This window comes from Salsipaludibacter albus, from assembly GCF_019798055.1.
GTDB lineage: Bacteria > Actinomycetota > Nitriliruptoria > Nitriliruptorales > Nitriliruptoraceae > Salsipaludibacter > Salsipaludibacter albus.
On sequence record NZ_JAHOPH010000014.1, the window covers coordinates 1 to 57,671 of the forward strand.

Sequence of the window (57,671 nt, forward strand, 5' to 3'; positions counted from 1 at the left end):
ACCCCGACCCGTGGAGGCACCGACAGCCACCCGCCCGCCACCGCCGAACCCCGCACACCTCGCGATGTGACTTCGTGATCCCGATGTGAGTTCGACGCGCTGGTGCGTCCAACCCACATCGCTGCGGCGACGTCACATCGCGAGGTGTGCGGGGTTCGGCGGTGGCGGGCGGGTGGCTGTCGGTGCCTCCACGGGTCGGGGTGGGCGAAACGTTACGCTGCCGGGCGACCACGGGGCGCGTCGCACCTGTCTGCGTGCCCGCCCATCACCCGTCCTGCGCCAGCTCCCGAGCCCCGAGGGCCGCCCGATGACCCACCACGTGGACCTGGAGGTCTTCCAGGGACCGTTCGACCTGCTGCTGGAGCTGATCGCCCGACGCCGGCTGGACGTCACCGAGGTGGACCTGGCCGAGATCACCGGTGACTACCTGGCCTCGCTCGACGGCCTCGACCGGCTCGACCTCGAGACCGCGACCCGGTTCCTGGTCGTGGCGGCGACCCTGGTCGAGCTCAAGGCCGCTCGCCTGCTGCCCGTCGACGACGTCGAGGACGAGCACGACCTGCTGGCCCAGGCCCGCGACCTGCTCTACGCCCGCCTGCTGGAGTACCGGGCCTTCCGCGACGTCGCGACCGTGCTGGGGGAGCGCCACGTCACCGAGGCGGCCCACCACGCCCGCACCGTCGACCTCGAACCCCGGTTCCGCCGGCTGGTGCCCGACGCGCCGCTGGAGACCACCGCGGTGGACCTGGCCCGGCTCGCCGCCCGTGCGACCGCGCCACGCCCGGACCCGGCGGTCGAGCTGAGCCACATCCGGCGCACCTTCCTGTCGATCCGGGACGCGGCCGGACTGGTCCTGGACCGTCTCGAGCAGGTCGGCACCCGCGCGACCTTCGACGAGCTGGTCTCCGGCCGGACCCGCTCGGACGCCGTCGTGGTGTTCCTCGCCGCCCTCGAGCTGTACAAGCTCGGCCACGTCGAGCTGGACCAGGAGACGCACCGCGGCCCGCTGGCCGTGGCCCGTGCCGCTGCCGACGCCGACCTGCGGGTCCTGACCGCGACGGCGGCGGGGGAGGACGAGGACGACGATGTCGACCTCTCGGGCGACGAGCCGGTCGACGGCCCCGACACGACGGCCGCCACCACCACGCCCGACGGGGACCGCGTCCCGGTCGCGGCCATGCCAATCGAGGTGGCGTCGTGACGGTCGACCCCACGCACCTCGCCAGCCTCGAGGCCCTGCTCTTCCTCGCCGACGAGCCCGTCGCGCTGCCGGCACTCGCGGCCGCCCTCGAGGTGGACGACGACATCGTCCGGACACTCCTGGACGAGCTCGTCCAGCGGCTGCACGAGCGCCAGTCTGGCCTGGTGGTGCGCCACGTCGCCGGCGGCTACCGGCTCTACACCGACCCCGTGGCCGATCCCGCCATCGAGCGACACCTGCTGTCCGGGCGCAACGGGCGCCTGTCCAACGCCGCGCTCGAGACCCTCGCAGTCATCGCCTACAAGCAGCCCATCAGCCGCGGTGACATCTCCGACATCCGGGGTGTCAACGCCGACGGTGCCGTGCGCTCACTGCTGTCGCGGGGCCTGGTCGGGGAGGTCGGCCGCGAGGACGGGCCGGGCCAGGCGGTCCTGTTCGGCACGACCTCCAGTTTCCTGGAACAGCTCGGACTGGTCGACCTCGACGACCTGCCTCCCCTGACCGACTACCTCGACGAGGTCGCCCCCGACGAACCGGTGGGCGAGGGGATGCGACGCGCCCGCAAGGCCCTGGCGGCCGGCGGCCGACTGCCCGCGACCGGTCGTGGCACCTGGGACGGCGAGGTGCTCGACCCCGACGAGGACGCGACACCGCTCACGCCGGTCCGCTCGCGCAGTGACTTCCGGGACCTGACCGAGGACCTCGAGCGGGTCGCCCAGGCGGCCATGGACCGTCTCCGCGACGCCGTGGTCGCCTCCGAGGACCCCGACGCCGCGATGGCCGCCGCCGAGGACCAGTGGGACGACACAGCCGCGTCGACCGGCGCCCCCGGCGTGCACCTGGTCGGCGACGACGAGGCGGACCGCACCGACGCCGACGCGAGTGCATCCGACGACGACATCGACCGCGCCGACGACCACGCCCGGGACGGCTCCACCGACCAGGCTCGGGTGTCCCATGGCTCGTGACCGACTGCAGAAGGTCATGGCGCACGCGGGGATCGCCTCGCGCCGGGCCAGCGAGGAGCTGATCGCCGCCGGACGGGTGACCGTCAACGGCGAGGTCGCCACGCTCGGACGCAAGGTCGACGCCTCGGCCGACGACATCCGGCTGGACGGTGAGCGGGTCAACGTCGACCAGGACCTGGTCCACGTCATGCTCAACAAGCCCCAGGGCATCATCACCACCGTCGACGACCCGCGTGGTCGCCCGACCGTGGTCGACCTGGTGGCGATCCAGCAGCGGATCTATCCGGTCGGGCGGCTCGACGCCGACACCGAGGGCCTGCTCCTGCTGACCAACGACGGCGAACTGACCCACAAGCTGCTGCACCCGTCCCACGAGGTCGAGAAGATCTACGTCGCGCTGGTGCGTGGCACCGTCCGCGACCGCACCCTGGTGACCCTGCGCGACGGGGTCGAGCTCGAGGACGGCTTCGCGAAACCCCGGGCCGTGACCGTGCTGGAGTCCGAGCACGACCAGACCCTGGTGCAGCTGACCATGACCGAGGGTCGCAAGCGCGAGGTGCGGCGGCTGCTCGACGCGGTCGGCCACCCGGTGAAGCGACTCGCCCGGGTGTCGTTCGGCGGGGTCGAGCTGGGCGAGCTTCGCCAGGGCAAGTGGCGCTTCCTGACCCAGCAGGAGATCGCGCGGCTGCACGCCGCGGTCGAGGGACGCAGCGGGCCCGACCGGTCCCGGCGCACCGCGAAGCGCGAACGCCAGGACCGTGAACGGGCCGCGACGCGCGCCGAGCGCGCCGAGCGGGAACACTGACAGCGGCGCTCCGTCGGGACCGCACCCACCGACCCACCACGCCCCGGCGGCCGGTGGCCCTCGGCCGCCCCCCGACCCCGCCCTCCCGACCCGGGATCCGCAGCACCGAAGCGAGGCTGACCAGATGGACGACCGCACCACCCGTGTCCGTGCCCTCCGTGGCGCGACCACGCTCGACGTCGACGACCGGGACCACCTGCTGGACCGGACCGGCGAGCTGATCGACGAGCTGTTCGCGCGCAACGACCTGTCGGAGGACGACCTCGTGTCGCTGGTGTTCACCGCCACCGACGACATCTCCTCGGCGTTCCCGGCCGAGGCCGCGCGCCACGGCGGGATCACCCACGTGCCCCTGCTGTGTGCCCGCGAGCTCGACATCGACGGCGGGATCCCTCGCTGCATCCGGATCCTCGCCCACGTCTACACCGACCGGACCCCGACCGAGCTGCGCCACCCCTACCTGCACGACGCGCGCCAGCTGCGAACGGACCTCCCCGAATGACACCTTGGCGGATCGCGATCGACGGGCCCTCCGGCTCCGGCAAGTCCACCCTCGCGGCGGCACTGGCCCACCGGCTGGGCGTGCGCCACCTCGACACCGGGGCGATGTACCGGGCCGTCGCGCTGGCCTGCCTCGACGCCGGCGTGGACCCGGCCGACGAGGAGGCGTGCACGGACGTCGCCCAGGACGTCGAGCTGCGCTTCGACGGGTCGCGCCTGTTGCTGGACGGCACCGACGTGACGGAACGCCTCCGCACGCCCGAGGTCAACGAGGCGGTGTCTCCCGTGTCGGCCCACCGCGGGGTGCGCGAGGCCCTGGTGCCCCAGCAGCGGGCCGCCCTCGAGCACGGCGGGGTCGCCGAGGGCCGCGACATCGGCTCGGTGGTCATCCCCGACGCCGACCTGAAGGTGTGGCTGACCGCCGACGAGGACGAGCGCGTGAAGCGCCGGGCCGAGCAGCTCGGGCTGGATCCCGACGATCCGGTGGTGGAGTCCGACGTCCGCCGACGCGACCAGAAGGATGCCGCGCGGACGGTCACCCCGATGGCCCCGGTGGAGGACGCCTGGGAGCTGGACACGACCGGGATGGACGCCGAGGAGGTCGTCGACGAGATCGTCGACCGACTGGGCGGACGTGACGTCGTGGCGGTGCGGGGCTGGCGCCAGCTGCCGCGGGTCGCCATCGTCGGCCGCCCCAACGTGGGCAAGTCGACCCTGGTCAACCGGATCCTCGGCCGCCGGGTCGCCATCGTCGAGGAGCAGCCCGGGGTCACCCGCGACCGAACCGAGCACCGGGCCGAGTGGCTCGGGCGCGAGTTCGTCCTGATCGACACGGGTGGGTGGGAGCACGCCGCCGAGGGGATGGACGCCGCGATCGTGGCGTCCGCCGAGGCCGCCATCGCCGACGCCGACCTGGTCATCTTCGTCACCGACATCACCGTCGGGGTCCTGGAGGACGACGAGCGCTACGCCAAGCTGCTGCGACGGGCCGGCGTGGACGTGGTGCTGGTCGGCAACAAGGCCGACGCCGAGCGCCACGAGCTGGGCGCCGCCGAGCTGTGGCGGCTGGGACTGGGCGAGCCGTACCCGATCTCGGCCCGCCACGGACGCGGGGTCGGCGACCTCCTCGACGTGGTGTTCGAGGGGCTGGGCGACTGGGAGGTGGCCGCGGCCCCGGCCCGCGTGCCACGGGTGGCGCTGGTCGGCAAGCCCAACGTCGGCAAGTCGTCGTTGTTCAACCGGCTGCTGGGGGAGGACCGCTCGATCGTCGACGCGGTGCCCCACACCACCCGGGACGCGGTCGACACGCTGGTCGAGATCGACGGCCGGGCGTGGGAGTTCGTCGACACGGCCGGGATGCGACGCAAGTACCGCACCGGCGAGGACGTCGAGCTGTACTCGGTCGACCGGACCCGCCTCGCGATCGAGTCCGCCGACCTCGTCCTGTTCCTGATCGACGGGGGCGACGAGGTGTCGGAGCAGGACCAGCGGCTGGCCGCACTCCTGCGTGACGCCGGCCGCGGACTGGTGCTGGTGATCAACAAGTGGGACACGGTCGACACCGAGCGTCGCTTCGACCTCGAGCGCGAGCTGGACCGGCTGCTGGGGTTTGCGGCGTGGGCGCCACGGATCAACATCTCGGCCCTGACCGGCCGGGGGACCCGGCGGGTGCTGCCGACCCTGGTGCGGGTCTGGGAGGAGTACCTCCGCCGCATCCCGACCAGCGACCTCAACCGGTTCCTGCGCGAGGCCATCGACCACAACCCGCCGCCCCTGCAGGGCGGCCGCACGGTCCGGGTCCGCTACCTCACCCAGGCCGAGACCGCCCCGCCGAAGTTCATCGCGTTCGCCAACCGCGAGATCCCGGCGGCGTGGCGACGCTGGCTGGAACGACGCATCCGCGAGACGTGGGGGTTCGAGGGTGTCCCGATCGCCGTCGAGCAGCGCCGGGGCGGCCGCCGCAGCGACGACTGACCCGCGACGCCCGTCCGCACGTCAGCCCGTGCGCGCCTGGACGTCGAGTGTGCTCTTCGCGGCTGGATGCGGCCCCGAGCCGCACACTCGACGTGGTGGCTGGGGCGTCAGGTGGTCGAGGGGATCCCGTCGGCGTCGTCGGGGAGGTCCTCGACGGCCTCCTCCTCGGCGTGCTCGTCCTCCATGCCGTCACTGGGCGCGGTCCTGACCCCGGTGTCGTCCCAGGCGGACTCGACCACGCTGGACGAGTCGTCCAGCGCCTGCGGGGTCGCGTCGTCGTCCAGCGCGGTGACGTCGGCCGACAGCTCCTCGGTCCGGTCGTCGGTGCGGGGATCGGACAGCGGGTCGGCGGCCGGGTCGTCGTTGGTCCGGGGGTCCTGCGGGTCGGTCGGGACGTCGTCGACGCGCGGGTCGGTGTCCGGGGCGGGCTCGTCGTCGTCGTGCTCGGGGACCATCGGCTCGGGGCTCTGGGCGGCACTCATGCGGGGACCTTCCGGGTCGGCGGGTGGACGTGGTCCACACTACGTCGACAGGCAGGTGCAGCCGACGGCCACCCGGACGGGGCCGCACCACCGAGCCCGGTCCGGCTCGCCGACGACGGGGGCGTCCGTGCGGCATGGGCGGGCGCGCGTGGTTGGAGGGGGTGTGTGGGGTCGGGTAGTGTCGAGGGTCGCAACAGCGGGCTGTGGCGCAGTCAGGTAGCGCACTCGTCTGGGGGACGAGGGGTCGCCGGTTCAAGTCCGGCCAGCCCGACCATCGACACGCCGGCCCGGTCTCCACGACCGGGCCGGTGGGTCGCGGTCCCCCGACGAGCGAGCCGGATGCGTGGTTGAGGTCTTCGATCGCGGCAGCCGCGAGACGCCGAACGTCGTCACCAATCGCATCCTGACCGTCCCGAACCTCCTGTCGCTGATCCGCCTGCTGGTCCTCCCGTGGCTGTACTGGCTGGTCGTCGACGAGCAGTACCTGTTCGGCCTCCTGGTCGGGTTCGTGTTCGCGTCGACCGACTGGTTCGACGGCTACGTGGCACGTCGCTTCGACCAAGTGACCAAGCTCGGCCAACTGCTCGACCCGATCTCGGACCGGCTGTTCATCGTCACGGTGATGGTGTCCCTGGTCGTGTCCGGGGTCGTCCCGTGGCCCCTCGCGCTGGCCATCGTGTTGCGTGACCTCCTGCTGCTGGTCGGGGGCGCGATCATGCTCGGCTCCGGGGGATCGTGGCCGGGGGTGACGCGGCTCGGCAAGTTCGCCACCTTCGGGCTGATGATGAGCTTCCCGCTCCTGCTGGTCGGTGCGTCGCTCACCAAGGACAACGCGACGACTGCCCTGGTGGGCGAGCCGTGGGGCTGGGTCACCATCATCGGCCTGATCTGGGCCTGGGTCTTCACCGTCCTGTACTGGGTGGTCGGCGTGGGCTACGCCAGGGTCGTGCTGGCACGGCGCCGGGCCGGTCCGGGTGGCGCCGCGCACGAGCGTGCCCGCCAGGCCGACGACGAGTCGACCGAGTCGACCGGGTCCACGGGGCCCGGCGAGGACGCCGGGCACGCCCGGCAGCCACGCGACGACGCCTGAGCGAACCTCGCTCCGCCGAGCATCCGGCATCTACGCGGGCGGGTCGGAGGAGTCAAGGAGGGGCACCCGGACGGTCGTGTGGGTCTCTGGGTCGAGGACCACGTCCCCTCTCCGTACGGTGCAGTGGTGCACGGGGCGAGCACGACCTGCGCCCCAGGCATCGCCGCCTCCCGCCGTCCGATGACTCGCCGCGTCGACCACGTGCCCGTGTGGCACCGTCCGCGACGACCTCCTCCGCGACATCCTGCCGCAGCCCCCCGGCTCCGCCTCGGGCAGGCCTGTGCCGCGGGACGCCGACGACGCACGTGGCGGCGCGCCCCGCAGTCCGACCGACCGCTCGAGCCAGGCTCGACTCCGTCCCGACCGAGGACATCCCTCCATGACGATCCAGCTGCGTGCACCGCTGCCCGACGAGGGCGCCGAGATGTGGGAGCTCGTTCGCGACAGCGGTGCGCTCGACCTCAACTCGTCCTACGCCTACCTGATGCTGGCACGCAACTTCGCCGACACCTCGGTCGTGGCGGTCGACGACGACGAGGTGGTGGGTTTCGTCGCCGGCTACCGCGTCCCCGACGACCCCTCGGCGTTGTTCGTGTGGCAGGTCGGCGTCGCCGAGGAGGCCCGCGGACGTGGCGTCGCGACCCGGATGCTGGACTGGCTGGTCGAGACGGGCGACGGCCTGACCCACATCGAGGCCACGGTCGGTCCCGACAACACCGCGTCGCAGAACCTGTTCACGTCGGTCGCCCGGTCCCACGACGCCGAGGTCGAGGTGACCGAGTGGCTCGACCGGGACGACTTCCCCGAGGACGGCCACGACCCGGAGCACCTGTTCCGGATCGGTCCGCTGGAGGACGACCCCGCGGCCGACGTCGCCGACCTCGACCGGGCCCGCGACGACGCGCCCGGCGACCGTCCGCTGGCCACCCCGGCCTGACCCCGACGCGCGCCACCACGCACCACACGAACATCGACATCCACCACGCCACCCTGCTGCCGCGAAAGGCACGCACGTGACCCCGACGACCGCCACCACCGCCCCGCCCGATGCCGCGACCCGCGACCTGGCCGTGCCGGCCGAGGGCGCGTCCGCTCCGGACGACTCGACCTTCCGCGCGCTGGAGTCGGAGGTGCGTTCCTACTGCCGCACCTGGCCCACCGTGTTCGACACGGCCCGTGGCAGCCACCTGACCGACGAGGCCGGGCGTGACTACCTCGACTTCTTCTCCGGGGCCGGGGCGCTCAACTACGGCCACAGCAACCCGACGATCAAGCGGGCGCTGCTGGACTACTGGAGCGTGACGGCATTCACCCATGCGCTGGACAAGTCGACCACCGCCAAGCGCGACTTCCTCGAGACGTTCGACGAGGTCATCCTGCAGCCACGCGGGATGGACTACCGGGTGATGTTTCCCGGTCCGACCGGCACCAATGCAGTCGAGTCGGCCCTCAAGCTCGCCCGCAAGGTCACCGGGCGGACCAACATCGTCAGCTTCACCAACGCCTTCCACGGCATGACGCTGGGCTCGCTGGCGGTCACCGGCAACGCCATGAAGCGCGGTGGGGCGCAGGTCCCGCTGGACCACACCAACCGGATCCCCTACGACGGCTGGTTCGGTGACGGCACCTCCACCATCGAGCTGTTCGCGGCCTACCTCGACGACTCCGGCAGCGGCATGGGCAAGCCCGCGGCCGCGATCGTCGAGACCGTCCAGGGCGAGGGCGGACTGGCCCATGCCAGCGACGAGTGGCTGCGCGAGCTCGCCGACCTGTGCGACGCCCACGACATCCTGCTGATCGTCGACGACATCCAGGCCGGCTGTGGCCGGACCGGCACGTTCTTCAGCTTCGAGCCCTCGGGGATCCAGCCCGACATGGTCACGCTGTCGAAGTCGCTGTCGGGCTACGGGCTGCCGTTCGCGGTGACCCTGCTCAAGCCCGAGCTGGACGTGTGGGAGCCCGGTGAGCACAACGGCACGTTCCGTGGCTTCAACCCGGCGTTCGTGACCGCGACCGCGGCGCTGGACTTCTGGACCGACGACACGCTGGAGCACGCGGTCGCCCGCAAGGCCGCACGCGTGACGCAGCGATTGTCGGCGATGGCCGCCGACCACCCCGAGGCCCAGGCCCGCGTGGTGGGTCGTGGCCTGATGCAGGGGCTGTCGTCGGACGTCCCGGGGCTGGCCGAGGCGATCTCGTCCGAGGCCTTCGAGCGTGGCCTGCTGCTGGAGACCTCCGGCGCCAACAGCCAGGTCGCCAAGCTGTTCCCGGCGCTGACGATCGACGACGCCGACCTCGAGGCGGGCCTCGACATCGTCGCCGCGTCGTTGGCGGCCGCCCTGGTCGACCACGACCTGGTCGTCACCGCGTCCTGACCCGAGGAGATTCCCATGATCGTCCGCACCCTCGCCGACACCACCGGCACCGACCGCGAGACCGTCGCCGACACGTGGACCAGCCGCCGCCTGCTGCTGGCCGACGACCGGATGGGCTTCTCGCTCCACGACACGGTGCTGCACGCCGGCACGTCGACCGCGATGTGGTACCGCAACCACGTGGAGGCGGTGTACTGCATCGCCGGTGCAGGCCGCCTGGAGGACCACGAGACCGGCGAGGTGCACCGCATCGAGGCCGGCACGGTCTACGCGCTGGACCAGCACGACCGCCACACCCTCCACGCCGACACCGACCTGCGGATGGTGTGCGTGTTCAACCCGCCGGTCACCGGGGACGAGACCCACGACGACGACGGCGCCTACCCGGCGCCGAGCCGCCCGGCGCCCGCGCCGGTCCCGGCGGTCTGAAACGACCCCTCCGTTCGTCGCCCTGCGTGGTTGCGCGCGGCGGATCGGTCCGCCACGTTGGCGGGTCCCCGTCGCACGCCGGGAGGTGTCCGGCGGGTCCGAAACCGCCCAGCGACACGGAGTGAACCCACGACGATGACCACGACCGCACCACGCATCCGCGACCGTTATCCGTCCCGCCTGACCGACGCCGAGCCCCGCCTGGTCGACCGCGACGTCCCGACCGTGGCCGACACGGCCGCGCAGGCCGACGGTCCGCTGACGGCCGCGCAGGTGGAGGCGTTCGCCCGCGACGGCTTCCTGTTCCTCACCGACGTGTTCGGCCCGGCCGAGGTCGCCGCGCACCACGACGAGCTCGACCGGCTGCGCGAGGACCCCGCCGTGCGGGAACGGCCCGAGACGGTCGCCGAGCCCGACACCGACGCGGTCCGCTCGATCTTCGCCGTCCACCGGCTCAGTGGACCGTTCGACGCGATGTCGCGGGACGACCGGCTGATCGGCGTGGTCCGCCAGCTGCACGGCAGCGAGGTGACCCTGCACCAGACCCGGGTCAACGCCAAGCCAGGGTTCGGCAGTGACGGGTTCTACTGGCACTCCGACTTCGAGACGTGGCACGCCGAGGACGGCATGCCGACGCCGCGCTGCATCTCGGCCTCGGTCGCGTTGACCGACAACCTGGCCCACAACGGGCCGCTGATGGTCATGCCCGGGTCGCACGAGACCTTCGTCCAGTGTGCGGGGGCAACCCCCGAGGACAACCACCTCGAGTCCCTGCAGCGCCAGGAGGCGGGGACGCCGTCGCCGGACCAGCTCGCCACGCTGGCCGACGAGCACGGCATCGTGGCGCCGACCGGCCCGGCCGGCTCGGTGCTGTTCTTCGACTCCAACCTGATGCATGGCTCCAACGGCAACATCACGCCGTACGCCCGCAGCAACGCCTTCTTCGTCTACAACCGCGTCGACAACGCGTTGGTCGAGCCGTTCGCGACCGATGCGCGACGACCCGACCACGTCGCCCACCGCGAGGTCGTGCCGGTCGGTTGACGCAGCGGCGGTCGCGGCGGGGGCCGCCGGCGTCCACGTGGCGAGGTTTCCCCGGTGGCGGTGGCGGCTAGGGTGCGGTGCAGTGCTCCGCGCGACCCCGCGCGACCCGGATGCCACCCACCTCCCGAAGGAACCCGCACCATGGCCGACGCCTCGGTCCCCGACGACCGCCACTACACCAACGACCACGAGTGGGTCCGCCTGGACGGCTCCACGGCCGTCATCGGCATCACCGACTTCGCCCAGGACCAGCTGGGCGACGTCGTCTACGTGGACCTGCCCGCCGTGGGCTCCAGCATCGAGGCCGGCGAGGTGTTCGGCGAGGTCGAGTCGACCAAGTCGGTGTCGGACCTGTTCGCACCCGTCACCGGCACCGTGACCGCCCGCAACGAGGCGCTGGACACCTCGCCCGAGCTGGTCAACGCCGACTGCTGGGGTGACGGCTGGCTGGTTGAAGTCTCGGTCGAGGGTGAGGTCGACCCGGACGACCTGTTGGACGCCGCCGCGTATCAAGCGCTCGTCGACGGTTGAGCCACCGCCGACCCAGGTGCCGTCGGCACACCCCGCTCCGACCCCGTGCACCTGTCGTCACCGCCCCGCCGACGCGACCTCGTGACGATCGTCACGAGCGCCCTCGAGCGGTCGCATCACCAGCAACAGTGGTGCGCTCGGAGCGACATCGGTCCACACCCGGAACGGATCTCCCCCGAACCCTGAAGTTCTCGTCTACCCTTGGGGCGAGCCGGCTCGACGTGCCGGTCGAGGAGTGACGATGTACTGCAGCCACTGCGGCGAAGCGATCGCCGACGACGCCAACTTCTGTGCGGCGTGCGGCACCCCGGTGCGACGTGAGGCCGACACCAACGCCACGATGTCGATCGACCTCCACGGGGAGACCGACGGCGAGGACGTCCTGGAGGACCTGCCCACGATGGAGCAGGGGACCGGCCTGTTCGTGGTGATGCGGGGGCCGTTGTCGGGCTCGCGGTTCATGCTCGAGAAGGACGTCACGACGATCGGCCGCCACCCCGACGCCGACCTGCTGCTGGACGACGTGACCGTGTCACGGCACCACGCCGAGGTGCGTCGTGGCGACAACGGCCTGGTCCTGGCGGACCTCGGCTCGCTGAACGGCACCTACGTCGGTGACCACCGGGTCGAGGAGCACCCGCTGGTGATGGGCGACCAGGTCCAAGTGGGACGCTTCAAGCTGTTGTTCGTGTCCGCGGACGAGGCCTCTTCATGAGCGGCACCCTGACCATCGGCGAGGTCCTCAAGACGCTGCAGGAGGACTTCGACGACATCACGATCTCCAAGATCCGGTTCCTGGAGGCCGAGGGGCTGATCTCGCCGGACCGCACCGACTCGGGCTACCGCAAGTTCGACGACGACGACATCGAGCGTCTGCGCTACGTCCTGCGGGCCCAGCGCGACCGCTACCTCCCGCTGAAGGTCATCCGCGAGGAGCTGGACCGGATCGACGCGGGGCTGGCGGTGGACTCGCCCGCCGGGCCCGATCCCGACGAGGTCGCCCATCTGCGTGGCGACGGCGAGCCGATGGCCCAGGACCAGTCCCTGCTCCCGCCGATCGGCACCGAGACCTGGAACGCCGAGGAGCTCGCGGAAGCCGCCGGGCTGAGCATCGAGCAGGTCGAGGCGCTGGTCGGCCACGGCCTGCTGCCGCGGACTCCCACCTTCGACGCCGCCGCGCTGCGGGTGGCCCGTCTGGCCGGTGACCTGCTCGACGCGGGCCTGGAGGCCCGTCACCTGCGGATGTACCCGCAGTTCGCCGAGCGCCAGTTCGCCCTGATCGAGCAGCTCGTCGCCCCCGTGATGCGCCAGCGCAACCCCGAGGCCCGCTCGGCCGCGACCGCCCGGGGCGAGAAGGTCGCCGAGCGTGGCGCCGCGCTCAACCGCGCCCTGCTGGGCAACCGTCTCCGCGACACCCTCCACTCCTGAGTCGAGCGGTCCCTCGGTCCACCGGCCTTCGCCGCATCGTGCCCCTCCACCTCCCTGCAGGACGCCGGCCGGCAGCCCGTCTCGCACGGGCCAGGGCACCCCGGTGTCCCCGGCCGTTCGCCCCGAGACCGGTGTCGTGGATCCGGATGGTGGCGCAATATCCTGCCGTGGTCCCGTGCCCGCTCGTCGTCGACCCTGCGTGAGGCCATCGTGACCTGGTCGCGTCCGACCCGTCGCGCCACCACTTCGGTGGCGGTGGTCGGCCTGGCCGTGGCCGCGTTGGTGGCGCCGATGACCCGCTCCGGTCCCTGGGCCGGGGCGGCGCTGGCCCAGGACGCGTCGGAGGCGCCGGCCGAGTCGACCTCGCCAGCTCCGTCCAGCAGCCCCACACCGTCGCCCGCCCCGCAGCCCTCGGCATCGCCCGGCGACGCCGCGCCGCTCGGCGTGGTCGAGGGGTTGTCGCTGGTGGAGCAACCACCGGCGGGCTGGCCGGAGCCGCCGATGGAGACCGCCCGCGAACTGATGGCGCTGGACGCGACGACCGGGCAGGTCCTGGCGGTCGTCAACGCCCAGGAGCGGGTCCAGGTCGCCTCGGTCATCAAGCTGCTCACGGTCCTGACCGCGCTCGACGTGCTGGACCCCGACCAGATGGTCACGGTCGGCGACGAGGTGAACATCGACGGGTCGACCGCGGCGCTGGAACCCGGCGACACCTGGTCGGTCCGCGACCTGGTCGCCGGTGCCCTGATCCGCTCGGGCAACGACGCCGCGGAGGCGCTCGCCGTCGCGGGCGGTGGTGGTGACCGGGCGGCGTTCATCCAGATGATGAACGACAAGGCCGAGTCGCTGGGCATCGTCGGTGCCACGATCGCGGACCCGTCGGGCCTCGAGGACGTCAACCTGCTGTCGGCCCGCGACCTCGCCATCCTGGGCGACGCCGCGCTGGCCCAGCCGCTGGTGGCCGAGATCGCCAACAGCCGGTCGTGGGACCTGCCGTCGACCGGCCCGGTGCCCAACCGCAACCTGTTGCTGGAGATGCGCGAGGACGCCACGGGCCTCAAGACGGGGACCACCGACCTGGCCGGGGCGTCGTTGGTGGGCTCGGTCCGCGCCGACGACCACGACCTGGTGTCGGTCATCGTCGGCGCTCGCAACGACAACCAGCGCTACGCCGAGTCCGTGGCCGTGTTCGACTGGATCGAGTCCGCCCTGGACCGCCACCCGGTCGACGTCGGCGCGGCGATCCGGCTGCCGGGGGAGTGGGTCGGCGAGGCCACGACGCTCGACCTGTGGGCGCCCGAGCCCCCGCAGGTCGACACCCAACTGGCGGTGGACGGGTCGTCCGTCGTCAGCGAGGTCTCCCTGGGCGTGGGTGGCCGGCTGGCGGAGTACGTCGCGACGGCCGAGGTCGCACCGCCCGACACGATCGGCGAGTCGCTGGCCGGCAAGGTCTACGAGGCCATGCGCCAGGCCCACGAGCTCAACACCTGGCCGTCCTCCTGACCCCGCGGTGCGTCCGACGGCGGGTGGTCCGGGGTCCTCGCCGGACGGGGCACGTGCAGTACCTTGCACGGATGACGTCGAGACGAGGGAGCAGGCCACGGTGAAGCCGCTCGAATTGGTCGGAGTCCGGGTCGAGTTGCCCGCGAACCAGCCGATCGTCCTCCTCAAGGAGACCGACGGACCGCGCTACCTCCCCATCTGGATCGGCGCGGTCGAGGCCACCGCCATCGCCTTCGCGCTCCAGGGGGTCGAGACCGCGCGGCCACTGACCCACGACCTGATCGTGGACATGCTCGAGTCACTGGGACAGCGACTCGACAGCGTGCGGATCACCGACCTCCAGGACGGCACCTTCTACGCCGAGCTCGTGCTGGTCGGCGACGACGGCATCGAGGTTGGCGTCTCGTCGCGACCGTCCGACGCCCTCGCCATCGCGGCGCGCCTGCCCGGCACCCGGGTCTACGGTGCGCCGGCAGTGCTCGACGAGGCCGGGGTCGAGCTCGACGAGGACGAAGAGGTCGAGGACGCACAGCAGGCCGAGGCCGAGGTGCGCCAGTTCCGCGAGTTCCTCGAGTCGGTGACCCCGGAGGACTTCAAGGAGCAGTGAGGTCCGCCGGCGAGCGGTCGTGCTGCCCGCCCGGTCCTCATCCGTCCTCGTCATCCCGGGTCGCACCGTGGCGGCCACCCGAGCGGCTCGACCTCCACGTGGACACCGTGCCACCAACGGGGAAACACACCTGAGAAGTTTCACTCTTGTGTCTCGTGTTGCTAGAGTGGTATGCGGTCCGGCACGTCGAGGTCGCGCGGAGCGCACGAACGGCGGCCGGCCATGGACGCGGCCGACCATGGACGACCATGCTGGATCGATTGGCTGCATGACCTGGTGGAGGAGTGCACATGGCGGGCAACCAGTTGCAACTGGACGTCGGTGACGACGTCGCGGTGGGCTATCGCGGCCCGACCGCGTGCAACATCGTCGGCATCACCTACCGCCAACTGGACTACTGGGCCCGCACCGACCTGGTGTCGCCGTCGGTCCAGCGCGCCGAGGGCTCGGGCAGCCAGCGGCTGTACTCGTTCAACGACATCGTGGCGCTGCGCGTCGTCAAGCGGCTGCTCGACGCCGGGGTGTCGCTCCAGCGCGTGCGGCTCGCGATCGAGACGCTCGCAGCGCAGGGACATTCGCCCGCGGACGTGACGGTCGTGTCGGACGGCACCAATGTGTTCATGGTCGACGACGACCAGGAGGTCGTCGAACTGGTGATGGGTGGCCAGGGTGTGTTCGCCATCGCGCTCGGCCCGGTCATCGAGGAGCTCGAGGGCGAGGTCACCGCGTTCCCGACCGAGCGCGCCCAGCCGATCAACCCGCCCACCGGGCTCGACGACTCCGCCGAGGCCTGAGACGACCGGCCGCGCCGCCGCGCGCCGCCCGCCGCGCGCCGCGAGTGTTCGATCTCTCTGGAGTTGTCAAGGAGCGAAACGGCGACGCCACGCCCCGATCGGTCGATCTGGGCATGACGGGCCACCCCACCGCCGTCGATGGGGGAGCGGGGCGTCACGAACTGGCCGGGTTGCCGCCGGCCGATGCACCGACCGAGCGGTTCGTCGAGGAGTCGGACCAGCCGGGAAGCTCGAGCCGCGGGGTCCGGATCTCGTCGGGGCAGCCGGCGGCGGCGGGAGTGTCGAGGGACGACGGGGTGTCGGGCGAAACGGGGCCATCGGGAGCCACGACGCCGCGTGACCCGATCGGGTCCGCAACCGCCGGTGCCCGACCCGGAACCGTGACGATTCGCCGGCCGGCGGGTGACGTCCAGGTGGCCGCTGCCGTGGAGGTGTCGAGCTCGACGGTCCACCCCTTGTCGTGGACGAGGTGGTGGCAGTGGTGGCACAGCGCCAATCCGTTGTCGACCGAGGTCACGCCGTCGTTGCGCCACCAGACGAGGTGGTGGATCGCGGTCCACGCAATGGGACCGTCACAGTTGGGGCCTCGACAGCCTCGATCGCGGGCGTTCACGGCCCGTCGCTGGGGCCCGGACCACTCCCGCGTGGCGCGACCGACGTCGAGGACCTGGGACGCACCGTCCATCACGATGCGCGACACCGCCGCGTCGCAACAGATCCGGCGCACGGCCTGTGGGGACAGGTGCCCGCCCCATGGCAGGTCCCCCGGAGGCAGGCTCGCCCAGCGCGGGTCGTCGGGCGCGGGGGCGGCGTCGGGGCGGTCGGGGTCGTCGACGCCGTCGCGCGCCAGGTCGGCGGACACGGTGGCGGCATCGACGATGACCGACAGGTGGGGACGCGTGATGCCACCGGTGCCCGGCGACAGCCCGTGGCCGAGCGCAACCTCCACGAGGTCGCCCAGTGCATCGGCCAGCCGGACGTCGGGTCGACGACGCTGGTCGCGTGGTGTCTCGGCGGGATCGGGGCGATCGAAGGCGTCGAGCAGGGTCCGGAAGCGTTGGCCGAGTTCGTCGGGCAGCTCGCCGGACGGGCGCCAGGTGCCGAGGTCGGTCCGGGTCAGGCGGAAACTGCGGCGGGCGTGCTGGCGGTTCTCGTCGCGCAGCATGGCAGCGCCGTCGACGGCCTGCTGGCGCGAGCGGATCCGGGCTCGCAGCCCCTCGGGAGAGGTCGCGCGGGCCACGTCGACCAGGGCCGCGTCGACCTCACCGGGGCTCCCCAGGCGGCCATCGCGGGCGGCCTGCACCATCGCATCGACGGACTCCGCGGTCAGGTCACCGTCGGCCAGTGCCTGTCGGGTGGCCGGGAGGTCGTCGAGGTCGGTGGCCAGGCGCGACATCCGCGCGGCATCGCGACCGGAACGATTCGTGTTGGCGGTCAGCCACGCCGTGGTCGACGACGCACCGTCGGCCTCGACGGCGCCGCTGTTGCGCAACTGGGCCAGGGTCCGGGCCAGCCCGGCGGTGCTCAGACCTCCCAGCCGTTCCAGGAGCCGCACCCGCTCACGCAGTTCCTCGTGGTCGAGCGACGGGCCGTCGAGGGACGGCCGGTCACCCTCCGAGGCCTCGTCGAGCACCGCGGCCACGTCCGCCACGGCTCGGCGGAGCGCACGGTTTCCGGGGAAGGGGTCCGACGGATCCGACTGGTAGTTCGCGTGCACGTCGGCGGCGACGCTGGGTCGTCGCGACGCCCGCGACGCGCCCACCTGCCGGTGCCGCGCGGCACCCGATCGCCCACGACGCCCGGCCCGGTACGACGCAGGTCGGTCCCGCTCCATTGCGGACGACCCGACCTCCGCGCGTCCCCGGGATCGGCCGGCACCCCAGGCCTCCCGGGGCTGGTGAGGTGGCATCTCAATCCTCCGAAGCCCGTGGGTGGCGGTCAGGTGGCAGAACGTGCGTTCGAGTATACAGATGCATGTCGCACGATGTCAATCATCGCGGTCGCGAGGGTGTGGACAGTCGCCCGGGTGCGCCTCCTGCCGGCCCGCCGGGAAGCTTCGTGGAGTCCGCGGGGTGGGTGTACGGGGTGGCACGAACGTCCCCCCGGACCTCCGTCCCCATGTCCTGTGACCGGGGGCCCGAGCACCCCGGGAGGTGGGGGAGGCATGTCGCACCGCCTCCCTAGCGTGCAGCCACGACCTCGGGGGCAGCACCGCGATCCGGACCGACCGGCCCGCACCACCCCCACCTCCCCCACCTGGAGACCACGATGCACCGTGCAGCACCCCCCGTCCCGACCGATGCCGACGACCGGACCGACCACCGCAGCGCTTCGACCCCGGGGGTGGGCCGCACCCTGCTGGGGGCGGCGGCGCTCCTCGTCGGTTCGCTCGCGTTCGCTGCGACCGGCGCGGCGGCCGACACCCACGACACCGCCACCTTCACGGGCACGGTCAGCGAGATCGTCGACCCCGATGCCGAGACCGGCATCCCGCGGCGCTGGATGCGCCACGTGGGCGACCCGGCCCCGGAGGGCTACAGCCACGGCTACCAGTGGGGGATGCCGATCATCACGACCCCAGCCGACGTCGACGTGGTCACCTTCACGGGCAGCATCGACGTGCTGGATGCCGGCGGTGGCGACTTCGGGCTGATCGGCCTGCTCGACACGGCCACCCTGGCCGCGGATGAGCGGGGCCTCAACGAGGGGGTGTACATCTACGCGTCCATGAACGACGACGACACGCTGCGGATCGGCCTGAGCGACGGTCGGGCCGACGGCGGGGAGTACGTGCAGACGTTCCACGACGTCGACCTCGCGGGGACCGACCGGGTCCTCGACGTCGCCTTCACGATCGACGCGGCGGCCGACCCGGTGACCTGTGCGACGGACGCGGCCGACGTGCCGACGGCCGAGGGCTGCATGACCCTGGCCGTCGACGAGTTGCCGGTGCTGACCGACAGCTGGGGCACGATCACCCACGTCGACGCCAACGGCGGCGTCGAGCTGGTCGACGGGGGCACCGCAGGCTGGGACGGGCTCGCGTCCGCCACCGAGGCGACCGGGATCGACTACGACTTCACGATCGAGCCGGCAGTGCCGGTGGCGCCGACCTCGCCCGACGACTGTCGCGACGGCGGGTTCGCCAACTACGACTTCGCCAACCAGGGCCAGTGCATCGCCAGCATCCGGGCCAACGAGGACGCCGGCCTGGGCAGCTGAGCATGGACGGCGTCGGCCCGGGTCCCCCGATCCGGGCCGACGCCCGACGTCCAGCGCCGGTCAGTCGAGGCAGTCCATGTAGTCCTCGACGTTGACGATGCCCTTGCACGCCGCGCCGGCCAGTTGCGCCTGGAGCGGGATCGCGCCATCCGGGCCGACGTTGGTCCACGTGGCAAAGTCGACGATGCCGTCGCCCTCGAAGTCGACCCCGATGATGCCGTGGAAGCCCTCACCGGTCTCCTGGTCGATGACGCCGCTCGCCAACCTCCGCTGGACGCCCTCCGTGGCCCAGATGACGTTCTCGAACGTCCCGTCGAAGATGATCTGGGCGCCCGATGCGGCGTCCTTCTTGCTGGCGTTGACGCACTCGTGCGCCAGCACCGGCGTCGCCGCCAGCAGCAGCACCGCGGTGCCGGCGATCGTCGTCGTGATCCTGTGTCCGAGCCTCATGTGCCACCCTCGAGTCCCCGGCGCGCGCTCCGGTCCCCGTCGAACCGGATGTCCCCAACGCCGGACTCGACCGTAGGCACCGCCTCGTGATGCGCCCATCCGGGTGCCCGCCGTCTCGCTTCCGGCTTTCCCCACTGGCACCGAGACGGCAGCGGCAGGCGCGCACGGGTCAGGAAAAGAACTGTCCGAGGTCGTGGTTCGCGACGGTCTGGGCGATGCCACGAGGGCTGATGCCCGTGAGGTTCTCACGGTCCGGGTCGGCACCACGCTCGATCAGCAGCGTGATCGTGTCGCCACGCCCGTAGGAGTGCATCGTGGCGACCCACAGCGGTGTGTTGCCGAACCGGTTGACCGGGTCGATGGACGCGCCCTCGTCCAGGAGCAGCGCGGCCACCTCGGCGTGGCCGCCCTGGGCAGCGAAGTGCAACGGGGTGAAGCCCTGGTGGTCTGCGGCGTCCGGGCCTGCCCCTCGGTCGAGGTGACCCCGGACGTCGCCCACGTCCCCCGCGAGCGCGGCGTCGTGGAGGGCAGTCCGTCCTGCGCGATCAGTCACGTCGTCTGTCCCCTGGTCAGTCGAGGTCGAGGGTGCCGTTCGTCACGCCCGTCGCGACGTCGCGCAACCGCTGGTTCTCGGACCGGGCGTACGCGCGCATGCGCTCGAACGCGTCCGTGAGGTCGACGTCGTGGCGCTCGGCCAGCATCCCCTTGGCCTGTTCGATCACCACCCGGCTGTCCAGCGCGTGTTGGAGCTGGACTGCCAACGCGTCCGCTTCCTCATGGGCGCGGATGCTCAGCAGGTAGGAGGTGGCGACCTCCGTGAGCATGAGCGCGGTGGCCAGTTCGTCGGGCGTCAGCTCGCGCGCCTCGGTCATCACGACGTCGACGGCGCCGACCAGGTCGGACCTCGCACTGACCGGGATCGCGTGAATTCCGCGGATCCCTGCCTCCAATGCGGGTGGGGCGAAGTTCGGCCAGCGTGACTGTTCCGCCTCGAGGTCGGGCACCGAGAGGTGCTGGCCGGTCCGGACGCAGTCCGTGCAGGGCCCCTCGGCGAGTGACGCCTCGAGCCGTTCGGCCACGCGCCCGCGGGGACTGTTGGTCGTCGCCACGGTCAGGTCGCCGTCGTCGAGCAGCAGCACCCCGATGCCGTCGACGTCGAGCAGCCGCTTGCAGTAGTCCCCGAGCGCGCCGAACACGCCCTCGACGGACTGGTGGTCTGCCAATGTCTTGGTGAACTCCACCAACGTCCAGGCGGTGCTGTCATCACCGGGCATCAGGCCTCCACGCATCATCGTTCGCGACACGGTAGGGCGGAGCCGGCCCTCGGGCGCCCCCGGCGTCGCCCGTCACGACCCTCGACCCCTGCGAGGGGCGTCCCATGGTCGTTCGCCCGTGGCGATGGGACGTCGGTCCTTGCTGGCGCCAGTCCGACGGTTTCCCCAGCGGCCCGTCCATCGTGGGACTCCACGGCTGGCGTGCGAAGCTCGTTGGGGCTGCACTGGCATTCAGGACGGCCCGATCCCGGCGGCCAGGTTGTGGAGGTGCTGGTCGCTCCCGAAGCCAGGAGCTCGGTTGCCGTCGCTGGCCATGTTGTGGAGGTGCTGGTCGCTCCCCGAGGCAGGAACCCTGCCGTCGGCGATGTCGGTGGCGAGGTTGTCCAGGTGCACGTCGCTGCCGGCGACGGCTGCCCGGGCGGCGGCGATGGCCGCGAGGTTGTCCAGGTGCACGTCGCTGCCGGCGACGGCTGTCCGGGCGGCGGCGATGGCCGCGAGGTTGTCGAGGTGCACGTCGCTGCCGGGTGAGTCGGGGGTCGCCGATCCGTCCGGCCCGCGGCCGTCCGTACCGGCGAGGACCAGGACGATGGCCGCTGCCAGCGCGACGGCGATGCCGGCCCAGACGGCCCAACCGGATGCCCGCTTGCCTGGAGGCTCGAGGCCCCGAATCCCCGACGTGGCCGGCTGGTCGCTGGAAGTCGTGTGGGGCGTCGGATCGCTGGTCGTTGCCCTGGTCGATGTGGTGGTCGATGCCATGATGCATGCCTTGTCTGTCGCTGTTGCGGTGCTGATGACAGGGCAAGCGTGGTTCGCTCCAGTGGCAACCTGGTCGGCACACCGTCACAGTCGTGTGACATGGTTCGAGTCCGACCGGAACGGCGAAATTCCGGGCGCCTCGTGCCTACGAAGGGCAGGCCTCGACGTGGAGGTACTGCCGGCACTCGTCGTCGGTCAGCGACCGCGTCAGCCGCGACTGGGCGATGCCGACAAGGTCGTCGAGGTCCAGCGCCCACACGCGGGTCATGCCGTCGCCTCCCGACACAAGGCGGTCACCCTCGTCGTCGAAGTCCAGCGACCAGATCGGACCGTCGTCGCCGCGGAGGACGAGTCGCTCGGTGCCGGACTCGGCCACCCAGAGCCGCACGGTGCCGTCCGTTCCGGAGGTGGCGATGGTGTTGCCGTCCGGCGAGAAGGCCACGTCGGTGATGTCGCCGTTGTGGCCCGTGAGCGTCGCAAGCTGTTCTCCCGTCGCGACGTCCCAGATCGACCCGCCCAACCCAACCTCACCGGTGACGATCCGCCTGCCGGTCGGGTCGACTGCCACCTGGTGGGCGTACGCGGGGAGGTCCATCAGCACCTCGCCCGACCCCCAGTCCCACAGGCGGACGCCGTCGACGATCTGGAACTCCCGGTTGAGCTGGGCAAGTCCCGTCACCAGCCACTGCCCGTCCGGGCTGAACTCCACCTCCACCGGATGGAAGTCGTCGTCCTCCACGACCTCGGCGACCGGTCGTCCTGAGCGATCGACGACCAAGGTGCGCCCGGACGCCCCCTCGGCGGGGTTGCCGGCGACGGCGAGCAGGCTTCCATCCGGACTCCATGCCAGGGCCTCGGGTCGGAAGTTGTCCTGCTCCACCGTGAAGACCTCATAGCCCGAGTGTCGATCCCAGACGCGAGCCCGCGCCGTGTCCTCGAAGCCGATCGTCGCGACGAGGTCGCCGTCGGGGCTCACGTCGATCTCCCAGGCAGGGCCCTCGTCGATGCCGAAGCGCTGGCGAGATGCCCGCTCGTCCACGTCCCACGCGACGGCGGGCACTCCGTCGCCGGTCGCCACGACGCTGTCCCCGTCCGGGGTGAATGCCACGGCCGTCTGCACCAGCTCCGGCGTGGGGAGGTTGGCCCACTCGGCCCCCCCGGTGGGCTCAGGTTGGTCGGCGGTCGGATTTGCCGGCTCAGCCACATCTACGGGCAACTCCGCTGGTGGTCCAAGTACACGCCGTCCGGTGTCGAAGGCCGCGACGCCTCCGCGAGCCAGCAAGTCCGCCAGGGCCTGGAAGGCGATCCCGAGACCTTCCGCGCAATCGGTGATGAGTGCACACGCGGCACCGGCAGCGGCAGCGCCCAGCACGAGGGTCGTTCGGTACTCAACCGCTGTGGTCATGCCGGTGGGGTCGGTGAGGGTCGTTGGGTTGTTGGTGACTTAGGTGTAGGGGTTGTGGCCGGCGACGCCGGGGCCGCCGGGGCGGACGGGGTAGACGGCGGTGAAGCGGCCGAGGTCGGGCAGGTAGGTGCGGGCGTGCAGCCAGACCTGCCCGGCTGGGTCTTGCTATCCGCCGGCGAACCCGAGCGGGCCAACGTTGCCCGGTCTGGGCTCCGACCGGCCAGGTGGTGGCATGGGTCACGGGCCCGTCGGGGGTGGTCATGGAGGTGCGGCGGCCGGCGTCGTCGTAGCCGTACCCGACCGTCCCAGCCGGGGAGGTGACGGTCGTGAGCCGTCCGGTGTGGGGTTGGTAGTCCCAGGTGGTCTGGCCGGTCTCGTCGACCATGCCGTCGCGGCGGCCCGTCACGTCGTGGCCGAACGTGACCTGCCCGTCGGGGTGGTCGATGGCGGTGCGTTGCCCGGCGAAGTCCAGCGCGTAGCCCTGACGGACTCCGCGGCCGTCGACGTAGGCGTCGAGAGGGCCCTCGTCGCCGAACTCCCACCGCTGGGCGTTGCCAAGCGGGTCGACTTCGAGTTCGAGCCCCGCTCTTGCAAAGGCGCCTGCCTCCGGAGTGCTGGCTCGACTGTGCGACCGGGGCACGGCCGCTTCCGGCTCGATCATCGTGCCACGTGCAGTGTCACGCAGGGTCAGCCGAACAGTTCCTGGGCACGCTGGCGCTTGGCCGCACGGAGTTCCGCGGCGGTGCCGGCGACGTTCTCCGGCACGAACAGCGCGTGGATTGTGGCGAGGTTGACCCTGACCCAGTGCCCGTGCTCGGGCGTCAACTCCGACGAGGCCTGTGCCGGCTCGCCCAGGACGCGCATGAGCAGGTCGATGTCGAACCACTCGTCCACACCCATGGGGCGTGCCTCCAGGAACAGTTGCGAGCGATCGCGGACCAGACGCCAGTCCAGGGACCCGTTGGACCACACCACGAAGGCGTCCCCGAAGGACTGTCCGACCTCGGAGTCGACGAGTCGATACTCCGCGTCCTGGAAGAAGAAGGCCAGCCAGTCGGCGAGTGCCCGAAGCAGTTCCCTCACGACGAACCTCCGCGTGCGCAGGGGCCCACTGGTTGCCCCACCTGCAGGCTCGCAGCCCGAGGGGCGTGGGTCGGATCAGGTGGCGGCTGCCAGCGCATCACGCAGGGCCTTCCCCAAGACGGTTGGATCCTCGACCACCGTGGATCGATCGACGAGGTGATCGAAGCCGGATCCAGGACTGCGATTGTGCATCGGCGTCAGCGTGATCGTGTCGCCGACGGCATGGATGCTCACACCGCGGGTCCCGCCCTTGCTGAACTCGCCACGGCTGCGCACGCCTGCCGCCCGCAGGAGTGCTTCGCCGCGCGGGGCGTCGCGCGGAGGTGTTGTGACCTCGGACCCAGACCGAGCCAATGAGTCACGCACCCGGTCGGCAAGCTGCTCGTCACTCGCTGGATCGGCGATCAGGCACTCGTCGTTTGCGATCCAAAAGCCGTCGACCGTTCGCGACATGGGAACGACGAACGCGTGACCAGACCGTACGTAGAGGTTGCACAACCGGGGGGTCATCGGATCGGAACCACCTTCACGAGTACGACCCTTCTGATCGAGCCAGTTCCGCCGGACGGTCGTGCCGGTACCGGAGCGCCACCACGGTCGTCGACATCCCGCGTGGAGGAGACGCGCATCTATTCGCCGTTCTCGTACAGCAAGTGGCCCTGCTCCTGCCGGTCGTCGAGGTAGGTCACAAGTCCTCGGGCAGCGCGATGCCGATCACGAAGTCGGACCGACCCCGCCAGGCTGGCTCCTGGTGAGTCACTTCGCGAGTTCGGTTCATTCGAGGGGATCCGGGGATGGACGCCCGGTCATGGTAGAGATCGCTCATCGACACTGATCAGGTCACCGGACGAGCACGGTGCTGGCGCGGACGTCACCTCTCGCACGCCTCGCTGACCCGCGCGAACAGGCCGGCGAAGGGGGCCTCGGGTGCAACGACCCGCCACGTCTCCCCGCCGGTGGTGCGGTACCAGGTCTCGACGAACATCGATGACCCTGCGTACGGGGCCGTGACCACCACCCGGTGCACGACACCGCGTTGTTCGAGCCCGGCGAGCCACGCCTCGAACTTCCGATACTCGCCGGGTGACCTGAACCCATGGATCTCCGACCAGCTCTCGGGGTCTTCATCCATCACAAGCCTCCGCTCCCGATGATCCAGGTCGGATCCACCGACGGGATGAACACCTGGTTGCCTCCCCCGACGAGTCCGCCTTGCGGCGCTGCAGGGCCAATGGCCAGGAACTCCCTGTCGGCCACGGTCGTGCACTCGTCATCCGGAGGGCGCTGGACCGCACCCCGAGGGGTCAGGCAAGGAAACATCACGCCGCGTGGCGGTGCCGACTGTCCGGCAGCAGTCCCCGTACTGCTCGTCACTGGCCGTCTTCGAGTTCACGCAGGAACCGCTCGGCGAAGGCGCGGTGCTGCTGGGCCTTGAGGTGGGTGGCGTCGGCCAACCGGATGAGTTGGGCCTCCACGTGAGTGCGCGCCTCGTCGGTGCGTCCGAGCAGGTCGAGCACGACCGGCAACTTGTACTCCACGTGGTGGCTGGCGCCGTCATCCAGCTCGAGGCGCATCGCATCGAGGTCGGCCATCCGGCCCATCCACGGCACCCCGTAGCTCTCGACGGCCTCGGTGAGCGACCGGGCCTGTCCCGCGAGGTTTCCGTCGTTGAACTTCCATCGGGCGAATGGTTCTTCCGGCATGACGGAGCCGATCGGGAGGCTGACGACCACCCCGGTCTTCCACCCACGAACTCCGGTCAGCTCGGCGAGGCGTTCCAGGGTTGGTCGATGGGCAACACCCAGGATCGGCAGGATCGCGCAGACCGCATCCTCGGACTCAATGGCGCTGTTCATTCCCACGGACGGCGTGAAGTCACCGTGTTGCCCGCCTACGAAGACACCGTCGTGAATGACCTTGGCGAAGCCGATGGCCTCCATGGGGGGCTGCAGCGCAGCGACGGCCTGCTCGAACACGGTCATGTCAGAGGGGCCAAGTCTGATAGATCACCCAGACTGGCAGGGGCTCGAGTGCGACTCCGGGCTGCAGCCCGGCCCTGGAGGCGTGGTTGCCCGCCGGCACGAATCCACTGTTCATGATCTCGGGGAGGACCGCCTCTTGATTGGCGTTGAGGTCGGCCGTGGGGCCAGTCCTGACCTCGAGGAAGCCCTTCGTCCCATTCGGAAACTCCACGTAGAGGTCGACCTTGGTGTGCCCGGCAGCCGTGTCGAGCGTAATCTCGCTGCCGAGCCCAAGTCGGGTTCGCCGCGTCGTGGGTGACGACGTGGTCCAGCGCAGTCGGCGACGACAGTGAGGTCCGCCGCGGCCAGGTCGTAGCCGTAGCCGACCATCCCGGCTGCGTCGGTGACCGCGGTCAGTCGCCCCCGGCCCGACCATGCAACGCGAGCAACTCCTCTCGAAATGCACCGCAACATCACTCATCGGCAGAGGCTGAAGGTTGGCACGATCGGAACACAACGACCAAGATGTCGCGCTACGTCTCCAACTGCTCGATCTCCTGGTTCACGATGGGCTCGAAAGCTGACCCTCCCGCTGCTTCGTCGATCTACGGGCCCTCAGCGCGGGTTCGACCCACGGCCAGCTAATAGGTGCCGTACCGGTCCAGGAACGCATCGCAACCTCCAAGAGCATCGAGCACGCACCAGTCTCCGGTCGAATAGTCAAGAATGATGAGATCCGTCTCCGAGGGCACCAACGCCCGAAACCAGCCGACGAGTGCACGCAGGTCTTCAGAAGATGGTGCGCCCCCGACGCCGAGCGTGGCGTCATCTGACAGCAGGCTGAAGTCCCATCCTTGACCGACAACGTTCAGACGCACCCATCCGGATGCAGGTGAGTGGATGCTGTCCTCCTCGATGCCAAGGTCGTCGAGCCGACGCCTGAATTCCTCCGTGGTCAGTCCGCTTGGTCGCTGTTCTGGCTGTTCGGACAGTCGAGACCGTGGTGTGATGACGAACACTCTGCACACTCCCCTCGTTGTGACGGACGGTGCCACGGTCAGTTGATCTTGTCGAGATCATCAAGGAACCTTGCGGCGAAGGCACGATAGTCCTGAGCCAAGATGTGGTTCTCACCGGCGAACTCGCGAAGTTTGGACTCGACGTGGTCCCGGCCCTCCTCACGCCGTCCGAGCTCTGCCAGGAGAATGGGGATCTTGAACTCCTCAGCGTGCGACAGGCCGTCCGCCAATTCGGTGAGCATCGTGTTGAGATCGGTCATGCCGTTCATCCAGGGCAGCCCGAAGTCCTGGACGGCGTCGGCCACCGCGGTCGCAGGTCGATCGAGGTTGTCTGCCGCGAAGCGCCACTGGGTGAACCGGTCGTCGGGCATGGCGTAGCCGATCGGTCGACTCACGGTCGCCACGCGTAGCCAGTGCCCGTTGTCGGTCGCCGCCGCAAGTCGCGCCTGGATGGCCTTGTGGGCCACGCCCAACACCGGGTTGACCGCCAGAACTCGTCCCTGCTGCTCCGAGGCCGAGTTCATCCCGACCGAGAGCCGGAAGGGACCACGGTCGGAAACGAACTTCCCCGATGCACAAGCGAATCCAATCCGCCGCATGGGCTCCCGGAGTGAGCCGAGGATGCGTGACTTCTCCACGAAATTGGCTCCCTTGGATTGGGGGGATGGCGGCCCGATCTGGTCGCCAGTCAACTCGCATGCGTGGCTGCTCGCGGACACCAGGATGTCCACCTCACTCGACACTCTCCGAATACTGCTCGACTGGATTCCCCAGTCTCCCCAATGTTGCCAAGCACCCCTGTCCTCTGCGCTGGTCTTCAAGGCTGGACCGACCGCGGGCACCTTCGGCAGGTCGCAAGCGCCTCGACTCACCCGCCCCTGTCCGCATTTCCGGGGGCGACCTCGGACAGCCAAGGGGCAGCTTCGGCGTCGTCGATGCTGAACCTGAGCCCCGCGCGTCGGTCGGGGCTTCCGTCATCCCAGTAGAAGAACCGCTCGTTGGTCGCCCATGTCACCCATCCCAGGAAGGTCCCAAAGTCAGGAGCCAGTCGGATCTTCGATAGCGCCGCGATCGAGGCCTCCCACACGCCACCGTCACTGGTGTCGACGACGATGAAGTCCGGGCCACCCGCCAGGGCGGGCCACCACGAGGGTTCCCACCACTCGAGGTCCCCGTCCCCTCCCATTTCGATGTCGAACTCGATTTGCTCGACCTGTTCCTGCTGGATACGTCGCGCTTCGGCAAGCGGGATGAAGTTGTAGTAGGGCAGGACGTTCACCTCTCCGGTCCCGTCCACCCAACCACTCCCGTCATGCCAGGCCCACAACGCGACGAGGTCGTCCACCATGCGGCAGGCCTCGTCGAGTGATGCCCGGAGGAGTCGGAGGATCTGCTGTTCTGGAAGGCCGGGGCGAAGGGCGCTCACAAGTGGCGAGCCCTGGCGGGCGTGCGCTTCAACGAGCTCCCGGAAGGCCAGTACAGCTGGGTGTGTCATGTGTCGCAACCTACCCAGAAGGTGGCAGCACCTTCGCGGACGGCACCGCGCCCCGACTGGCTCCCATGACCGCAGCGAGGCGCCCTCGATGGCTACCGCCGGGCCTGTCGGGTCGGTCATGGTCCCGGGGTCGTTGGTGACGTAGGTGTAGGCGTCGGCTCCGGCAGCGGTGAGGTTGCCCGCGTCGTCGTGGTTGAACGTCGTGGCCTCGGGGGAGAAGGCGTCGTCGCAGGCGGAGGCGGTGGTGCCAGCCCCGGTGACGGTCCGGTTGGCGCGCGGCCAGCTATTCCAACCCCGGGAAGGTCTGGGGGGTTTCCGAGGCGGCGTCACTGTCGAAGTACCCACTCATGTTCCACGAAGGATTGAGGACTGCCATTCGATCTGCGCAGGACCGAAGGAAGCCCTCCATGTCAACACCGAGCGGCCTCTGCACGCGGTTCTCCCATTGGACGAGCCACAACGGCGGAGCATTCGCAGCCGTGTCGACCACCACGGCCTCACCACCGCGGATCTCATAGGCCACCGTCCACGAGGAACGCCACATGGCTTCCCCGCCTTCCTCTGCCGAGTCCCGGGAGAGTTCTTCGGCAGTTGACCGCAGTTCTGCTGCGAAGTCGATCGCGTCACGCAAGGGCATCATGATCGGACCACCGGGGAAGAAGCGGTACGGCACCCAATGTCCGACGTGTTGCACCAGCAGCGCGTCATCGACCCCGTCGGCGACGAGATGCAGGTCGGCGACGCCGGACGGGAGCGTCCCGGTGGTTCGTCGTTCCAGCGTGCGCAGCCGCCGCTCGGGCAAGGCGTCGGCCAGGCAGTCGCGCAGCGGTGCGCCCGCGCGACCGTGCTCCTCGACCAAGCGCTGGAGCGCGTCTGCGACACCCATTTCAGACCCGAACGACGGCACCAGCGGCGAGGGTAGGGGGATCACGCCGAACTTCGTGCCGTTCACGAACGGTTGACACTGCGCCTTGTTGTAGAAGCCACTCAGGGAGCCTCCCCGGGAACTCGACTCGGACCGCGGGAGGACGGGCAAGGAAGGACGGTCCATTGGCCTGACCCCTTCGAGGGTCGACGCAAAGGGGTACTCGTCGCACACTTCCGCCTTTCCCCTTCCGGCACACGCTGGGTCTGCTGCCCCTTCCCTCTCCAACGTGTCACCAGGACATCTTGACCCGCTGATGATCGTCACGCTTGAACTCTGGTGGATACTTCTTCGGCACGGTGACATCCTGTCCGACCCTGACGGGTCAATCTAGGTGTCGACCGAAGCTGGGGCAGACCCGTTCGGGCAACTGCCGCCCGATGGGCGCTCAGCCGAAGAACTGTTCGAGGTCGTAGTTCGCGACGACCTCGGCAACCCCGCGCGGGCTGATGCCCGTGGCGTTCTCGTGGTTCGGGTCCGCGCCATGGCGCAGCAGGAGCAGGATCAGTTCCCCCTGGCCGAGGTCGTTCATGGTCGCCACCCAGAGCGGCGTGTTGCCGTACTGGTTCTCGGGGTCAATGGATGCGCCGGCGGCGAGCAGCGCTTCTGCGACCTCCGGGTGCCGGTTCTGCGCCGCGAAATGCAATGGCGTGAAGCCCTGGTGGTCGGCCTGGTCCGGATCCGCGTGGTTGCCGAGGAGTTCGTTGAGCCGGTCGAGGTCTCCCTCGGCGGCGGCGTAGTGGAGTGGCGTACGCCCAGCGCGATCAGTCATGGTGGCACCTGATGGACGTGCCTCACGATGCTGGGCGGTCGGTGGCGACTTCCGTGAAGGCCGTTCCGGCGGACAGGTGTGGCGCGATCACGTCCCTCAGCGGCTCCGGAAGTGCGCGTTGGTCCAGTGACATGGCGACGTAGCCCGATCCGTGCCATTCGTGGGCCAGGTCCAGGTCGCCCAGCTGGCCATGGAGCGGCTCGTGGACGTCGTTGGCGACGTCGCGATCGAAGGCGACCCGGACGACGTGCTTCTGACCGTGTCGGTCGCACTCGACGACGTGCCCGGCTTCGTCGAGGACGAACTCGTCTCCCGGCCCGATGCCGTAGACGAAGAACGGGATGCTCTGGAGGCGGAAGTGCCGCTGGCCGAGGTCCTGGACCCACAGCTGCTCGCGTCGACCGGGCATGCCATGCGCATCGAGGCTCACCTGTACAACGTAGTCCGCTCCCGGCGCTGGGTCGTGGGTCGCCACCTCGTCAACCACTCGGGACTCCTCCATGGGTGTTGCGCCACCAGTCCTTCATGCGCTGTGGCCAGTGTCGTGGCGGCCAGGGCCTTCATACTCTGCCGGCGGCGTCTTCGGAGCGACTCGAGGGCCCTTCGATCTGCTCCACTTCGACCACAGGCTCCGCAGAGTCCACCGGGGTGGTCGATCGTCAAGGTGGCAGAACGTCCGCCTGCTCCGCTGGTCCAAGCTGTCCAACGTCCCCCCGACACAACGTGAACTTCCGAACCGCCCTCATTTCGGGACGATCTCGGTGTGCGCAAGCGAACATGTCTTCAGGATCGCAAGTGCCCGTGCATTCACGAACAGTTGAGCCTGCTCGTCCTGCCACAGATCGTCCTTGTCGGCGGCCCCGTTGATGCGAAGCCACTTCCGGTGGGGCAGCGCGGCAGCTTGCTCGGGCTCAAGCGTCGTGAACTGGGGATCGAGCGAGATCTCCGCCTCGTCGATCCAAGCTCCCGACAGACCAGCCTCAGTGATTGCCGTGGCCAAGTCCGTGGTGACGAGGTAGCAGGGGAAGGATTCGACAATGTCGTCGCCAAGCCATCCCGAGAAGACGTGGTGGAGCCGACGAACAACGGGAGGGTGCACGGTGGTGTCCATGTCGGTGTTGTCACCCAGTTCACCGGCAACTTCCGGTCTTACACGGAAACCGGCCATCAAAGCACCGGTGGCTTGAAGAACACGCCCAACTTCCGATCGATCATCGTGGCGAAGTCAAGGATGCCCTGGCGTGTTGGTGAGGGGTTGGCCCGGTAGAACGAATTCCAAAGTACCCGTATCTCGCTCAGGTGAATCTTGTTGTTCACATTCCCGCGTGGTACCTCACGCAGGTTCTCGATCGAGTGAATCTCCTGTGGGCTGAAGAGGCCCGGATAGCGCTTCAGCACTTGCCGTTCGACTGCATGGTGCACCCAGACGTTTTCGGTTCCCGGATTCCCTGACGCGGGACACCCCCGAACACGTCGTAGGACGGAGTTTCGGTTCACCAGTCCGAGCCATAGTGGTCCAACACGAATTGATCGATCTCCGGCGGGATGCCAATTGACTTCCAGGCGCCGCTCGAGTGATCGAGGATGGCGAGTTGGGTCGTGGCTGGGACCAAGTCTCGAAACCACCGGATCAGGCGGACCAAGTCGGCGCTGGAGGGGGCACCACCGACACCCAGTGCACTTCCGTCGAGCAGCATGAAGTTCCATCCTTGGCCGATGACGTTGAGCCGGACGCCGTCGGACACTGGCTCGAAGACGCTCTCGTCGCGCACACCGAGGTCACTCAGTCGCTCCCGGAAGGTCTGCACCGACAGGTCATCCATGGGCGCTTCGGCTTGGGGATCGACCTCACGCCTGGGTCCTATCGAGAGCACGCATGGCACCTTTGCAGTTCGACCGACGACGGGGCCGCCCGGCTTCTCCCACCAACCCTGGAGGACGGACATGGCTCGGCGATCGTTGGTCACGACGACCGTGTTGGTCACCGGGGTCTCAGCTCAGGCGGACCTGCCCGACGTGCTGCAGCCCGTTCCGACTCGCGGCCATGCAGGCCGGTTGAGCCCGGTACCAGTGCCCCAACGGTGGAATCTTTCGCTGAGGAAGAAACTACTCCGGACGGGCTCTCTGCGCGTCGGCGATGTGGGCGGCATGGTCTGGGAGGTCCAACCCCCCGGGGAGTACAGGCGCACCGACGTGCCGTCGAGTGGATCATCGATCTCGTGCACCTTCAGCGGGCTCGCAAGGGCGTCGACTCACCCGACCGTGTCCGCATTTCCGGGTGCGGCCTCGGACAGCCCTGAGCTGCGTCGGTGTTGTCGATGCCGCACCATCTCAACCTCCGGCCCAGGCGCGTCCTGGCCATCCACTCCACCCCACACCCGGAATCCGACGATCCATCTCGTCGACCTGACCAAACACCTGCCGCTGATAGTCCCGTCTGCCGTGGAACAGCCAGCCGCGGTCGGCTCGAGTATCGGCTGCGAGGTCGTCGTAGACGCCGACGAGGCGTTCGAACGTCACGCGGTCGTCCTCATGGTGACGTAGCCGAACCGTGATGCTTGATGCTGCACCGTGGCGATACCCGATCGACAGGCTCGCCTGCAGGGCGAAGGACTGCCGGCCGGCACCAATCGACCACCCAAAACCGGTGCGCTCCCGAACCCAGTCCTCCTCGAGCATCACGAGGTCACCCAGTTGGTCCAGGCCCACGGCAAGTCCTGAGTCCTCGGACCGCCACACCGGCTCGTCGGCCAGCACCTGTACGCGCCCGATGAGTTGCCGCGCCACGGCGGACGCCGCTTCGACGTCTGTGGCGGCCTGGTCGGGATGCAGCCACACGACCTGCATGATCGACCGGACCATGGGCCTTGTCATGGGACGTGCCTGGTGAAGATGGCCGAGAGCCGAGGGAGGTCCTGGAGCGCGGGATCAACAGCGGCTTTGTGGCCCTGGTCCTGGAACACCCACGCAATCTCCGGGCCAGACGGCCACGCCGCCGCGGTCCGGCGGTTCATCTGGGGCTGGTGTTGGGTTGCCGAACATGAAGGAGCCATCGTCAGCCTTGGGTGCGCCCGGACCAGAGTTCGCCGCGACCAAGGCTACTGATGGCGCCTTGGGGCGGAGGAGGTGGGTGTCGTTTCAGCCAGCGCTGAGCGTGAACACCAACTTCTGGAACGACGGGTCGTACCCGATGTCGTTGCAGCGATATCGCCGTGAGCCACGTTCGAGGGTTTCGACGACCATCCCGGATGTCGCGCTCTGTGACTCGTGATCCTTGATACCCCGTCCCGAGTCCCAGACGTTGTACAGGCGCAGGTCACCGCTCCCTTCCAGCAGCCGAACGTGGGTGCTGGCGGGGGCGATGTCCTGCCAGAGGACGATGTGCGGCGACCGGGCTCCGTCGACCTGCAGTATGCCATCCGTCCCCAGCCACACGCCTTGGCGCCACTCCGAGGCGACCTGCTCGAAGGTGATGTTGAAACCGGCGCCGCTACCGACCGAGACGACGTCGAGCATGAGGACCACTTCGCCCTCGGGGCCCATCAAGGCCGAGTTCACCACGGGAGCGGACGGGAGCGACATCGTCATGGCCGAGGCCCGGCGTGGTGGCGGAAGGGTTCGAGCTCGCCCTGTCGCCAAGGCCCAGGCTCGCGCAGGTTGTCGAGGTCGTGCGTGCCGCCAGCATGCCGGATGTGATCGAGTTCCATAGGCACATTGAGCGTAGGGTGCAAGGGCGGCTGACCTTGCTGGTGTGACGCATCGCGTCGGAGCCCAGCGGGTCGGCCCTCACGGGTCACCCAGGGGGCTCCGACGGGCCGTCCGGCGTGATGCCGAGCCACGCTTGAGCCTCGCGCAACGTCATGACGCGACCGTCTGGTGCGAGTGGCACCTGGCTCTCCGTAAGGATGGCCTCGGGACCGTAGGCCTCGGGGTTGAAGACATCGACGCCGAGCGCCTGGCAGTACCGTTCGAGCATCTCTGAGGTGAACCGGTCATGGATTCGACTGGCCCGGTAGGCCTCTGGCTGTTCGAAGCGCTGCTGCGTGCCCGTGGCATCGAACCGCCACCGGGTGCCATCGAACGCAACCGAGATGGTCCTGACGTAGTTCAGGAACTCCGTCGGAAGGGGGCCGAACAGTTCGAACTGCACCGGGCCTCGCAGGTCCGACCCATCGTGGTCGGCTGTGTAGGGCCCGGCTCGGACTGCCAGTCCTTGGCAGCCCAGTCGTCGGCTGAGCACGCCAATCGCACTTACAGCGTCAGTGCCGCGTAGGCCGTTGTCGAAGTATGCCGTCCACTCGCCGACGTCGATGAGGAGTTCGCGCGGTCGGGAACCACCAGTCAGCGGCTCCAGAAGATGGAGGACACCCGGGAATCCTCGTCGTCGACTCACCTCGACCTTCGGGTACAGGTCACGTCGCCATTGCGCCAACGCCGCGGTCGCTTCGTCGAGTGGCCTCTCGACGAACCCGATGGACGATGTCGTCGGAGCGAACTGTTGGCCCAACAGCGTGCGCATGGTCAATCGACGGTGAAGAGTCGGATGATGCCGGCGGGGTCATTCGCGAACAGGCGCTGACCATGAGCAGGGCCACGTGCCGACAGGGACCCCACTGGTTGACCCACCTGCAGCCTCGCAGCACGACGAGTGGCGTGGGTCGGATCAGGTGGCGGCTGCCAGCGCATCACGTAGGGCTTTCCCCAAGACGGTTGGATCACTGACCACCCTTGATAGATCGACGAGGTGTTCGAAGCCGGAGCCGGGACTGCGATTGTGCATCGGCGTCAGCGTGATCGTGTCGCCGACGGCATGGATGCTCACGCCGCGGGTGCCTCCCGTGCTGAACTCGCCACGGCTGCGCACGCCTGCCGCTCGCAGGAGTGCTTCGCCTCGCTTGGCGTCGCGGGCAGGGGTTGTGACCTCAGACCCAGACCGGGCCAAATTTCGAAGCGATACGGGCCCGCCTGGCGAGCGAACAGTTGTTCACTGGCGCCGTCCTCGGGCAGCGCGATGCCGATCACGAAGTCGGATCGACCCCGCCATGCGGGCTCCTGGTGAGTCACTTCGCGAGTTCGGTTCATTCGAGGGGCCCCGGTGGTGGACGCTCGGGCATGGTAGAGATCGCTCATCGGAGTCGCCGGTTATGCCAATCCAGGTCCGTCCGACCCGTGGGCCCCGAAGACCTCCTCGACGGCGTCGAGCAGGAAGGCACCAAAGTCAGGGGCGACGGACGTGAGCAGGCCATCGGCGTCCGAGACACCCGGCACCCAGAGCACGACCGGACACTCGCCGTCCTCGGTCCGGTGGCGGGTGTCCAGGACGTAGTACTCACCGAGGCCCGTCTCGCCGATGATCACCAGGCCCTCGGCCAGGTCGAACTTCCAGCGCTCGTCCAGGGTCAGCCAGACGCCGTTGGGGACCGAGGCGGAGGTGAAGTTGTCCGTCGTGACGCCATAGAACTCGCGCCCTCCGACACTGCCGGCCCCGAGTTCCAGGACGAACCGCCGATACGTCGGGGGGAAGGCAACGTCCAATGCCTGTTCCGCGGATGCGACCAGCGCGGGGTCGCGCGGACCGATGAATCGAGCGCGATCGGACCCGGCGATGGCCTGGAGGGCATCGTCGAGGTGGCTCATAGGCATGGCAGGCTCACAAGAAGTCCTTCGCGCGCCACTGCCAGTAGTCCGATCGCCAGCGATTGAACGCCGCACGGTCGATCCCCGACGGAATCGTGTTGGGGTTGATGTGGAGGATCCGCGAGTACTGCTGGTGCATCGTCGCCGTGATCTCGGCGATCGGTCCGTCCTGGGTCTGGAGCATATGGTGCAGGTTGACCGAGCGGCCATCCGGGCCGATCGGCGCCAGACCGTCCTGCATCCGTTGGAGATTGGTGCGCCCGAGGTCATCCACGAAGCTCGGGTCTATCAGGTCCGTCCGCTGGTACACCCGGTGGGCTCCGAAGTCATTCCGCGACCACAGTGGCGACCGCGCGAAGTCGTCGGCCGCGCCTGTACCGGTGCTGGGCGTGCTCGTGCTGCGCGAGACCCCCAGGCGGCGCGCGAGTGCTGGGATGATTGCGTCAAGGATCCCGCCGGCCGCGGCACCGATGAGACCTTCGAGCAATGCTGCACCCCAGTCGACGCCGCCGCCGGCGACGCCCTGGCGGGTAGCGGAATCGGTGAAGCCGCCGACACCGCCGCCGATGAGGCCGGCGGCCCACATCGGCAGGCCGAGCGCGGCAGCAAGGGCCCAGGCGGCACCGCCGAGCGCGCCGCCGACCAGCCCGCCGAAGCCCCACGAGGCCAGGCAGGTCCAGTCGCTGGGGGAGTCACAGGCGAACGCGCCGATCCCGAGCCCGAACGCGCCACCGAGGATTCCGCCGACCAGCGCCGAGCGGCCGATCAGCGACGCGTACTCCACCAGTGCGACGCCGCCGGTTGGGTCGGTCCACGACGTCGGGTTCGAGCCGACGTAGCCGTACAGGTTGTAGCCGGCCGATCCCGGTGCGCCGGGCTGGACCGGGTCCTGGGACAGCCAGCGGCCCATCCCGGGGTCCATCGACCGCAGCGGAGCGGCGACCAGCCCGGTCGGGTCCTGGAGGTGTCCGGTGAACCCGAAAGGCGACGCGGTGCCGGTGGCAGCCTGCACGCCGAACGGATCGAAGGTGGCCGTGCCCGCCAACGCACCGGACGGGTCCGTGACCCCGGTGATCGAGCCGAGGTGGTCGGCCTGCAACCACCCGGCCTCACCACCGACCTCCTGCGCCAGCGGGCCGGCCGGGCCGTGGGCGAAGGCGTCCCCGCCGGCAGCGAGCAGGCTGCCGGTGGTCCGGTCGAGTAGTTGGGGTTGCCCGTCGACCTCGACCCGCAGGCCGTCACCCGCGTAGTCGTAGGTTCCGGTGCCTTCGTCGGTCGCGGAGGATGCGAGCCGGCCGGCCCAGTCCCACGTGTAGGTGTCGTCGCCGACCGAGGTGACGTTGCCGGCCGCGTCGTGGGTCACCGCCTCGCCGCCGACCGAGGTCAGCAGCCCGGTGTCGGGATCGATGTCGGAGCCGGTGATGACCCCGTCGACTGTCTGGGACGTGCGGTTGGACGCGGCGTCGTAGGTCCACGCGTAGTCGCCGTCCGGTGTGGTCGCCGCGACCAGGCGGTTGAGGTCGTCCAGTTCGTAGCTCGACGTCCCGTCCGGCCCGTCCAGGGCGGTGACGTTGCCGGCGACGTCACGGGTGACGTCCCAGGCCCGGGTGGTGCCGTCGGCCAGGGCGTGCCCGACCGTGTCCAGCCGCCCGGCGGCGTCGTATGTCCAGGTCGAGTCGACCCCGTTGGGGCGCTCGAGGCTGGCCAGCCGGCCGTCGCCGTCGAACCCGACGTCCACCACGCCCAGTCCCTCGACATCGATCGTGTCCGGCGCACCGGCGTCGTCGTGGGTGATCACCTGGTCCAGCGCGGTCGGAGAGGTCAACGACGTCCGCCGCCCGGCCAGGTCGTAGCCGTACGCGACCGTCCCGGCCGCGTCGGTCACGCCGGTCAGCCGGCCCCGGGTGTCGCGCTGGTAGGTGGTGGTGCCGACCGGGTCGACCATGCCGGTGAGCAGCCCGGTCGTGTCGTAGTCGTAACCGTGGTGCTCACCGGCCACGTCGACCGAGGTCAGGCGGTCGGCGTCGTCCCAGCCGTAGGTGACCTCGATCCCGCGCGCGTCGGTGGAGGTCTCGACACGGCCGGACGCGTCGCGGACCCAGGTGGTCGTGCCGGCGCCCGGCAGCGTCGCGGTCTCGAGGTCGCCCACGTCGTCGTAGGTGAAGGTCCGTTCCACGCCGATCGGGTCGGTGATCGAGGTCACGTCGCCTACCGCGTCGTAGTCGTAGGTGACGACCCCGTCGCGGTGGTCGGTGATGGTCTCGAGCCGGCCCACGTCGTCGTAGCCGTATCGGGTGAGGTGGTCGAGCTGGTCGAGGAACTCCACGACCCGGCCGGCGTCGTCGTTGACGTAGGTCGTCGACCCGACGTTGTCGGCGGTGCCGACCAGGAAGCCGGCGTCGTCGTAGGTCCACGACTGGAACGCACCGGACGGTGCCTCGGACCGGGTCACCCGGTCCAGGGCGTCCCACTCGGTGGTGAACCGGCGCCCGGCACCGTCGACCACGGCGACGGTCCGTCCCGCCGCGTCGTACTCATAGCTGGTGGTCACGCCGGTCGGGTCGGTGACCGACTTCAGCCAGCCCATCTCGTAGTAGTCCATCGTCGAGACGGCGTCGGGCCCGTCCGGGTCCAGCGCGGTGACGCTGGTGACCCGCCCGGCCCGGTCGTGGCCGTACTCGGTGACACGGTCCTCGGGGTCCACAACCCGGGTGACCCGGCCGGCGCCGTCACGCGTGAAGCGCACCTCGCCGTCGTCTGGGCCGACGATCCGCTCGACTCGGCGGTACGGGTCGTAGATCCACTCGGTGAGACCGCCGGTCGGGGTCTCGACCGAGGTGATCGCGCCCACGGCGTCGTAGGCGATCCGGGTGATGCCCTCGCGCGGGTCGGTGATGACCGTCGGCCGTCCGGCGTGGTCAGTCTCGAACTTCGTGGTGTGGTTGTTGGCGTCGGTGGCGGTCTCGAGGTTGCCCTCGGCGTCGTAGGTCCACGCGGTGGTGCCGTCGGCATCGGTCATCGACGTGCGCCTGCCACGGGCGTCGTAGCCGTAGGTGATCCACCGGTCGGTGGCGTCGGTGAAGCGTTCGAGGTTGCCGTCGGCGTCGTAGGTGTACTCGACCCGCTGGCCGGGGTTCGGACCCTCGATCGCCGCGAGCAACCCGAACCGCGGGTGGAACTCGAACGTGCGCACCGCGCCGGTGGCGTCCTTGATCCACTCGGGCCGCCCGGAATCGTCGTAGGACGCCTCCCAGGTCCGGCCCAGCGGGTCCGTCCGCTTGGTGACCAGGCCCCGTTCGTACTCGAACAGGGTCTCGTAGGTCCGCTCGTCGCCCGTCTCGACCAGGCGCTCGACGTTGCCGTCCTCGTCGTACAGCGTCGTCACCACGCGACCGGTGGCGGTCGTGACCGTCTCGGCGCGTCCGTCCACGTCGCTTGCGATCTCGGTCGGGTTGCCCTCGGCGTCCAACACCCGGGTCAAGCGACCGTCGACGTACTCCAGGGTCCCGAGCCGGGCCTCGTCGTCGCCCAGCACCTCGACCAGCCGGTGGTCTTCGTAGCGGTAGCCGGTGGACACGCCGGCGTGGTCGACCACCTCGACCAGGTCGCCGGCGGTGTCGTAGCGGTAGGTGACGTCCTGGTCACCCGGGCCGTCGACGGTCGTGATCCGGCCCTGTGCGTCCCGGACGAACGCCACGGACGTGCCGGACGTCGAGGTGATCCCGTCCTCGTCGATTGTGACTGTGTCGCCCAGCCGGTCGCGCATGCTGACGAGCCCGGTGCGGGTGCCCAGCAGGTACTCGGTGCCGAACTGGTCGGTCAGGCGGAACTGGCGCGGGTTGTAGATCCCGTCGATCCCGAACAGGCCCGAGAGCAGGTCGCCGTTGCTGAAGTACAGCGAGTTGTTGACCGCGGCCAGCTTCGAGGTGGCCCCGGGCCGGGCCGTGAACTGCGCTGTGGTCAGGCCCGGGAAGAACGTCGAGCCCTTCGCCGGGGTGAGGTCGAACTGCTCGACTCGGCCGTCGGGCCAGGTCACGGTCACGACGTGCGGGGTGTCGGACGTGAAGCACAGCGGCACGAAGACCAGCCCGGTGCCACAGCCCTGCATGGTCCAGCCACCTTGGCCCAGCGGTCCGTTCGTGGACACCTCGAAGTCGGCGACGTCCAGCGACCATCCGACTCCGAAGTCCCCGGTCGAGCGGTCGAAGCTGTCGTAGGTGCGCCGGACCTGCACAGGCAGGCCGGCGACCCCGACGTCGAGGTCGAGGTAGGTGGTGACGAACCGGCCGGGCTTGAAGTCGCCGTCGACGGCGACGTGGGCCTGCACCATGCTGATCGCGCCCGCCGACGTGGTGGCGGTCACCTCGACCACCCACGAGCCGTTCGCGAGCCGGGTCGGGTCCAGCGTCGCGGCCACGTCGGGTCCGTCGCCTGCGGCCAGCTCGATCGCGGCGGCGTCGCCAGCGCGGCGTGCGGTCACGACCCACGAGACGGTCTCGCCGTCAGGTGCGGAGAGCGTGGTTGCGAAGTCGAGCGGCATCGTCACCGTCGTGCCGTCGGCCACCGAGAGGGGCTCGATCGTGGCAGGTGGCTCCTCCGGGTTGCCGCCACCGGTGCCACCGCCGCCGGTGCCACCTCCCCCGCCGCCGCCGGGTGCGCCGTGGACGAACAGGACGGTCGCGTCCCCGAACGGGTCGAACGTGGCCGGGTCGTCGGACGCGACGTCGGCGTGGTTGGTCGCCGTGACCGTCGCCTGGGCGGACACCTGCTGGACCGCTTCCGGCACGTCGACCGTGACCTTGAAGGCAATCGCGGCACGGGCCTCGGGGGCGAGGTCGCCCAGGTCGACGACGACCGCGTCCGTGGTGGTGCTCACGGTGCCGGTGTCGGTGGTCGCGGAGCCGGCGACCAGCGTCGTCCCGGCAGGGATCGGCACGGTCGCGACTGCACCGGTGACGGCCTGCGAGCCCAGGGACGCGACCTCGAGGTCGTAGCGGATCGTGTCGCCACCGCTCAGCGTCATCGAGGTGTCGGCGTCGATCGCCAACTCACCTGCGAGGTAGGCCACCAGCACGGGGGTGGGCACGACCACGGCCGTGGTCGTGGCGTTGGCCGAACCGGGCCGGTCCGGGTCGTCGCTGACCGCGTCCTCGACGCCCGGCGCCGAGGCCGTCGCGACCGTGGTCAGCCCGGTCAGGCCGGTCGGGAAGGGGTCGTCGACCAGCACGGCGAAGGTGATCGTGGTCGACGCACCAGCGGCCAGGGTGCCGACCGGGACGGTCAGGATCCCGTCGGCGAACGTGCCCACGCTGGCGGACCCGGTGACGGCGGTCGCGCCGGTCGGGACCGGCACGGTGACGACGACGTCGTCCAGCGCCGTGCCGCCGCTGTTGGTGACCGCCATCGTGTAGGTCAGCGTGTCGCCGGGGGAGACCCGGCCGTCGCCACCCACGTCGGTCGTCAGCGCGTCGGCCAGCGACACGGCCAGCGCACCGGGGGCGCGGACGTTGACGGGCGCGTTCGACCCCAGCGGGCCGTAGGTCGTGCCGGCCGCGTCGGTCCAGGTCACGGCCGCGCGCACGTCGGCGCTCTGGGGCGAGGTCGGGCTGGTCCAGGTCGCGGTGGACGAGAACCGTTCCCCGACGGCCAGCGTGGTCGGCACGGACGGGTCCAACGTCAGCACCTCGCCGTCCGCGTCGACGTCCACGTCGACGTCCAGCGCTCCACGGGTGCCCACCTCGGCGAGGTCGACGTCCCAGTCGCCGGCGTCACCGGCGATCAGCCGGTCGGGACCGGCGGTGTCCACGGTCACGATCGGCAGGTGCACCGTCGCGGTCGACAGGTCGACGGGTGCGACCAGTTGGCCGACGGCGCCGGTGCCGGTGGCGAACGCGGCGGTGGCCAGGGTCGAGCCGTCCAGGGCCAGCAGCCGGGCGAGGTACCCGGCGTCGTCCTCGTCAACGCTGCGTGGGGCGGGGGCCGGGGCGGACCAGGTCCGCTCTATCGTGACGACGTCGCCGGGGGCGAGGCTGGCCAGGGCCGGCTCGTCGTCGGCGTCCAACAGGACCGGCCCGTCGATCGGCGACAGCAGGGTCACGACCGGGGCGGTGACGTCGCCGCCGGCGGCCCGGATCGCCGGGAGCAGGTCAGTGCCGTAGGTGTACAGGCGTCGTGCCTGCACGCCCTCGGGCTGCAGCCCGAACACGACCCGGGTGCGCAGCCCGGAGGTCACGTCCGGGTCGAGCAGGTCCTCGACGGCCGGGGCGTCCAGCGCCACGACGGCCTGCGCGCCCCAGGTCGCCCAGGCACCGGGCTCGACGGTCGTGCCGAGGGGTCCGTCCGGTCCGAACGTGGTCCCCGGACGCGCATTGGCCTCCAGCGTGAGGTCGACCGTGCCGTCGGCCGACGACGCGATCGGCTCCCACCCACCGGTGGCCACGGATTGCCGCTCGACCAGCAGGTCGAAGCCGGCGACCGTCGCGGTGACCTCGTCGACGTTCTCGAAGCCGACCAGGCCAGGCACGACCAGCTGGCCGCCGTCGTGTGACACCGTCACCGACGTGGACAGTTCCTGGCCGGGCACGAGCTCCCCGGTGGTGCCGTCGACGTCGACGGTGACGTCGGGTACGAACAGCGGGCCGACGGACGTGTCGTCGGGCGTGGAGCAGTCCGCACCGGTCAGGGCAAGCTCGGATCCGGTGATGGTGACCCGGTCGCCGACCACCGCACAGTGGAAGCGGTTGTCGGAGCTGGCCAGGGACACCTCGCCGTCGGGGGCGAAGATCGTCCCGAGCATCTTGGAGCCCTGGGAGTTGAGCTCGATCGCCCGGTCGGCGGACGAGCCGGACAGGAACAGCAGGCCGTCCCAGTACGGCTCGAAGACGGGTCGCGAGCCGGCGATCGAGATCGTGCCGGTGGCGACCAGCGTCACGGCGCCGCCCAGCGCGCTTCCGTTGAGCTGGACGTCGCAGTCGACCCAGTGGACGCCGGGCTCGAGCACCTCGTTGACGACGTGCCAGGTGCCTCCCGCGCACGACCCGCTGTCATCGTGCCAGGCGTCGCCGACGGCGGCGGCCACCGGGCCGTCCGGGGCGAAGTCGGCCAGCTCGTGGTCCAGCGGGTGCTGGCTGGCCTCCACGACGGCCGTCTCGGCCGGCATCTGGGTCTGGCCGCCGACCTTCAGCGAGCCGACGTACTCGACGGTGTCGAAGGTCTTGAGCCGACCGACGATGTTGACGTCGTCGTTGCTGTGGACCAGGCCGTGGACCGTCCCGGCGCCACCGCTCCAGTCCAGGGCGTTGCCGGCCGTCTCGGAGTTCGCCCACAGCGCGACCGGCTCGGAGACACCCAGCTCGGTCAGCGACGCGGCGACCGTGCCGCCGTCGTCGTCGACCAGCGCGACCTCGACGGTGTAGGTGCCGGCGTCGGCATAGACGTGGGAGCCGAACACGGCGCCCCAGCCGGAACCTTGCGGGGCGACCTGCGCCGCCGTGGACGTGCCGTCGCCCCAGTCGATCGAGGCGGTGTGGGTGTCCAGCCAGCCCTGGTCGAGGAACGAGCCCGACACGACCGTGACGCCGCCCGCGACCGAGCGGCCCGAGTCCACCTCGATGGTCGGGTCGACATTGGAGACGGTCACGCGCACCCGGTCGGTGTCGGACCGCCCGGCACCGTCGGTGACCGCGACCTCGAAGGTGTAGGTGCCGTCGTCGGGGGCGACGAACGACGGGGTGGCCGTGTTCGCCCCGGCGAGGAAGATCGGCGGACCGGAGGCGTCGACCTGGGTCCAGGTGTGGGTCAGCTCGCCGCTGATCGTGGTCAGGGACGAGCACGTCGTGACGGTGTCGGCGCCGCCGGCGTCGGTGCCCGTCACGGAGACGCACAGCTCGTGGGTGCCCGCGGCCAGCCCCGGCGGCAGGGCGATGGACAGGTCGACGCCCCCCGGCCCGGTGACCGGCAGGCCGAGTTCGCCGGACAGGTCGACCGGGTCGCCGCCGTCGATCGTGTAGCTGACCGCGGTGATGCGCGAGGCGATGGCGTCGGGCAGCACGTCGGGCAGGTCCTCGACCGTCGCGACGTGGGTGCAGGTGCCGCCGGTCAGGTCGGCCAGTTCCTGCAGGGTGCGACCGGACGGACCAGACGAGCACGAGTTGGCCGAGCCCACCCCGAAGGACTGGAACGTCACCGGTGGGTCGCAGGGCAGGACTGAGGCGAACGACGAACCGGTCGTGGCCTCGCCGTCCGACATCAGCACGGTGACGAGGTTGGGGGTGTCGGCCGTCGCCAGCAGGTCGCACGCGCGCACGACGCCGGAGGTGGTGTTGGTGCCACCGCCGTCACGCAGGCGCCGCGCCCCCTCGACGACGTCCAGGATTCCGTCGCCATCGACGTCGGCATCCGGCGGCACGAGGTAGGCCACCGATCCGGTGGGGTCGAGGTCGACCTGGCTGGACCCGCTGCTGAACGACACCAGCCCGACGCGGTCGACGGTGCCAGCCGAGAGCACGTCGGCGTGCAGGGCCTCCAGCGCGGCGATCTCGCAGTCGAGGATGGTGTTGGAGCCACCGTGGCCGTTCGGGTTGCCGCCACAGCCACCGCCGCCGCCGGTGCTGCCGGACACGTCCAGGACGTAGACCAGCGTGGTGGCCTCGACGGGTGGGCCCTCGCCGATGCCGGCACGGCCGGCCGCGACCAGCCCCGTCTCGTCGGGGTCGAGGCCAGCCAGGTCGACCTGCAGGGAGGTGCCGCCGGGCAGCGACAAACCAGCGTCGGACGGGGCGAGGTCGGTGGTGATGCCGGCACGGGACGCGGTGGAGTCCAGCGTCACCGTGGAGCCCTCGTCGACCTCCTGGTCGTCGCCAGCGTCGGCGTTGGGCTGCAGCGATCCGGTGGCCGTCACCTCGACCGTGTCGGTGTCGGTCGCCGTGCCGTCGCTGACGGTCAGCTCGATCGTGGCGGTGCCAGGTCCCTCGGCCGTGACCACCGGGTTGGCGGTCTGGGCGTCGGACAGGGCGAACGGGCCACCGACCTCGGCGACGATCGCCCAGTCGTACGACAGCACGTCACCGTCGGGGTCCGTGGAACCGGACCCGTCCAGGGTGGCGGAACGGGCGAGGTCGAAGCTGACGTCGTCGCCGGCGTCGGCGGTCGGTGGCGACGTCAGGTGCCGGTACTGGAAGTCGCGGTAGGCGACGGATGCCTGGGACTGGTCGTAGACCCCGATCCGACCGGGCAGGAAGGTCCCTTCGGCGCTGAGGCGCAGGACGTCGTCGACGTAGACCTCGACGAGGTCGTGCCGGTAGACCATCCGCACGTCGTACCACGTGCTGGCCCGCCAGCCGGTCCCGCCCCCGGTGTCACGGTCCAGTTCCGTGGTCCCGGCACGGGGCGGGTCCGAGAACCAGGTGTTGTCGAAACTGTTGGGGGTGGTGGTGATCACCGTGCCGTTGATGCTGGACAGCTTCATGCCCTCGGGCGCTCCACCCTGGGCCTGCTCCTTCCAGCCGAAGATGACGGTCTCGGTCTCCTGCCACGGGTCATCGCCCGCGGCGACCGGACGGCGATGACCCGCGACCAGGCCGATGAGGTCGTTGTCCGAGCCCGTGTCGACGCGGACCTGCCCACGCATCTCGACGTCGACCAGGTTGTCCACGTCCGAAACCATCGTCGTGAACTCGCCGTTGGTCAGCTGGCGGACCAGTCCGCCACCCGCCTCCACCACCCAGTTGCTCGGTCCGCCCTCCACGTGCCAGTCGTTGAAGTTGACGTCGATCCAGCCATCGTCCTGGGCACTGGCCGGGATCGCGGTGACGCCGAGGCCGGCGACCAGCGCCAACAACAGGAAGGGAACGAGGTGCTGTCGGAGCCGGTGCGTCACCGCTGCCTCCACCGTGGGGGGTCCGGGAAGTCCGGCGAACCCTAGACCGGCGCCGTCGCCGCGCGAGGCGCCGCCGTCAAGTCGGGACTCCGGTCCCGGCCGGCGGGGACGAGCGACCCATCGTGGTCAGTCGCCTGCTGGCCCTCGTCGCTTCGCCTCCCAACTGGTCGCCGTCCCCTCGCCCCTTCTGCTGGCCGCCGCTCCAGCTCGCCGTCGTCGTCTCGCTCCAAAGCCCATGGCTGTCTGCCCCACCGATCGGTGGGGAGGCGGGGCGTCACGTCATGGCCGGCATGCCACCGGCCGACCTGCCGATCCCGATGGCGTGGGGCCGCCCGCCCGGGGCGGTCGTGACGCGTCTTCCGTCGGGCGCGGTCCAGGTGGCCACCGCCGTGTCGAGGTCGAGTCCGACGGTCCACCCATGGTCGTGGACGAGCCGGTGGCAGTGGTGGCACAGGGCGAGGCCGTTGTCGACCGACGTGGGTCCGTCCTTGCTCCACCACTGGAGGTGGTGGATGGACGTCCAGGCCATGGGACGATCACAACTGGGGCCACGGCAGCCGCGATCACGGGCGTTGACGGCGCGTCGTTGTGGTCCAGACCAGTCGCGCGTGGCGCGACCGACGTCGAGGACCTGGGACGCACCGTCCATGACGACGCGGGACACCGCGGCGTCGCAGCACAGACGTCGGACGGCCTGCGGGGACAGGAGCCCACCCCAGGGGAGGTCGCCGGCGGGGAGGTCTGCCCAGCGCCGGTCGTCGGGCATGGGTGCGGCATCGGGGCTGTTGGGCTGGTCGGCGTCGAGGCGTGCCAGGTCCGTGGAGAGGGTGGCCGCGTCGACGATGACGGAGAGGTGCGGCCGGGTGATGCCACCCGTGCCCGGTGCCAGGCCGTGGTCGAGAGCGACGCCGACCAGGTCGGACAGCGCGTCGGCCAGCCGGACGTCCGGTCGCCGTCGCCGGTCGGGCGGCGTGTCGGACCCATCGGGGCGTTCGAAGGCGTCGAGCAGGGTGCGGAAGCGCTGGCCGAGCTCGTCGGGCAGCTCACCGGACGGGCGCCAGGTCCCGGACTGGGTGCGGGACAACCGGAAGCTCCGGCGGGCATGCTGGCGGTTCTCGTCCTGCAGCATCGCGGCGGCGTCGACGGCCTGCTGGCGACCGCGGATGTCCGCCCGGAGTCGTTCGGGCGAGCTGGACCGGGCCACCTGCGCGAACTGTGCATCCACCTCGTCGGGGCTGCCCAGGCGACCGTCGCGGGCCGCCTGCACGATCGCGTCCGCCGATTCCACCGACACGTCGCCGTCCGCCAGTCCACGGCGCGTGGCGGGAAGGTCGTCGAGGTTCGAGGCGAGGCGAGCCATCCGGGCGGCATCGCGGCCGGAGCGGGTGGAGTTCGCGGTCAGCCAGGCGGTGGTCGAGGACGCGCCGTCGGCGTCCAGCACGCCGGTCGACCGGAGGCGGGACAGGGCCCGTGCCAGGCCGGTGGTCGCCAGGCCCCCGAGTCGCTCGAGCAACTCGATGCGCCCTCGCAATGCAGCCTGGTCGGCGGCCAGGGCTTCGTCGTCATCGACGGCTCGGGCGACCATCTCCACGGCCCGCAGCAGGGTGCCGTTGACGTCGTCGTCGACGGTCTCGGTCCTCACGGGCCCGGGCTCGTGACGCGCCGAGGCTGGGCGCTGAGAGCGATAGTCGGCCCGCTCGTCCGCTGCGAGATCCACTTGTCGGCCAGACCTCGCTGCCCAGGAGGTCATCGTCGGGATGCGAGGGAAGCTCCGCTGCGATCGGGCTTCTCGAGCTCTCCACGCAGCGTCAGTGGACGACCTGTCGAGGTGCCGTACCACCGGGGTGTTCGCGTTCACGTCATCTCATTCGTGCTGGGAGAACGTACGTTCGATGATACCCATGCAGTTCATGGCATGTCAAGCGTCGCGGCACCAGCGCTGTGGACGAATCCTTCCTGAGCAGCCGATCCTCGCAGGTCGGCTCGTCCCTCGACGACGGCCAGGGGAGGGCGGGTCAGTCGACCTCGCTGGCCTCGAGCAGGTGCAGCAGGGTGCGCACGCCCGTGCCGGTGGCGTTGGCGGGGAGGTGGCCACGGGCGACCTCGGCCCACGCCGCCCCGGAGATGTCGAGGTGGACCCACGGCACGTCGTGGACGAACCGCTGCAGGAACAGGCCGGCGATCGTCGCGCCACCACGCTCCTTGTCCGACGGCCACACCACGTTGATGATGTCGCCGACCTCGTCGTCCAGCTCGGGGTCGACCTCACTCCACAACGGCAGGTGCCACGCCAGCTCCCCCGCAGCCGCGGCCGCCGTCAGCACCCGGTCCAGCAGCTCGTCATCGTTGCCGAACACCCCGAACGCTCGCCTGCCCACGGCGTGCTGCACCGCGCCGGTCAGGGTGGCGGCGTCGATGATCGCGTCGACACCGTCCGCCGATGCCAGTGCCAGGGCGTCGGCCATCACCAGCCGTCCCTCAGCGTCGGTGTTGGCGACTGTCACCGTCTGGCCGTCGGCCATCGTCAGCACGTCCCCGGGACGGGTCGCGGTCCCCGACGGCATGTTCTCGGCCAGGGCCAGCCACGCTGTCACCGTGATCGGCAGGCTGCTGTCGGCCAGCGCGGACATCGCGCCCAGGATGGTCGCCACGCCACCCATGTCCTTCTTCATGACCTCCTGGCCCTTGGGCGGCTTCAGGCTCAGCCCGCCCGAGTCGAACGTGATGCCCTTGCCGACCAGCGCCAGCGACGCGATCGCCTGCTCGGACCGGTAGGTCACCTTGACCAGCCGCGGTGGCCGCACCGACCCGGCCGCGACCCCCAGCAGCCCACCGCACGAGTGCTCCGCCAGCCAGTCCTCGTCGAACACCTCGACGTCCAGCACGTCCCCGAGCTCGGCGACCACCCAGTCGGCCAGCTCGACCGGTCCGAGGTGGCCGGCCGGGGTCGTGACCAGCTCGCGGGCGATCAGCTGGGCGCGGGCATGGCGACGGGCGCGGGGCGCGAGGGCGTCGACGGCGCCGACCCTGCCCTCCGACACCACCAGCGTCAGCAGTTCCACGGTGGCGGGGGAGGGGTCGCTGCGGAACCGCTCGTCGCGGTGCACGCCAAGGGCGACTCCCTCGACGACGGCCCGTGCATGGAGGTCGGACGGGTCCACCTGGGCCAGCGTCGTGGCGACGTGCGCGGCGGTCGTTGCGACAGCACGGGCGGCGGCCCCCGCGGCACGACGCAGGACCTCGGGGGTCAGCTCGGACACCTGCCCCAGGCCGGTGACCACGACCCGCTGCCACGGACCGGTCGGCGTGGCCAGCACCAGCGCCTCGCCGACGTGGGCCCGGAAGTCGGCGGTGCGCAGGTCGGTCTCGACGGCGATGCCGACGGCCGCCAGCACCTCCTCGGTCCGCGGGGGCAGGATGCCGCCACGGAACAGTCCGACGACCATCGTGTCGGGAGACCCTGGACCGTCGATCCCGGACCGACCGGGACCATCGTCCCGATCCCCGTCCGTCACCTTGACCTGCTCGTCCGCGGGGGGCAGGATCGCCGCAGTGGCCCGGACGTCGGGAACGCCGGCCAGCGTGGTGACGAGCGAAGTGGGGGCCATCGTCAGGTCCTGGAGGGGGAGGGGGCACCGGCGGTTCGGCAGGCTATCCGTCATGGACATGCCGAACGGTCGTGACCCTGTCGCGGTCAGTCGTCGAGGCATGGCATCATGGGCACGTCGGCCGTGGACGACGTGGACCTCCACCCGGCCACGGAACACGTGCACGAAACACGAGAGGCGTGTGGAAGACGTGGCAGACGGGGCGCGAACGACCGTGCGTGGTGACGCGACCGCCCGGGACGGCTTCGAGGCCGTCCTGCGTGCGGCGGGCCACCGCGTGACCGAGCCCCGCCGCGCCGTCCACGCCGCACTGGTCGACAGCGACGGGCACGTCACCGCCGAGGAGGTCGTGGCCGCCAGTGGTGGCGACGTCAACCTCGCCACGGTCTACCGCGTCCTGGGGCTGCTCGAGGAGTTGGGCGTGGCCCGGTCCGCACGGCTCGGGTCGGACGGCTCGGCGTCGTGGGAGCTGGCCCACCCCGACGACCACTTCCACCTGGTGTGCGTGCGGTGCGGCGAGGTCGACCACCACGTCGGCGACGCCGTCGACCACTTGCGTCGTCACCTGCTGGACGGCCACGGCTTCCAGGCTGACGAGGTCGACCTGGTCGTGCGTGGGGTGTGCGCGTCGTGTCGCGGGGTGGCGGACGAGGTGGTCCCGCCGTCGCAACCGGCCGACGTGTCGGCGCCCGACCTCGCCCCCCGGGGGAGGTGACCTGATGGCGCGCATCGGTGTCCTCGGCCTGGAGCCGTTCCTGGTGACCCAGGTCGAACAGCTCGACCGGCGGTCCGACGTGGTCCTGATGGACCCGCTCGACGACGAGGACCGGGACGCGGTCGAGGTTGACGTGGTCCTGGTCTCGCGTGACCACGCGGCGGCCAGCAAGCTGCTCGCGGCGCATCCCTCCCCTCCGGTGGTCCTGGTCGACGACGGTGTCCCCGGCGAGGACGCCGTCGAGCCCGCCCGTGGTGAGCCGCGGCAACTCCACCGCCCGGTCGGGTCCCCGCAGCTGCGCGAGGCGATCGACCGGAGCCTGGGTGTGCCGGGATGGCGACGGGCGTTCCGCTCGATCACGATCGAACAGGACGACTCGGCCGTTCCGGACCGGTGGCTCGCGGTCCTGCGCACCCTGGTCGGGCTCGGCGTGCTGGCCTACGGGGTGTCGCAGGTCAGCGTGGTCGGCGTGCTCCCACTGGTCGTCCTGACGGCGTGGTTGGTGGGACGGGCGTTGTGGTGGCGACTGAGCACCCGGTTGGTGCTGGTCGACGTGGTGGTCGTGACCACGGCACTGGTGGGTTGGGGCAACGTCGAGGCGCCCGGGTCCTTCGACCTGGCGACCACACCACCCGTCGCGTTGGCAGTGTTGGCGGCGATGGTTGCGGCGGAGGCGGGATTCCTGTGGGGGTGGTGGAAGACCGTCGCGGGGACGCTCGTCCTGGTCGCCGCCAAGTTCGTCCTGTGGGGGCAGTTGTTCGACCGGACCCCGGGCGAGATGGCCGGTGGGGCGTCCCTGGTCCTGTTGCTCGCCCTGACGTCTGCTGCCGCCGGCGCCATGGCACGGCGAATCTGGTTCGACCACACCCAGACCCGCAGCAGTGAACTCCGAAGGTTCCGATCGTCGCTGTACGAACTGAGTCGCCGACAGGCCGTGGTCGCGGTGTCCTTCGACTTGGGCACGGTGGCCGACGACGCCCTGGCCCGCGTGATCGCCGAGGTCAAGCCCCAGGCGGCGATGGTCCTGGTCGCCGACGGCCCGGGTCCGTTGCAGGTCGCGGCGAGCCACAACCTCACTCGACCTCCACCAGTCCGCCTGACGTGGCAGCCGGGTGTCACCGACGCGTCGGACGCCTTCGTCCCGTCCGTGCGCGGCCCCATGACGGTGGGTGAGGACCGTGGACCGGACGAGGGGTTCTCCGGCCCCGACGGCGTCCCGGAATGGAAACCGTCGTGGCAGCGCGACGAGGAGGCCGACCACGCGGAGGAGACGCCCGACGCCCCACCGTCGGACGCCGAGCCCACGGACGACGAGGTGCTGGCAGCCTTCCCCGACATCGACCCGGGCGCCGACATCGTGTCCCCGAAGGACGACGTCGTCGTCGACGACGCAACTCCTGCCGAGCCCACTGAGGAGCCCACCGACGAGCGCGCGGAGGACGACCCCGAGCCGAGCGACGTGGCGACCGAGGACGAGCGCGACGCGCAGGTCGACGACGCTGACCCGGAGGAGTTGCAGGCACCGCCGCCGGCCTGGGCGGGTGCCGAGGGCAACGGGAGCGGCAACGGCGCCATCGGTTCGCTCGCCCGCCGGCTCGCCCTGCGCCAGGCGCAGGCGTCCGACCCTGGCGACGTCGATGGGACAGGGGAGGGCGAGCACGAGACCGCGTCCGACGACGGAGATGGTGCGTCGCCCACCACGATCGGTGCGCGCCGGGGCGGCGAGGTGTCGCGACGGGTGCGGAAGACCGACGCCGACTGGCTCGAGGACTCGGGTGGGGCCGTCCCAGCCCCGACCGACCTCTCCGCGGAGTCTGGCATCGACGGGCGGACCCCCGCCGAGGCCCATCACGCCCGTGGATCGGACGCTCCCTTCGAGATGGCCGACACCACGCCCGCCCCGACCGACGACGAGGTCGTGGCGCCGCCGCTTCTTCCGCCGCCGTCCACGTCCGTCCCCCGCACCTCCACCGGCGACGTGGTGTCCGGGACGGCGCCGCCCTCCGCCCGAGAAAAGGCGCAGGCACGGGACGTGTCGCGCGGTGAGGAACTGCTGGACCGCACGACCATCCGTGGCACCCACGGCAGCCGGTTGCGCGACGTCATCACGCAGCTCGGGGCGTCCTTGCCCGATGGGCCTGTCCTGGTGGATGCCTGCGAACTGGACGGCGAACTGATGGGGGCGCTCGTCGTCGTCGGGGCGGCGGACGCCAGTTCGGTCGAGCGGCATGCCGAGGAGACGGCCCTGGCGCTGGACAGCGTCCGCCTGTTCAACCGGTTGCGGGCGTTCACCCGTGACCAGGAGCGCGCCCGGATCGGGCGGTCGCTCCACGACGGCGTGATGCAGACCCTTGCCCACGTCGCCTTCGAACTCGACCGCGTGTCGCGCGACTCGTGGGACGAGTCCCAGGTCGACACGCTCGGGCGTCTCCGTGACCACGTGCTCGGGACCGTCGACGAGATGCGCACCGTGGTCAACGACCTGCGGACGGTCCGGCTGGATCGTGGCCTGCCATCCGCCCTCGAGGCCATGGCCCTGACGCTCTCACCGGCGGGCGGACCGGTCATCGAGACGCAGGTCGAGGAGGTCCGACCACTGCCGGGTGACGTCGAGGAGCAGTTCCTGCGCGTGGCCGAGGAGGCGCTCAACAATGCCGTGCAGCACTCGGGCGCACGACGGGTGGTCGTGCGTTTGGAGACCAGGGACGCCGGTGTCCTGTTGCAGGTGCTGGACGACGGCTTCGGGTTCTCGCAGGCACGGGTCGGGGACGAGGACGGTGGCGTGGGCCTGACGTCGATGTACCAGCGTGCGCGCTCGATCGGCGCGGGGCTGGACATCGACACGGGGGCCAACGGCACCATCATCACGCTGCACCACGCAGTGACACCCCCCGCGCAGCAGCCCGAGCCAGATGGGGCGGACCTCGTCGAACCGCCGGTCGACCCTCCGAGCCGCTGGTGGCGGCGCGGAACCTGACCGATCCGGGCGGGTTGCCGACCCTCCCGCACCCAGGTGGTCGGTCGGTGTCGAGTCCCATGACGGCCCACTAGAGTCATGGGTCCAGGGTGGGGCCTGCCAGCGCCTCGCCGAACCTGTCACGAGGTGGTTCTTGGTGGCCGACGATGCACGCGCGACGACGTCCGGCGACGACGGCGGGGGAGCGCGACCACGGATCGTGGTCTGTGACGACCACACCCTGCTGCGCCAGTCCCTGGCGAACATGCTGGCCGACGTGGGCGAGGTGGTGGGTGAGGCCGCAGACGGCCGTGAGGCGCTCGCCCTGATCGATCGGCTCGAACCAGACCTGGCGGTGCTCGACGTCAACATGCCGCCGCCGGACGGCCTCGAGGTTGCCGCCAAGGCGCGTGCACAGTGGCCGGACATGAAGATCGTCATCGTGACGATGCACACCGAGGACGAGGTCCTGCGGCGTGCGACCGAGGTCGGGGTCGACGCCTACCTCACCAAGTCGGCCTCGACCGACGAGGTCCGCACCGCGGTGACGTCGGTCCTGTCCGGCGGGTCATGGGTGTCACCATCGATCGCGACCCGGCTGATGGCCCTGTCGTCCAACCGCCCCGACGACCTGACCGACCGCGAACGTGACGTGCTGGTCGAGCTGGCTGCGGGGGAGCGGATCGCCAGCATCGCCGACCGCCTCTTCGTGTCCGAGAAGACGGTCAAGAACCACCTGACGAGCATCTACCAGAAGCTCGGCGCCGAAACGGGCGCCCAAGCCGTCGCCGTCGCCTACCGCTCGGGCCTCGTCTCCCCCCACACGCAACACGACTGATCGAGGGATCACCCTCCATCGCCGCCGATGCGGTCGTCGGCCAGCCTCTCGGAGACGTGGCGACCTTCCGGGTGGTAGCGGAAGTGCATGAAGTCCTTCTCGAACTCCAGGTTGACCAGGTTCGGGCCGGAGCGGTTCTTCTCCAGTGACCAGATCACCCAGTTCTCGTACTCCTTGGCGGCCTGCCCCCCGTAGGCCAGGTGGGCCTTGGCCACGGCATCTCGCTTGTCGTTGAGCAGGACGACGACGTCGGCTTCGAAGGCGATGGCCGACGTCTCGTCCAAATGGGCGAGGCGCAGCTTCCGTGCAGTCAATCCCGCGACGCTCAGTGACGCCAGGGCAACGACCGGGATGTCGCGCGCCATGGCCAGGTCCTTGAGCCCCTCGACGACCCGCCGGGATCGTGCAGTGGCGTCATGGTCGTCCGTCGGAACCTTCTGGAGGTAGTCCACGATCAGGAGGGGGACGCCCTCCTTGGACTCGATGGTCTCGACCACGAGGTCGTCCAGTGCGTCCAGGTCCGTCTCCCGGACGGAGCCACCGAGCAGCACGAGATTGTCACCCACGGCCGTCAGGTCATTGAGCGCGTGGCGCAACGCCGGCTCACTGCGGACGACGTCCGCCAGCCCTTGCTGCTCGAGCGCTCCCCGACGCAACCGCTCCTGCAACTGGGAGATGATCCGGCCGCGTGGATCCTCGACCCCGGTCTCCTGGGCGAGCATGCGCAGCAGCATCGCGGTCTGGTCGTGCTCGTAGCACACCACCACCGCCGGGTGGTTCGCCGCTGCGACGTGCCGTGCAGTCTGCAGGCCCAGGATCGTCTTTCCGACGCCAGGTGGGCCGGAGAAGATCGTCAGGTCACCACGGCGGAGCCCGCCCCCCAAGGCCTCGTCGAAGGCCTTGAAGCCCGTGGGGATCGGCTCGAACCCCGACGCCCGACCGGCACGCAGGTCTGCATCGAGGTCATCGAGCAGTGTTGTGACGGTCTTCGGCGTCGGCATCGCCAGGTGTCCGGACATGGGGCCCCCATCGCGGTGTCGCGGTCGACCCAATGATGCCACGCCGGGACCGACTCTGCGTGGTTCGTGGTGGGACCACATCACGTATTCGTGGTGTCACGGGGCCGGAACGGGACTTCAGTCCCAGATGCTTGCGCCACAAGTCTGCCGAGTCATCGTGCGGCAGTGGTTTACAGTTCAACCCGAACGCGCGGGACGTACCGGCACACCCGGAGGGGGAGCAGGCGACACCCAAGCGTTTGGGGGAACGCAACGTTCTACCAGCCCGGTCGCGGAGCGCGGTCGGAACCGACATGCAACTCAGGAGTTTCAACCATGCTCATGATTCGTGAAGCACTCGCCAAGGTCCGCAACCAGGACGAGGGCGCGACCGCGGTGGAGTACGCCATCATGGTCGCCCTGATCGCCGCCGTCATCATCGTGGCTGTCGTCGTGCTGGGCAAGAACGCCAGCTCGACGTTCGACTGCACCGCCCAGTCGGTGACCTCCCAGACCGACAAGTGCTGAGCCCGTCCGCGGCGGCGTCACTCTGCCGCCGCGGGCAGTAGTTCAGTTCAGAGGGAGAAACCATGTTGCACTTGACCAATACTCTGCGAGCCCGGCCATCCACTGAGGAAGGGGCAACCGCGGTGGAGTACGCGATCATGGTCGCCCTGATCGCCGCGGTGATCATCGTCGCGGTCGTCGTGCTGGGCAAGAACGCCAGTTCGACGTTCGATTGCGTCTCCGACGCCATCCCAGCGGGCACGGGGGCCGACCCCTGCAACTGACGGTTCACGGCTTCCTCCCCGATGGTGTCGGGGAGGAAGCCGTGCCCTCTGTCAGGCAATGTCCAGGAGACGCATAGAAAGGGCATTCACGGCGGCCACTAGGTGGCTGTGAACAGTCGGGGGACCGGGGGTCGCACCTGAGACGGTGTTCTGCCTGCCTGCTCGCGCCGTTGCGGCGCGCCGACCCCGATCCAGTAGGATCATCGAACGAGGGGTAGGAGCACAACGTGGCATCACGTGCAGCAACCGGGCGTGCGATCGCGATCATCGCGGGGCTCGTCCTGGCCTTGATCGCAGCCTTCCTGATTTGGCGATATGTCAACACGGCCGACCAACGGGCTCAGGAGGGTGCCGAACTGGTCGACGTGTTCGTCGCATCCGGGGGGATCCCAGAGGGCACGACCGCTCAGTCCGCCGTCAGCCAGAATCTGATCGAACTGGATCAGGTCCCGACCGACGTCCGTCCCGAGAACGCGATCACGTCGCTGGAACAGATCTCGGGCTTGGCCGCCACTGCTGACATCGAGCCTGGTTCCTTCATCCAGCAAGGGCAGTGGGGGGACCCAACCATCATCGATGCAGACTTCGAAGTGCCTGAAGGTCTGGTCGCCATTTCGCTGCAGGTGGGGATCCCGGAGGGCTTGAGCGGCTATCTCACGCAAGGCGATCGGGTCGCGGTCATCGCCCACATTCAGGCGCCCCCGTCGACAACCTCGACCACGATCGGCCCCGACGGCAATCCCGTCGAGGAGACCGTCGAAGACGCTGAGCTGGACACGACGCGGGCCGAGTTTGTCGCTCGGGACGGGGTGGTGCTGACCGTGGGACAGCGCACGATCGCCACGAATGAGGAAGGCACCCAAGAGGACGAGATCCAAACCGATGAAGCTCTGGTCCTTGCAACGGTCGCAGTGACTCCCGAAGACGCCGAGAAGCTGGTGTTCTCGTCGAACGAGGGGCTCCTCCACTTCGCCCTGTTGCCCGAGACCGGTGAGCTGCCGGACACTCCGGGGCGCACATTCGACGACCTGTTCCAGGAGTGACCGTGATCCACACCTTCCTGGTCGATCCGACCGACGAGGCACGCGACGCGATGGCGCGTGCCCTGGGTGAGGACCAGCCGTGGGTAGGGCACGACTCATTGCCGCAACTCGCCCAGTCGATCGACGAGGGTTCCCTCCCAGCCATCGTCCTGGTTGGCCCGGGAATCGTGCATGATGACACCATCATGCTGTCGGAATCGGTGCACGATGAGCACCTTCCGGTCGAGATCATCCAGTTCTCCAAGGCCCTGGACCCCGACCGCCTCAGGGACGCCCTGCGGGCCGGCGTGTCTGACGTGGTCGAGGTCGGTGCGGACGACGGGGAAGTACGTGCCGCGGTTGCTCGCGCGCTCCGTGACCTTCGGGCTCGGGAAGCCGCGCCCCCAGTTCAGGCGGTCGCTTCTGACGAGCTGACACCGATCGTCGCCGTGGTGGCTGGCAAGGGAGGGGTTGGTGCCTCCCTCGTCGCCACGAACCTCGCGACGGCGCTGGCGAACTCGGGCGTCGAGGTGGGGCTGGTCGACCTCGACGTGCGGTCGGGTGACCTCGCGATAATGTTGCAGAAGCGGCCATCGTTGAACTTGCTGGACGCTGTGGAGCGCGCCGAGCATCTCGACGTGGACGCCCTCGAGGGGTACCTGACAAAGGTCGGCGACCACCTCCAATTGTTGGCTGCCCCGCTCGAGGGGGGGGAGGTGCACGTGGCCACCACCCCGTTCATGCATCTCCTCGGGATGCTGGCCGATCGGGTGGACGTGATCGTGGTCGACATCGGTGACGCCCACGACGCCACGGGGCGGGCGGCCATGGCCGAGGCCCGTGAGATACTGGTCGTCACCACCCGTGAGGTCACTGCGATCAGGGGGACGCGCCGCGTGCTCGCTGACCTCGAGGTGGTTGGGACGCCTCGGTCATCGATCCGGCTGGTATTGAACCAGTCCGATGCCTCGACGGGGCTGGGGGTACCCGACTTGGAGAAGGCGCTCAATTCGAGCGTGGATGTCAACATTCCGGTCGACAAGGCCGGGTCGAGGTCCGTCAACCAGGGGGACCCGCTGGTGAACCGTCGCCGGTCCAAGAGTGGGCAGGCGCTGATCGCACTGGCGGGGGAGCT

At 70.2% G+C, this 57,671-nt stretch carries 53 protein-coding genes and 1 tRNA gene (1 of these 54 running past the window's edge); 25 read left to right on the forward strand and 29 right to left on the reverse strand.

What is annotated here, in order from left to right; genetic code table 11:
* Window positions 1-307 precede the first annotated feature (307 nt).
* From KR546_RS10195 to der, 5 genes are all read left to right on the forward strand, one after another.
* Window positions 308-1,201 carry a segregation and condensation protein A gene (locus tag KR546_RS10195; protein ID WP_238444603.1) on the forward strand — a complete coding sequence of 298 codons (894 nt, stop codon included), beginning with the start codon at window positions 308-310 and terminating at the stop codon, window positions 1,199-1,201.
* Window positions 1,198-2,169, forward strand: coding sequence for an SMC-Scp complex subunit ScpB (gene scpB, locus KR546_RS10200; protein WP_238444604.1), 972 nt, complete (start codon window positions 1,198-1,200; stop codon window positions 2,167-2,169). The genes KR546_RS10195 and scpB overlap by 4 nt, the downstream gene beginning before the upstream one ends.
* Window positions 2,159-2,974 (forward strand): pseudouridine synthase, encoded by an 816-nt coding sequence (locus KR546_RS10205; protein ID WP_238444605.1) that lies wholly within the window; start codon window positions 2,159-2,161, stop codon window positions 2,972-2,974. The genes scpB and KR546_RS10205 overlap by 11 nt, the downstream gene beginning before the upstream one ends.
* A 124-nt stretch (window positions 2,975-3,098) precedes the next feature.
* Entirely contained in the window at window positions 3,099-3,476 is a 378-nt protein-coding gene (gene aroH / locus KR546_RS10210; RefSeq protein WP_238444606.1) for a chorismate mutase, read from the forward strand.
* A complete protein-coding gene (gene der / locus KR546_RS10215; protein ID WP_238444607.1) occupies window positions 3,473-5,449 on the forward strand; it encodes a ribosome biogenesis GTPase Der in 1,977 nt (658 codons plus the stop codon). Before aroH ends, der begins: the two co-directional genes overlap by 4 nt.
* Window positions 5,450-5,556: 107 nt before the next feature.
* Here the strand turns inward: der and KR546_RS10220 are convergent, their stop codons facing one another.
* Window positions 5,557-5,931 (reverse strand): hypothetical protein, encoded by a 375-nt coding sequence (locus KR546_RS10220; protein WP_238444608.1) that lies wholly within the window; start codon window positions 5,929-5,931, stop codon window positions 5,557-5,559.
* A 197-nt stretch (window positions 5,932-6,128) separates the two neighbouring features.
* Here KR546_RS10220 and KR546_RS10225 point away from each other — a divergent pair.
* From KR546_RS10225 to KR546_RS10280, 12 genes are all read left to right on the forward strand, one after another.
* Window positions 6,129-6,205, forward strand: a tRNA-Pro gene (locus KR546_RS10225).
* A 69-nt stretch (window positions 6,206-6,274) separates the two neighbouring features.
* Entirely contained in the window at window positions 6,275-7,021 is a 747-nt protein-coding gene (locus KR546_RS10230) for a CDP-alcohol phosphatidyltransferase family protein (RefSeq protein ID WP_238444609.1), read from the forward strand.
* Between the two features lie 379 nt (window positions 7,022-7,400).
* Window positions 7,401-7,958, forward strand: coding sequence for a diaminobutyrate acetyltransferase (ectA, locus tag KR546_RS10235; protein WP_238444610.1), 558 nt, complete (start codon window positions 7,401-7,403; stop codon window positions 7,956-7,958).
* Window positions 7,959-8,085: 127 nt separating this feature from the next.
* Window positions 8,086-9,396, forward strand: coding sequence for a diaminobutyrate--2-oxoglutarate transaminase (gene ectB / locus KR546_RS10240; protein ID WP_274387927.1), 1,311 nt, complete (start codon window positions 8,086-8,088; stop codon window positions 9,394-9,396).
* 15 nt (window positions 9,397-9,411) lie between these two features.
* The gene (locus tag KR546_RS10245; RefSeq protein ID WP_238444611.1) at window positions 9,412-9,825 is read left to right on the forward strand and encodes an ectoine synthase; all 414 of its coding nucleotides are present in this window, start codon (window positions 9,412-9,414) and stop codon (window positions 9,823-9,825) included.
* 135 nt (window positions 9,826-9,960) lie between these two features.
* Window positions 9,961-10,869 (forward strand): ectoine hydroxylase, encoded by a 909-nt coding sequence (gene thpD, locus KR546_RS10250; RefSeq protein ID WP_238444612.1) that lies wholly within the window; start codon window positions 9,961-9,963, stop codon window positions 10,867-10,869.
* Between the two features lie 141 nt (window positions 10,870-11,010).
* The gene (gcvH, locus tag KR546_RS10255) at window positions 11,011-11,400 is read left to right on the forward strand and encodes a glycine cleavage system protein GcvH (protein ID WP_238444613.1); all 390 of its coding nucleotides are present in this window, start codon (window positions 11,011-11,013) and stop codon (window positions 11,398-11,400) included.
* A 241-nt stretch (window positions 11,401-11,641) separates the two neighbouring features.
* Window positions 11,642-12,115, forward strand: coding sequence for an FHA domain-containing protein (locus KR546_RS10260; protein ID WP_238444614.1), 474 nt, complete (start codon window positions 11,642-11,644; stop codon window positions 12,113-12,115).
* Complete coding sequence (gene ftsR / locus KR546_RS10265) at window positions 12,112-12,828, forward strand: transcriptional regulator FtsR (RefSeq protein WP_238444615.1); 717 nt, start codon at window positions 12,112-12,114, stop codon at window positions 12,826-12,828. The genes KR546_RS10260 and ftsR overlap by 4 nt, the downstream gene beginning before the upstream one ends.
* A 210-nt stretch (window positions 12,829-13,038) precedes the next feature.
* Entirely contained in the window at window positions 13,039-14,331 is a 1,293-nt protein-coding gene (locus KR546_RS10270) for a D-alanyl-D-alanine carboxypeptidase family protein (RefSeq protein WP_238444616.1), read from the forward strand.
* Between the two features lie 100 nt (window positions 14,332-14,431).
* Entirely contained in the window at window positions 14,432-14,938 is a 507-nt protein-coding gene (locus KR546_RS10275) for a bifunctional nuclease family protein (protein ID WP_238444617.1), read from the forward strand.
* A 290-nt stretch (window positions 14,939-15,228) separates the two neighbouring features.
* Window positions 15,229-15,732, forward strand: coding sequence for a MerR family transcriptional regulator (locus KR546_RS10280; RefSeq protein WP_238444618.1), 504 nt, complete (start codon window positions 15,229-15,231; stop codon window positions 15,730-15,732).
* Between the two features lie 154 nt (window positions 15,733-15,886).
* Here the strand turns inward: KR546_RS10280 and KR546_RS10285 are convergent, their stop codons facing one another.
* Window positions 15,887-17,374, reverse strand: coding sequence for a DUF222 domain-containing protein (locus KR546_RS10285; protein ID WP_238444619.1), 1,488 nt, complete (start codon window positions 17,372-17,374; stop codon window positions 15,887-15,889).
* Between the two features lie 626 nt (window positions 17,375-18,000).
* On the opposite strand from KR546_RS10285, the gene KR546_RS10290 reads away from it, so the two are divergent.
* Window positions 18,001-18,954, forward strand: a complete 954-nt coding sequence (locus tag KR546_RS10290) for a hypothetical protein (protein ID WP_238444620.1) — start codon at window positions 18,001-18,003, stop codon at window positions 18,952-18,954.
* Window positions 18,955-19,014: 60 nt separating this feature from the next.
* Here KR546_RS10290 and KR546_RS10295 read toward each other — a convergent pair whose 3' ends face one another.
* The 26 genes from KR546_RS10295 to KR546_RS10425 all read right to left on the reverse strand — a co-directional run bounded on the left by KR546_RS10295 (window position 19,015) and on the right by KR546_RS10425 (window position 49,216).
* Window positions 19,015-19,404, reverse strand: coding sequence for a hypothetical protein (locus KR546_RS10295; RefSeq protein ID WP_238444621.1), 390 nt, complete (start codon window positions 19,402-19,404; stop codon window positions 19,015-19,017).
* A gap of 169 nt (window positions 19,405-19,573) precedes the next feature.
* On the reverse strand, window positions 19,574-19,957 hold the full coding sequence (locus tag KR546_RS10300; protein ID WP_238444622.1) for an ankyrin repeat domain-containing protein: 384 nt from the start codon (window positions 19,955-19,957) through the stop codon (window positions 19,574-19,576).
* Between the two features lie 16 nt (window positions 19,958-19,973).
* Window positions 19,974-20,678 carry a GAF and ANTAR domain-containing protein gene (locus tag KR546_RS10305; RefSeq protein ID WP_238444623.1) on the reverse strand — a complete coding sequence of 235 codons (705 nt, stop codon included), beginning with the start codon at window positions 20,676-20,678 and terminating at the stop codon, window positions 19,974-19,976.
* A gap of 231 nt (window positions 20,679-20,909) precedes the next feature.
* Window positions 20,910-21,434 carry a hypothetical protein gene (locus tag KR546_RS10310; protein WP_238444624.1) on the reverse strand — a complete coding sequence of 175 codons (525 nt, stop codon included), beginning with the start codon at window positions 21,432-21,434 and terminating at the stop codon, window positions 20,910-20,912.
* Between the two features lie 145 nt (window positions 21,435-21,579).
* Window positions 21,580-22,554, reverse strand: a complete 975-nt coding sequence (locus KR546_RS19705; RefSeq protein WP_238444625.1) for a WD40 repeat domain-containing protein — start codon at window positions 22,552-22,554, stop codon at window positions 21,580-21,582.
* A gap of 972 nt (window positions 22,555-23,526) precedes the next feature.
* Window positions 23,527-23,922 carry a hypothetical protein gene (locus KR546_RS10325; protein WP_238444626.1) on the reverse strand — a complete coding sequence of 132 codons (396 nt, stop codon included), beginning with the start codon at window positions 23,920-23,922 and terminating at the stop codon, window positions 23,527-23,529.
* 75 nt (window positions 23,923-23,997) lie between these two features.
* Window positions 23,998-24,432: a hypothetical protein gene (locus KR546_RS10330; RefSeq protein WP_238444627.1), complete on the reverse strand. Its 435-nt coding sequence runs from the start codon at window positions 24,430-24,432 to the stop codon at window positions 23,998-24,000.
* Window positions 24,433-24,793: 361 nt separating this feature from the next.
* Complete coding sequence (locus KR546_RS10335; protein WP_238444628.1) at window positions 24,794-25,054, reverse strand: hypothetical protein; 261 nt, start codon at window positions 25,052-25,054, stop codon at window positions 24,794-24,796.
* 238 nt (window positions 25,055-25,292) lie between these two features.
* Window positions 25,293-25,904 carry a hypothetical protein gene (locus KR546_RS10340; protein WP_238444629.1) on the reverse strand — a complete coding sequence of 204 codons (612 nt, stop codon included), beginning with the start codon at window positions 25,902-25,904 and terminating at the stop codon, window positions 25,293-25,295.
* A 620-nt stretch (window positions 25,905-26,524) separates the two neighbouring features.
* The gene (locus tag KR546_RS10345) at window positions 26,525-26,902 is read right to left on the reverse strand and encodes a hypothetical protein (protein ID WP_238444630.1); all 378 of its coding nucleotides are present in this window, start codon (window positions 26,900-26,902) and stop codon (window positions 26,525-26,527) included.
* Window positions 26,903-26,940: 38 nt separating this feature from the next.
* Entirely contained in the window at window positions 26,941-27,633 is a 693-nt protein-coding gene (locus KR546_RS10350) for a hypothetical protein (protein ID WP_238444631.1), read from the reverse strand.
* Between the two features lie 137 nt (window positions 27,634-27,770).
* Window positions 27,771-28,250 (reverse strand): SMI1/KNR4 family protein, encoded by a 480-nt coding sequence (locus KR546_RS10355; RefSeq protein ID WP_238444632.1) that lies wholly within the window; start codon window positions 28,248-28,250, stop codon window positions 27,771-27,773.
* Window positions 28,251-28,680: 430 nt separating this feature from the next.
* Window positions 28,681-29,628 carry a NucA/NucB deoxyribonuclease domain-containing protein gene (locus tag KR546_RS10360; RefSeq protein ID WP_274387919.1) on the reverse strand — a complete coding sequence of 316 codons (948 nt, stop codon included), beginning with the start codon at window positions 29,626-29,628 and terminating at the stop codon, window positions 28,681-28,683.
* 82 nt (window positions 29,629-29,710) lie between these two features.
* Window positions 29,711-30,094: an ankyrin repeat domain-containing protein gene (locus tag KR546_RS10365; RefSeq protein ID WP_238444634.1), complete on the reverse strand. Its 384-nt coding sequence runs from the start codon at window positions 30,092-30,094 to the stop codon at window positions 29,711-29,713.
* Between the two features lie 22 nt (window positions 30,095-30,116).
* Window positions 30,117-30,503 (reverse strand): DUF4265 domain-containing protein, encoded by a 387-nt coding sequence (locus KR546_RS10370; RefSeq protein ID WP_238444635.1) that lies wholly within the window; start codon window positions 30,501-30,503, stop codon window positions 30,117-30,119.
* A 333-nt stretch (window positions 30,504-30,836) separates the two neighbouring features.
* The gene (locus KR546_RS10375; protein WP_238444636.1) at window positions 30,837-31,262 is read right to left on the reverse strand and encodes a hypothetical protein; all 426 of its coding nucleotides are present in this window, start codon (window positions 31,260-31,262) and stop codon (window positions 30,837-30,839) included.
* Window positions 31,262-31,492, reverse strand: a complete 231-nt coding sequence (locus KR546_RS10380) for a hypothetical protein (protein WP_238444637.1) — start codon at window positions 31,490-31,492, stop codon at window positions 31,262-31,264. Before KR546_RS10380 ends, KR546_RS10375 begins: the two co-directional genes overlap by 1 nt.
* 95 nt (window positions 31,493-31,587) lie before the next feature.
* A complete protein-coding gene (locus KR546_RS10385; protein ID WP_238444638.1) occupies window positions 31,588-32,079 on the reverse strand; it encodes a hypothetical protein in 492 nt (163 codons plus the stop codon).
* Between the two features lie 346 nt (window positions 32,080-32,425).
* Window positions 32,426-32,956 (reverse strand): hypothetical protein, encoded by a 531-nt coding sequence (locus KR546_RS10390; protein WP_238444639.1) that lies wholly within the window; start codon window positions 32,954-32,956, stop codon window positions 32,426-32,428.
* 276 nt (window positions 32,957-33,232) lie between these two features.
* Window positions 33,233-33,682: a hypothetical protein gene (locus KR546_RS10395; protein WP_238444640.1), complete on the reverse strand. Its 450-nt coding sequence runs from the start codon at window positions 33,680-33,682 to the stop codon at window positions 33,233-33,235.
* A 205-nt stretch (window positions 33,683-33,887) separates the two neighbouring features.
* On the reverse strand, window positions 33,888-34,613 hold the full coding sequence (locus tag KR546_RS10400) for a hypothetical protein (protein ID WP_238444641.1): 726 nt from the start codon (window positions 34,611-34,613) through the stop codon (window positions 33,888-33,890).
* Window positions 34,614-34,757: 144 nt separating this feature from the next.
* Entirely contained in the window at window positions 34,758-34,916 is a 159-nt protein-coding gene (locus KR546_RS10405; protein WP_238444642.1) for a hypothetical protein, read from the reverse strand.
* Between the two features lie 320 nt (window positions 34,917-35,236).
* Window positions 35,237-35,737 (reverse strand): SMI1/KNR4 family protein, encoded by a 501-nt coding sequence (locus KR546_RS10410; RefSeq protein ID WP_238444643.1) that lies wholly within the window; start codon window positions 35,735-35,737, stop codon window positions 35,237-35,239.
* A gap of 7 nt (window positions 35,738-35,744) precedes the next feature.
* The gene (locus KR546_RS10415) at window positions 35,745-45,608 is read right to left on the reverse strand and encodes an HNH/ENDO VII family nuclease (protein ID WP_238444644.1); all 9,864 of its coding nucleotides are present in this window, start codon (window positions 45,606-45,608) and stop codon (window positions 35,745-35,747) included.
* A gap of 274 nt (window positions 45,609-45,882) precedes the next feature.
* Entirely contained in the window at window positions 45,883-47,250 is a 1,368-nt protein-coding gene (locus KR546_RS10420; protein WP_238444645.1) for an HNH endonuclease signature motif containing protein, read from the reverse strand.
* A 373-nt stretch (window positions 47,251-47,623) separates the two neighbouring features.
* Window positions 47,624-49,216, reverse strand: coding sequence for a leucyl aminopeptidase (locus tag KR546_RS10425; protein WP_238444646.1), 1,593 nt, complete (start codon window positions 49,214-49,216; stop codon window positions 47,624-47,626).
* A 181-nt stretch (window positions 49,217-49,397) separates the two neighbouring features.
* Here KR546_RS10425 and KR546_RS10430 point away from each other — a divergent pair, with 181 nt between their 5' ends.
* The 3 genes from KR546_RS10430 to KR546_RS10440 all read left to right on the forward strand — a co-directional run bounded on the left by KR546_RS10430 (window position 49,398) and on the right by KR546_RS10440 (window position 53,725).
* Window positions 49,398-49,931 carry a Fur family transcriptional regulator gene (locus KR546_RS10430; protein ID WP_238444647.1) on the forward strand — a complete coding sequence of 178 codons (534 nt, stop codon included), beginning with the start codon at window positions 49,398-49,400 and terminating at the stop codon, window positions 49,929-49,931.
* A 4-nt stretch (window positions 49,932-49,935) separates the two neighbouring features.
* Entirely contained in the window at window positions 49,936-52,908 is a 2,973-nt protein-coding gene (locus tag KR546_RS10435) for a histidine kinase (RefSeq protein ID WP_238444648.1), read from the forward strand.
* A 136-nt stretch (window positions 52,909-53,044) separates the two neighbouring features.
* Window positions 53,045-53,725: a response regulator transcription factor gene (locus KR546_RS10440; RefSeq protein WP_238444649.1), complete on the forward strand. Its 681-nt coding sequence runs from the start codon at window positions 53,045-53,047 to the stop codon at window positions 53,723-53,725.
* Window positions 53,726-53,733: 8 nt separating this feature from the next.
* Here the strand turns inward: KR546_RS10440 and KR546_RS10445 are convergent, their stop codons facing one another.
* Window positions 53,734-54,744, reverse strand: coding sequence for a DnaB-like helicase C-terminal domain-containing protein (locus KR546_RS10445; RefSeq protein WP_238444650.1), 1,011 nt, complete (start codon window positions 54,742-54,744; stop codon window positions 53,734-53,736).
* Window positions 54,745-55,059: 315 nt separating this feature from the next.
* Here KR546_RS10445 and KR546_RS10450 point away from each other — a divergent pair, with 315 nt between their 5' ends.
* The 4 genes from KR546_RS10450 to KR546_RS10465 all read left to right on the forward strand — a co-directional run.
* The gene (locus KR546_RS10450; RefSeq protein ID WP_274387922.1) at window positions 55,060-55,251 is read left to right on the forward strand and encodes a Flp family type IVb pilin; all 192 of its coding nucleotides are present in this window, start codon (window positions 55,060-55,062) and stop codon (window positions 55,249-55,251) included.
* A 62-nt stretch (window positions 55,252-55,313) separates the two neighbouring features.
* Window positions 55,314-55,514 carry a Flp family type IVb pilin gene (locus KR546_RS10455; protein ID WP_238444651.1) on the forward strand — a complete coding sequence of 67 codons (201 nt, stop codon included), beginning with the start codon at window positions 55,314-55,316 and terminating at the stop codon, window positions 55,512-55,514.
* Between the two features lie 227 nt (window positions 55,515-55,741).
* A complete protein-coding gene (cpaB, locus tag KR546_RS10460) occupies window positions 55,742-56,557 on the forward strand; it encodes a Flp pilus assembly protein CpaB (protein WP_238444652.1) in 816 nt (271 codons plus the stop codon).
* Window positions 56,558-56,559: 2 nt separating this feature from the next.
* Window positions 56,560-57,671, forward strand: partial view of a CpaE/TadZ family protein gene (locus tag KR546_RS10465; RefSeq protein ID WP_238444653.1) — the 5' portion only. Its footprint extends 31 nt past the window's final position; the window shows 1,112 of its 1,143 coding nt (coding positions 1-1,112); the start codon lies at window positions 56,560-56,562; its stop codon lies off the right edge, out of view.

Bases quoted from the DNA above. Each gene is read 5' to 3' on its own strand.
- KR546_RS10195 (WP_238444603.1), top strand. From the start codon at position 308: ATGACCCACCACGTGGACCTGGAGGTCTTCCAGGGACCGTTCGACCTG.
- KR546_RS10205 (WP_238444605.1), top strand. From the start codon at position 2,159: ATGGCTCGTGACCGACTGCAGAAGGTCATGGCGCACGCGGGGATCGCC.
- aroH (WP_238444606.1), top strand. From the start codon at position 3,099: ATGGACGACCGCACCACCCGTGTCCGTGCCCTCCGTGGCGCGACCACG.
- der (WP_238444607.1), top strand. From the start codon at position 3,473: ATGACACCTTGGCGGATCGCGATCGACGGGCCCTCCGGCTCCGGCAAG.
- KR546_RS10220 (WP_238444608.1), bottom strand. From the start codon at position 5,931: ATGAGTGCCGCCCAGAGCCCCGAGCCGATGGTCCCCGAGCACGACGAC.
- ectA (WP_238444610.1), top strand. From the start codon at position 7,401: ATGACGATCCAGCTGCGTGCACCGCTGCCCGACGAGGGCGCCGAGATG.
- KR546_RS10245 (WP_238444611.1), top strand. From the start codon at position 9,412: ATGATCGTCCGCACCCTCGCCGACACCACCGGCACCGACCGCGAGACC.
- thpD (WP_238444612.1), top strand. From the start codon at position 9,961: ATGACCACGACCGCACCACGCATCCGCGACCGTTATCCGTCCCGCCTG.
- gcvH (WP_238444613.1), top strand. From the start codon at position 11,011: ATGGCCGACGCCTCGGTCCCCGACGACCGCCACTACACCAACGACCAC.
- KR546_RS10260 (WP_238444614.1), top strand. From the start codon at position 11,642: ATGTACTGCAGCCACTGCGGCGAAGCGATCGCCGACGACGCCAACTTC.
- ftsR (WP_238444615.1), top strand. From the start codon at position 12,112: ATGAGCGGCACCCTGACCATCGGCGAGGTCCTCAAGACGCTGCAGGAG.
- KR546_RS10280 (WP_238444618.1), top strand. From the start codon at position 15,229: ATGGCGGGCAACCAGTTGCAACTGGACGTCGGTGACGACGTCGCGGTG.
- KR546_RS10290 (WP_238444620.1), top strand. From the start codon at position 18,001: ATGCACCGTGCAGCACCCCCCGTCCCGACCGATGCCGACGACCGGACC.
- KR546_RS10295 (WP_238444621.1), bottom strand. From the start codon at position 19,404: ATGAGGCTCGGACACAGGATCACGACGACGATCGCCGGCACCGCGGTG.
- KR546_RS10305 (WP_238444623.1), bottom strand. From the start codon at position 20,678: ATGCCCGGTGATGACAGCACCGCCTGGACGTTGGTGGAGTTCACCAAG.
- KR546_RS10310 (WP_238444624.1), bottom strand. From the start codon at position 21,434: ATGGCATCGACCACCACATCGACCAGGGCAACGACCAGCGATCCGACG.
- KR546_RS10330 (WP_238444627.1), bottom strand. From the start codon at position 24,432: ATGACCCCCCGGTTGTGCAACCTCTACGTACGGTCTGGTCACGCGTTC.
- KR546_RS10335 (WP_238444628.1), bottom strand. From the start codon at position 25,054: ATGGATGAAGACCCCGAGAGCTGGTCGGAGATCCATGGGTTCAGGTCA.
- KR546_RS10340 (WP_238444629.1), bottom strand. From the start codon at position 25,904: ATGACCGTGTTCGAGCAGGCCGTCGCTGCGCTGCAGCCCCCCATGGAG.
- KR546_RS10355 (WP_238444632.1), bottom strand. From the start codon at position 28,250: ATGGTGGACGACCTCGTCGCGTTGTGGGCCTGGCATGACGGGAGTGGT.
- KR546_RS10360 (WP_274387919.1), bottom strand. From the start codon at position 29,628: ATGTCACCGTGCCGAAGAAGTATCCACCAGAGTTCAAGCGTGACGATC.
- KR546_RS10365 (WP_238444634.1), bottom strand. From the start codon at position 30,094: ATGACTGATCGCGCTGGGCGTACGCCACTCCACTACGCCGCCGCCGAG.
- KR546_RS10370 (WP_238444635.1), bottom strand. From the start codon at position 30,503: ATGCCCGGTCGACGCGAGCAGCTGTGGGTCCAGGACCTCGGCCAGCGG.
- KR546_RS10375 (WP_238444636.1), bottom strand. From the start codon at position 31,262: ATGGCCGGTTTCCGTGTAAGACCGGAAGTTGCCGGTGAACTGGGTGAC.
- KR546_RS10390 (WP_238444639.1), bottom strand. From the start codon at position 32,956: ATGGTCCGGTCGATCATGCAGGTCGTGTGGCTGCATCCCGACCAGGCC.
- KR546_RS10395 (WP_238444640.1), bottom strand. From the start codon at position 33,682: ATGACGATGTCGCTCCCGTCCGCTCCCGTGGTGAACTCGGCCTTGATG.
- KR546_RS10400 (WP_238444641.1), bottom strand. From the start codon at position 34,613: ATGCGCACGCTGTTGGGCCAACAGTTCGCTCCGACGACATCGTCCATC.
- KR546_RS10410 (WP_238444643.1), bottom strand. From the start codon at position 35,737: ATGCCTATGAGCCACCTCGACGATGCCCTCCAGGCCATCGCCGGGTCC.
- KR546_RS10425 (WP_238444646.1), bottom strand. From the start codon at position 49,216: ATGGCCCCCACTTCGCTCGTCACCACGCTGGCCGGCGTTCCCGACGTC.
- KR546_RS10435 (WP_238444648.1), top strand. From the start codon at position 49,936: ATGGCGCGCATCGGTGTCCTCGGCCTGGAGCCGTTCCTGGTGACCCAG.
- KR546_RS10445 (WP_238444650.1), bottom strand. From the start codon at position 54,744: ATGTCCGGACACCTGGCGATGCCGACGCCGAAGACCGTCACAACACTG.
- KR546_RS10450 (WP_274387922.1), top strand. From the start codon at position 55,060: ATGCTCATGATTCGTGAAGCACTCGCCAAGGTCCGCAACCAGGACGAG.
- KR546_RS10455 (WP_238444651.1), top strand. From the start codon at position 55,314: ATGTTGCACTTGACCAATACTCTGCGAGCCCGGCCATCCACTGAGGAA.